Genomic DNA, 43,846 nt, shown 5'->3' with positions numbered 1-43,846 from the left:
TGAAGGCGGCGTGCACGCCGGGCATGTCCGGCGCGCCACCTGAGGCCGACGCCTTGGCCATCACCGTCACGAACAATGCGGTGCCCGCCGCGCCTGCGACCTGTTGCAGAGTGGTCATGATGGCGCTGCCGTGGGAGTACAGGCGGTCGGGCAGTGCGCTGAGCGCGTCCGTCATCAGCGGGGTGAACATCATCGACAGCCCCACCATCATGATGGTCTGCAGGACGACGAGTTCCCAGACAGGCGTGGCCGCGGACATCGTCGCGAATCCGCACAGCGACAGAAACAGCATGATCGAACCGGGGACTACGAGTCGTCGGGCGCCATGCCGGTCGTACACCCGCCCGACCAGCGGCCCTGCCAGGCCCATCAGCAGTCCGCCTGGCAGGCTCGTCAGGCCGGCGACCAACGCGCTCTTGCCCAACACGTCCTGCACGTAGAGCGGCACCATGATGATCGCGCCGAACAGCCCGGTGAACCCGATGACCACCAGACCCACCGACACCGAGAACCGGCGGTAGGTGAACGGCCGCAGGTCGAGGAACGCGCGATCGTCGCGCTGCAATCGCAGCTGCCGCACGCCGAACAGCGCCATCGCAACCGCACCGGCGCCCAGCGGCACCCACGCAGGCACCGCCGGACCGTCGGGACCGGAGGCCCCCAGTTCGGACAGCCCGAACACCAAGCCCGCGAACGCGATCGCCGACAGTGGCACCGAGACGGGATCGATCGGGGTGGGATGCTCCCGGTCGTCCGCGACGCGCAGCCACGTCCACCCGGCGAGAAGCCCGAGCAACGCGATGGGCAGCACGATCCAGAACATCCACCGCCAGTTCAGCGATCCGAGGATGAACCCGGACAGGGTGGGTCCCACGGCGGGTGCGACGGCGATGACGATGGAGATGGTGCCCATGGTCTGCCCGCGGCGGTCGGCAGGGATCAGCTTCATGACGGTCGTCATCAGCAGCGGCACCATGACGGCGGTGCCACATGCCTGCACGATGCGGCCGGCCAGCAGAACGGTGAAACCGGGGGCCAATGCCGCGACCAGCGTGCCGACGCAGAACAGCGACATCGACGCCATGAAGATGGTCCGGACCGGAAAGCGCTGCAACAGCGATCCCGACATGGGTATCACCACGGCCATGGTCAGCAAGAAGCCACTGGTCAGCCATTGTGCGGTGCGCGCGACGATGTCCAGGTCGACGATCAACACCGGCAGCGCGACGCTCATGATCGTCTCGTTGAGGATCATGACGAATGCGGAGAACACCAGCAGCGCGATGACGACGCCCGCACTGGGCAGCGCCTTCGGCCGAACTACGGATCGTTCTCCGGTACTCACTGCACACTCCCTTGGGTGACGGCACGTTGGTTAGTCCGGCTACTCAGGGTAGGCGTGGATCAGCGCTCGGGCCCAACGGCCTCGGCAATCCCTACCTCCGAGCGCGGCGGCGATCACACAGTTTCCGTCATGACCAGAAGGGCAGCACGAGCGAAGGCGACGACACGTCCATCGCGGCCGACCTTGCCGTGATCGGATTCGGCAAGGGCGTCAAGACGCTGGCCGCCGCCCTCGGGCGGAGGGCAAGCGGGTCGTGATGATCGAGCAGGCCGCGCAGATGTACGGCGGCACGTGCATCAACGTCGGCTGCGTCCCGACGAAATCGCTTGTCTACCAAGCTCAGGGCGGACAACTTCGCCATGCTCGACGGCATCGAGTCGGTCTCGGTGCTCACCGGCCGAGCCGAATTCGTCGACCCGCACACCGTCAAGGTCACCCTCGTCGACGGTGGCGGCATCGTCGTGGTGTCCGCCGAACACCTCGTCGTCGGCACGGGATCCGAACCCCGCATCCCGGACGTTCCTGGCCTGTCGGACAGCGGCGTGATGGTCACAGCACCGACCTGCTCGCGGCTCGGAGGTCACGGTGCTCGAACGCCACCCTGAAGTCCTCGGCCAGGAGGACGACGACGTCGCCGCGTGTGCCCGAGACCTGTTGCGCGAGAACGGTATCACCGTCACGGCGCGCTCGAATCGGTCGACGCCGGGGCGGTGGCCGTCGACGACCACCTGCGCACCAGCCAGCCTCACGTCTTCGCGATGGGTGACGTCAACGGCGGACCACAGTTCACCTATGTCTCCCTCGACGACTACCGCATCGTGCTCGATCAACTCGCCGGATCGGGCACGCGCAGCACGACCGACCGAACGGCCGTGCCCTACACGCTCTTCATGACGCCTCCGTTGGCGCGAGTGGGCCTCACCGAACGCGACGCCCGAGCGGACGGGCGGCGGGTGGTCGACGTGGTGTCCCTGGCGATGCGCCACGGCATCACCGCCACGCAGCTGCGCGACGAGATCTACACCCACCCGTCCATGACGGAGGCGTTCAACCAGCTCCTCGCCGCGCTCGCCTGAGCCGTCGCCTGCCGCCGTGCGTGTCCGACGGCCGAACGGCCCGCCAGGGGTGAAGAATTCGACGCATGTTGGCCGTCGACTTGTTGACAAGGGTGGGATTGGCGACGGTGCTCGGCGTCGCGATCGGATTCGAACGGCAATGGCGTTCGAGGACGGCCGGTCTGCAGACGATGGCGTTGGTCTGCATGGGGTCGGCGCTGTTCTTGATCCTCAGTGCCTACAGCTTCGACCAGACGGGCGACCGGCTTCGCGTCGCGGCTCAAATCGTCTCGGGGGTGGGCTTTCTCGGCGCCGGCGTGATCATGAAGCAGGGGCTGTCGGTGACGGGACTCAACACCGCGGCCACGCTGTGGGCGACCGCGGCCGTCGGGGCGTTGGCAGGAGCCTGGATGTGGCGAGAGGCCCTTGCGGGCACCGCCATCGTGGTGGCCGGGAACTGGTTTCTGCAACCGCTTGGCGCCAGGATGGACCGCGCCCACTCGAAGCGACGTGACGCCACCCCCGCCGACTACGTCCTGGAGGTCGTGTGTCAGCGCTCCGTCGAGGAGGAGCTCAGGGTCTTGATCTCCGAGGCGTTGCCGCCGCAGGCGTTCCAGCTACGCGGGATTCAGGTGAACCGGGCGCAGGGTCCGGAGACGGTGCAACTGCAGGCCGAGTTCGCGACCGCGGTCCGTGACGACGACAGTGCCGTCGACGCCGTTCGCGCACTGAGCGGGCAGCCGGGAGTCACGTCGGTGCGCTGGAGCATCGCCCACGAAGACGCGGCCGGCTGGTCAAGCTGACCTTGGTCGCCACCTCAGCCGGTGAGGGAGACCCGCGCGGCCTCGTCGAGTGACTCCGAACCGCGGGGTTGTTCGAAGATCGCCTCCGCGTTCCGACCGGACGTCCGCAGGGTGGCAAGGGTGTTGCCGAAGAGGGGACCGTTGACGTCGCGCCATGCGAACGGCAATGGGGGACAGCCGTTGTGCTGCGCCCAGCGTCTGGTGAGGCGGGCAAGTCGTTGTGACCAACCAAGTTTGAAGACGGGCTTGACGAACCACGGCACGTAGTTGTGCACCGGTGAGCACACCAGCTGATGGACGCGCGCGTGTGCGGCCGGAATGTCGGCGCGTGCCACGTAGCTGTGGTGGACGTCGCCGGAGAGCACCGACACCGTCGCTGGGGCACCCGAGTCGCGGGTGGCCACGTCGACGATGAGGTCGCTGAGCTGCAGAAAGGACTCGGCGAACGCCGCCCAGTGTTCGAAGTCCGCCGTCTGACGCACTGTTTCGCCGAGCTTGCCGCGCCAGCCCGGCCGGTTGGCCGCGCGCTCGTTGACCATCTGCATGTCACCGATCGCCGGCGGGAGCAGCCACGGCAGCGACGACCCGATGATCAGATGGTCGACCCCGTCGAGGCCGTCGTTCACGTGCTCCTTCAACCAGGCGAACTCCCTGTTTCCCAACATCTTTCGGTCACCGGAATCCAGGATCCGGGCGTTGCGCGAGTCCACCATGATCAGGCGGCTGCGGCCCAGGTCCCACCGGTAGCTGAAGCGCAGGCCCTTGTCGTCGTCGACCTCGGTGTCGGCCCGGTCCGCGAGGTCGACCAGGAGCGGCCAGACGTCGCCTTCCGCGGCGAGCACCTTCTGGAAGTCCTCGTCGTCTGCCAGTTCGCTCGGGCTGAGGTTGCCGAGGTGTTGGTAGACCCAGTACGACGCGAGCCCCGACCTAATCCGATCGCGCCACCACGGCTTCGCGTTCACCTCCTTGCGCCAGGCGCCCGAGGTGTTCCAGTCGTCCCTGATGTCGTGGTCGTCGAAGATCATCGCGGTCGGGATCGTCGACAAGATCCACCGGATCTCCGGGTCGCCCCAGGTGTGCCGATAGAGACCTTCGTATTCGTTGAAGGTCACCACTTCGTCCGGCGGGCGATGACCGCCCGAGCGACGCCCGGCCAGGTGTCGGCGAGCCTCTGGGGTGAGCTCGTCGGCGTAGACCTGGTCACCCAACAGCACCAGCGCATCGGGCCACTCGTCTAGCGGCACAGACGGCAACCTCGAGGCGTAGCAGTCAAGGGCGTCGAAGCCCAGCTTGTCGTCGAGCTTGGCGTCACCGGTCTTCGGATAGCGGCACGACCCGAAGATGATGCGCACGTGGTCGTTCGCGGTGTGCCCCCGCGTCCTGATGACGCTCGGCGGGAAGGTGGCGTCCGGCTCCGGCCAGACCTGCTCACCGTCGACCTGGACCTGGTACTCGGTGATCGAACCTGCCTCGAGGCCGTCGACCAGGACCATCGCGTAGTGACAGCCCTGCACCTCGAACGTCGAAGCCGAGCATCCGAGCACCTCCACCACTGCCGACGAGTGCGTTTGAACCCACACGGTCGCAGTCGTCTCGCCGACGTGGCGCAGGACTGGGCCCAGCAGCAGTGACATCCGACCAGCCTAGGCGCGCCCCGCATCACGGCCCTCGTGAGCGGGTAGGGGCGTCACCTGCCAATGTGGTGTGAAACGTTTCAATGCAGTTGACCGGCGAGTGAACGCAGTGCCAACATTGCCGGCGTGGAGTCGAATGAACGGGCCGTCATCTCGCAGCTGGTCGACCGTCTGATGGCCAGTTACCCGGACGTGTCACCCGAGACGGTGACCATGGTCGTCGAGCATCAGCACGCGGAGTTCGACGGCAGCAGAGTTCGCGACTTCATTCCCCTGTTCGTCGAGCGAAGGGCGCGGCGAGAACTCGCGACCGCGCGCGGCTGACCGTCAGCGCTGCTCTAGAACTGGGGTCGCCTGGTCGCTCTCGGCGGCACCGAACAACGCCACCGCGATCGCACCGCCGACTGCGCCGACGAACGCGATGACCACCAGCCAGCCCAATCCGGGCGCCGAGGTGTCACCCAGGAGCAGAACGCCGACGATGCCGGGCACCACCGTCTCGCCAGCGACCAGTGCGGCCGACGCGCCGGTGACAGAACCGATCTGCAGCGCGACGGTGAACAGGTAGAAGCCGCCGACGCCGGCGATCGCCGCTGCCCAGGCGGCAGGGTCGGCAAGGACGACGGTGGGTTGGAACGGGTCCACTCCGGCCACGACGCGTACCGCGACGGCCATAGCGCCGAACAGAACGCCTGCGACGAGTCCGGCGGCGACCGCGCCGCGGGCACCGAGCACGCGAATCAGACCAAGGCCGATGGCGACCATCGCGACCGAGAACGCGAGTACACCCCAGTGCACCGCTGCGCCAGGCACGTCCTCGCCAATGTGCCCGGAGGTGAACCCCAACACGCACAGCGAGAGGACCACCGTGGCAATTGCCACCCAATCACGCGGGCGGAGGCGGACTTTCAACACGATGACACCGAGTACGGCCGTCACGACGAGGTTGGCGCTCATGATCGTCTGTGAGAGGAACAGCGGGATCAACCTTGCGGAGACCACGCTTCCCACGAAGCCGAGGCCGTCGAGTGCCATCCCCGTGAGGAACGCAGGCGTCAGCGCCGCACGCACGGTCGCGGCGAGAGAGGGCGCACCGGACGCCGTCGTCGCACCGACCGTTCCGCGAGCGGCGTCCTTGGCGGCGGCACTGCGGGCGCCGTAGGCCTGCAGCACCGACGCCGTGCCGTAACCGAAGCACGCGACCAGCGCCGCCACCAGACCGATCAGCACCGGTCGCCTCCGTTGATAGCAGTCATCCGTGCAGTATCCAGGAGCGCGCCTCGCCGACGAGCCGATCGGAGCCTCGCGACGGCTACCATCGCGCGGTGACGCAACTCGTTCTGTCGATCGCGCTTGGAGTCGCGCTCACGGCCGTCGTCACCCTCGGAATCCTGCTCATCGTGACGTCGCGCCGACTCTCGGACGTTCGACGGCGGCTCGAGCGTGCGCAACGGACCGCACCGAGGGTTCGGCGCAGGCGTCGAGGCCTGGCGCCAGTCGCCATCCGTAAGACGTGGAAGACAGCGGAGATGTTGCGCGCCAAGGGTGTTGGTGCAGTCGTTCGCAACTCGATCGAAGACCTCGCGGGGTGGGCCAGCGTCGAGCGGCCCGACTTGGCGAGGCTGGCAGCCGACGGGCACGTCGTCGTGGTGTTCTCCGACATCGAAGGGTCGACGGAGCGAAACGAGGCCCTCGGGGACCGCGACTGGGTCGCGTTGCTCCAGCAACACGAACGGCTCGTTCGCAGGTCGGTCGACGAGCACCGCGGTCACGTCGTCAAGAATCAGGGCGACGGCTTCATGCTCGCGTTCGCCGACCCGACCAGTGCGCTGCGCTGTTGCGTCGACGTGCAGCGGGAGTTGGCCCGGCATCCCGATCGCTGGCAGGACATCAAGGTGCGCATGGGGATTCACATGGGGGAGTCGGTGCGGCGAGGCGACGACCTGTTCGGTCTCAACGTCGCGATGGCGGCCAGGATCGCCGGGCACGCCGACGGCGGCGAAATCCTGATCAGCGACGTCGTCCGCGACGCGGTCGCACACGCCGACGGCGTCAGAGTGACGTCTGCGGAGGTAGTGGAGTTCAAGGGTTTCAGCGGCACCTACGAGGTGTTCCCGGTCGTGATCGCCGACTAGCCCGAGTTGCCGGCCACTTCGCGACGCGCATGGGCCCGCACGACGTCCTTCGCGACCTTCCCGTTGGGCGTCAGTGGCAGTGACTCCACGAATAGGACGTGCCGCGGTCGTTTGAACGCCGCCAGATTCGCGCGAACGTGGGCGACGAGTTCGTCGGGGGTTGGCGCGCTTCCTCGGCGCACCACCACGACCGCGCAGACCGCTTCACCCCAGTACTCGTCGGCGACGCCCACCACCGCGACCTGGTCGACGTCCGGGTGCCCGGACAGCACGTCCTCCACTTCACGGGAGGACACGTTCTCGCCGCCGGTGATGACGACGTCCTTGCTGCGGTCGACGACCACCAATCGGCCGTCGGCGTCGACGCGGCCCACGTCGCCGGTGGGCAGCCAGCCGTCGACGGTCACGGGAGTGCGCCCCGGCCAGTAGCCGGCGGCGACTTGTCCACCGCGGACCAGGATCTCACCGACTTCACCGCCCGCGATGCGAACCTCGACCTCGCCGTGCGGCCGGCCCGCGGTCGCGAGGATCGTTGCGTCCGCGCTGGCGCCGGCGCGGTGGTCGGCAGGACCGAGAAAGGTTACGTTGCCTGCGGTTTCGGTCATGCCGTAGCCCTGGTGGAAGTCGACGTCGAGCCGGGCGAGCGCGCGTCGCAGGAGGTCGGCGGGGATCGCCGCGGATCCGTAGGACACGTCGCGCAACGTGGGCAACTGCGTTCCCGTCTCCTCGAGATGGGCGAGCAGGGAGTGCAGCATCGTGGGCGCCAACGAACACGACGTCACGCGATGGGCGAGAACCGCCGCGACGAACTCGTCGGCGCGGAAGGTTGGGACGGGCAGCACCGCGGAGTGTGCATGGTGGTGCACGAGCATGTTGTAACCCGCGATGTGGCACATCGGAAAGGGCAGCAGGTAGACGCCGCCGGGGCGCACCGACCGGCCAGCCACGGTGCCTCGCACTGCGGTGGTGACGGATCGGTGCGTGTGGAGCACGCCCTTCGGTGCTCCCGTCGACCCACTGGTGAACAGGAGCCACGCGGGATCGTCGGGTTCGACCCGGTCCGCGGCCGATGCCGAATCGTGAATGGCGCGTTGCCAACTCGGGTCGTCGAACGTCACCACTTCGCTGACCGACGGTACCTGCCGGGCGAGTGATGGCAGCGCGTCGAGGTATCGGGCGTCACCGACGAGGACTGTTGGCTCCGCCGATGCCAGTTGACCGATCTGCTCGCCCGCGCTCAACCGCTGGTTGACCAACGTCAGCACGCGCCCGGACCGCGGGACGCCGTAGTACAGCCGGGCATAGGACGCGCCGTTGTCCGCGATGACGGCCACTCGGTCGCCCCACTGGGTTCGTTCGGTCACCCAGGCAGCCACCGACCCGATCTGGCGGTCGAACTCCTGGAACGTGATCCCTACGCCGTCGGGGGTGACGATCGCTTGCCGGTCCGGTGTGTCGGCTGCGGCCGACGACACCAATTCGTGAATGAGGTCGATCCGCGCGCCGGTCATCGCGCCGAAGGATAGCCGCGTCGACGGCGCCTCTACCCGGTGCGGACCGGGAAACCGTGCCGAGTGGCCAGGGACCCCAGTTGCTTCAGGGCGAACCGGCGGCCGCGACCCTCACCAGGGATCAGCACTCCCGCCCACAGGCCCTCGGCGCCAGGGGTCCGGCATGCCTCCTGGGCACACAACCAGCGCCGCGGACAGGCCCGGCACAGCGCCTTCGCGCCGTCGTCGGGTGAGGTGGTCCACCGGTCGGGGTCGTCGGCGCAGGGGAATCCCGAATGCGGAGCGGTCGCCCCCCGTTCGCGCAGTCCCACTGCCGCGATGGGTCGTCCATGGGTCTGCATGGTTTGGGCCTCCCGTCTCATACCAAGTCCCGATTACCCTTTGATGACAATACGTATGTATTGCTCTCCACGATACAGGCGTATTGCTAACGTTGCCCAGTGACGTCCGTCTCGGAGACCTCGGAGATTGGTGGCGACGGCCCGTCGAGCACGGAGCGGATCCGAAAAGCCGCCCTGGCGAACTTCGCCGTGCATGGGACGGCGTCGACGTCGTTGCGGGCGGTGGCCGCCACGGCCGGGGTTTCGCTCGGGATGGTGCAGCACCACTTCGCGACGAAGTCAGCGCTGATCAAGGCAGTCGACGACTACGTCGTGTCGTTCGTGATCGGAGGAATGGCACAGCCCATCCCGGAACCACCCGCCGACTCGATCACCGACATCGGATCGAGGGTCCGCGGACTCATCGCCGAACATCCCGAGGTCGCCGCATACGTGGGCCGGGCGATGGTCGACGGAAGTCCACTCGGGGCGACGCTCTTCGACGCACTGATGGAGGTCGGCACGGCCCGGTGGGAGCTGCGTGCCGAACGCGGCGAGGTTCGTCCAGACGTCGACCTGACCTGGGCGACCATCAACGCGCTGGTCCTCGCGGTGGGCGCGATCAGCCTCCGCGCCCACGTCGACCGTCATCTTCCCGAGCCGTTCACGACGCCCACCCAGCTTCGGCGGTGGCAAGAGGCCACCGACGACCTGCTGCGGGACGGGCTGTTCCAGCACCCCGACGACTGACGTCTCAGCGCGGCGCCGCCAGCGTCGGCTCGGCCGACGGGCCCGACCGTCGGGTGGCCAACACCGAACCTCCGAGGATCAGGGCCAACCCCGCCAGATTCCACGGCGTGAGCGGCTCGCCGAGCACGATCACCCCCGCCGCCAACGCGACGGCGGGGTTGACGTAGGTGAACACCAACGCGCGAGTGGGCCCGACCTCCCTGATCAGTGCGAAGAAGACGATGAACGCGACTGCGGTGCAGACGACGGCGAGGGTCGCCAAGGCCAGCAGGACTCGTGTTGACGGCATCTCGGTCGGCCAGGTCGCGGCCGCGGGGCCCGCGTACACGACGGCCGCGACGCCGAGACACGCCGCAGTCATGGGCAGGGCCGGGACGTCGGCGAGGTGGCGAGCCGCGACGAGTGGGGCGATCGCGTAACACGTAGCCACCAGCAGGACTTCGACGACGGGCCACGCGCTACCGCCGGTGATCGCCGGCCCGGCCAACACCGCCACACCGGCGAATCCGACGGCGAGCCCGGCAATTCGCTTGCCGCCGAGTCGTCGTTCACCACCGGTCAGCCTGTCGAGTACCGCGGCGACGATGGGGGAGGCCGCGATGAGCAGACCGGTGAGCGAGCTGGAGATGTGCCGTTCGGCGTCGGAGAGCATCAGCCAGGCCGCAACGATTTCGAAGAAGGCGAAGACCAGCACCGGTTTCCAGGATCTGACGACCGGTGCCCACGCAGCGCGGGACAGCACCAGCGGAATCAGCACGGCGGCGCCAATTGCGGTGCGCGCGAAGACGAGTACGGGCGCCGAGACACCGTCGACCGCGATCTTGATCAGCAGATACGGGATGCCCCAGATCACGCTCATCGCGGCGAAGAGCAACCACCCCCGCGCGGTCACCGCCGAGTGAGCTGCGCGTAACGCGTGACGTGGTGGTCGGTGGTGCCGTACTCGTACTGCACGGCGGTGAGGCGCTTGAAGTAGTGCCCGATCGCCAACTCCTCCGTCATGCCCATTCCGCCGTGCAGCTGCACCGCGTTCTGACCGACGAACCTGGCTGCCCTGCCGATGGTGGCCTTGGCCGCCGACACGGCACGCGCGCGCGTCGCCGGGTCGGCGCCGAGGTTGAGCGTCGCGAGGTACACCGCCGCGGCGGACTGTTCGAGCTCCATGTGCATGTCGACCATGCGGTGCTGCAACGCCTGGAAACTGCCGATCGGCTGGCCGAACTGGTGGCGCTGCTTGGCGTAGTCGACGGTGTCGGCGACCACGCGCCGCATGGCGCCGACGGCCTCGGCGCACACGGCCGCGGCACCTTCGTCGCGGGCCTGCGCCAACGACGGCCAGGCCTGCCCCTCCTCACCGAGCAGCGCATCGCCCGGCAATCGCAGTTCGTCGAGCACGAGGTCCGCCGCGCGGCGGTCGTCGACGGTTCGGAAGTCGTGCATCTCGAGCCCACGCTCGACGGTCGCGACGTCGACGAGGAACAGTGACACGCCGCTGTCCGTGCGTGCCGTGATTAGAAGGTGTGTCGCGATGGGCGCGCCGAGCACCATCATCTTCGCGCCGGAGAGCGCCCAACCGGTTCCGTCGCGGTGGGCGGTCGTCGCCACGTCGAGCCAGCGATCACCCGACTGCTCCTCGGCTGCAGCGAGGCTGACGACCGCCTGGCCGGCTCCGATGCGTTCGACCACCTGGGTGGCCGGCTGGCCCCCCGCCCTGAGCAACAGTCCGGCGGCGACGACGGCGGTGTCCACGTAGGGCTCGACGACGAGGGCCTGGCCGAGTGACTCACCGATGACCATGACCTCGACGGGTCCGCCGCCGCTGCCGCCGACGCGCTCGGGCAGCGCCGCGCCGAGAATGCCCAGATCGTCGGCGAAGGCACGCCACACGTCGGGCTGCCAGCCAGCGCCCGTCTTGGCGGCGGCCCGGCTCCGGTCGAGTCCGTAGCGCGTCGCCAGGAACTTGTTCAGACCGGTGCGGAGCATCTCTTGTTCGTCGGAGAGTCTGAAGTCCATCACAGCCCCAACTCCGCCTTGGCGAGGATGTTGCGCTGAATCTCGTTGCTGCCGGCGTAAATCGAGCCGGCGCGGTCGTTGAGATAGCGCAGTGGAGCCACGGCCTGCCACGGTTCGCCGCCGACGTAGCCGTCGGGTGGTGGTTCGTACTGCGCGATTGGTCCGCCCGGTCGCGTCGCGTGAGGCTGGTACGCCCGGCCCCGCGGACCGGCTGCCTCCATCGCCAACTCGGTCAGTGTCTGACTGAGTTCGGTCGCCAGGATCTTGAGCATCGAAGACGCCGAGCCGGGATGTCCGCCGTTCGCCAGGGTGGCCAAGACGCGGTATTCGAGAACTTCCAGGACGTCGGTCCGGATGCGGGCCTCGGCGAGCTTCCGCGAAAACGCCGGATCGTCGATCAACAGGTCACCGTCCGGGCCGGGTTGCGCCGTCGCGGCGGCGGTCACCTCCTCGGCCATCACCTGCAGAGCGGGCGCGCTGGCACCGCCACCCCGCTCGAACTCGAGGAGGTACTTGGCGACGGTCCAGCCGTCGTCGATCTCTCCGATCACGTTGGTCTTGGGGATGCGGACCTCGTCGAAGAACACCTGGTTCTGAATCTCTTCGCCAGAGGTCATCACCAGTGGCCGGACGTCGACGCCCGGTGAGGTCATCTCGAGCAGCACGAACGTGATGCCCTGCTGCTTCTTGGCGCTACGCGAGGTGCGCACGAGGGCGAACATCCAATTCGCCTCCCTGGCATGCGTCGTCCAGATCTTGCTGCCGGTGCAGACCAGGTCCTCGCCGTCGTCGACCGCAGACATGGACAGGGCCGCGAGGTCGGATCCGGCTTCCGGTTCCGAGTAGCCCTGGCAGAAGAACACCTCGCCGGTGAGGATGCGGGGCAGGAAGTAATCCTTCTGGGCCTGAGTGCCAAACTTCACGATCGCATGCGCCACCATGCGAATTCCCATGGGCGACAACGACGGAGCGCCTGCGAGGGTGGACTCGCGACTGAAGACGTAGTGCTGGGTCAGGCTCCAGTCGCACCCCCCGTATTCGACGGGCCAGGCCGGCGCGGCCCAGCCGCGGTCGTGCAGGATTCGCTGCCACTCGAGGCTGGCCTCGTGGTCGCTGTAGACACTGGTCATCAGGCGCCCGAACTGTCGTAGCTCCGGGGTCAGCTTGTCGTCGAGGAAACGGCGCACCTCGTCGCGGAAGGCGATGTCGGCTGGCGACCAGAGAAGGTCCACTACTGTCCTCCGTCGTTGGATGAGGTACAGGAGACAGTAAACCTAGTTACCCAGGTGCGGTCGGCCCGGGGGTGACCTACGGCGTCGTCGGTGGGCGCACGGCCTGGCGAGCGAGGAACTCGCGGTAGTAGCCCAACGACTCGTCGGTCACGAGCGCCGGCAGCAGCAGTTCCCAGTTCTTGGCGAACCGGCTGCGCAGGTCGGCTCCGTTCGCGAGCGCGCTCGACAGCAGCTCGGCGCCCGCCATCCCGGCGACGATTCCGGCGGCCGTCGACCCGGGGTCCAGGCCGGCGCGCAGATCGCCCTCGGCGATGGCCTTGGCGATGTGCTCGGTGAGTTCGTCGACGAGGATCTGCAAGGTGCTCTTCGCCGCCGGGTTGAAGCTGCCGAACGTTCGAAGGAGGCGGGCCCCAGCCCTGGACACTCTGTCGACGGTCAGCACATCGGTCACGACGAAGGATCCATGGATGACGTTCTCCATGGTGGGGGACCCCGATCGGCCTGCGCCGCGGAACGAGCTGAGGACGGTCTCGGACCCCTCTTCGATGATCGCGGTCGCCAGGGCTTCCTTGGAATCGAAGTGGTAGTACAGCGCGCCCTTGGTCAGTTCGGCACGTTCGATGATGTCGCCCAAGCCGGCAGCCGGGTACCCGATCTCGTTGATGAGGTCGACGGCCGAGTCGATGATCTTCCTACGTGTCGCCTCGGATCGAGCCTGGCGCACCATGTTTCTTGAACTCCTTCGTCGATCCGTCCAGGCCATGGGCGTTGGACGGGATCAATAGTTCGTTCGCCTCCAACTGGGCGGCGTTCCCGTCTGGGATGCCGCCCGGCCGTCTGGAAAACGCCAGTCAATCGAGTGTGCGAGTCGGTCCGGGATCGAGAGGCCCGCGAGGGCCGAAGATCTCCGATGATCTGCTCGGCGCGTTAGAGATTACCCGTCTGGCGCCGTTCGACGGACATCTCGGCGCCGCGTGGTGGGTTCTAGCACGGTCCTCGGGCCGCCGGGTCGTGTCGTTCGGACTTGGTAGGCAAACCTCGTTGTCGTGCTGCATTTCGTTACAAAAGTATGTAAAGTACCGGCCGTGGCGACTTTCGGTCTGAAAACTGCGCTCCGTGCATCCGGTCGTGCCGGACAAGCGCAACCCTCCGGCGAGGAAGTGCCGACCCAGAACGTGTGTGCTGAAGCAGACCCTCTCCGGCGAGGCGTGGCACATCATCAGCCAACTGTCCAGCCAACACGGAGTACATGACGTCTATGTGGGATTTGGAAGTCGACATCGCGGTCATCGGGGCGGGCATCGGGGGTCTCGCCAACGCCATTGCGGCAGTGGACGCCGGGGGTGAGGTGTTGGTGGCCAACGCCCTACCAGGGGCGCCAGCTCCTTCCATGGCATCAGCCGTTCCAGAGACACCGGCAGCCCTGACAGGTCTTTCACCGATTGCGCTCCGTGAGCGCGTCGCAACCGCACGCGGCTGGCTGCGGCGCGACACGCTCGACCTCGAGACCAACGAGTACCTGGCCGCGGTCGGCGAAGACATCACCGATTCCGCGATCGACCGTGGCAACGGGACGGTTCCTCGTCGCAACGCCCGTAATCTGTCGACCGACGAGGCCTTCCGCCGACCCGTCGAGACCTTCGTCGGGGCGCGATTGACCGGGTGGGCCGAGCAGTGTGTCGCCTCCCCCTACGGCCTGCTCTACACGAGCATGCGCGATTGGCGCTCCACCAGCATGAAGTCCGCGAACGGCGAGTCCGTCGAGGCGTTGTCGATCGGCGCGATCGACTGGGCCGACGGTTTTGGCGACGGCGCACTCCGTCATTGGCTGACGGTGGAAGCGTTGAAACGTGACATCGAAGTCGAGGCCGAGACCCGGTTCGAGAGGATCGTGTTCGAGGAGGGCGTCATCGCCGGCGTGGTCCTTTCGACCGAGGACGGTCCTCTCGCGGTGCGGACCCGGGCGGGGATCACCTTCGCTCCCAGCGACTACCACCCCGGCGCGGGTGAGTACGTAGGAGTCCCCGAGGAGCGACTGCAGGTGTGCCTCGTCGGTCGGACCGCGAGTCGGTTCGGGCGCGTCGAGCTCTTGGACACCGAACCTGCGGCACCGCCACGCCCGACGTGCACCGGTTCACGGCGCCAGGTGCGGGACGGGTTACACGACGCGAGGCAACAGGCCCTAGAGGGATGGCGTTGTGGAAAAGTGCACGGGTACCCGCCCCTTGGCCAGTAGCGAGGCCATCTCCTCGCCGTTCAGCGGTCGGGAAAGAAGAAAGCCCTGCGCCCGGTGACAGCCGTGGTGTAGCAGCGTCTCCGCGGCGGCCACCGTTTCCACGCCCTCGGCGACCAACTCCAGCTCGAACGCCTCGGCAAGCGCGATGACCGCGCGGACGATCGCAAGGTCGTCCCGGTTCGATCCGAGGTCCGCGACGAAACTTCGATCGATCTTCAGCACGTCGACCGGCAGCGACTTCAAATGGGCCAGCACGCTGAATCCGGTGCCGAAATCGTCGATTGCCAACTGCACGCCGACATCTCGAAGGCCCGCCAGAGTGATGCTCGTCGCCTCCATGTCCTGGACCACCACGCTCTCGGTGATCTCGAGACATACCGAGCCGGGATCGAGACCGAACTCTCGCATCACGGCCGCGACGATCTCCACGAACCCGTCGGTGACCAGCTGGACCGGGGACACGTTGACCCTCAGGACGATCCCATCGGCGACACCGAGGGCGCGCCACCTGGCGAACTCCTCGCATGCCGTTCGAAGCACCCAGCGCCCCAGATCGCCGGCCAGGTTGATCGACTCGGCAACGGCGATGAAGGCCGCAGGGGACAACAACCCGCGGGTGGGGTGATTCCAACGAACCAACGCCTCGGTCGCAAGAACTTCCCCGGTACGCATGTCGACCTCGGGAAGGTATTGCAGGAACAGAGCGCCGTTCTCGATCACTTCTTGCAGGTGGAGTTCGATGTCGTTGCGGTAGTCGGTTCGCAGGGACATCTCGTCGGAGAACACCGCGACCTGGTTGCCACCCTCCGCCTTGGCCTCGAGCACCGCTTGATCGGCCCGGCGAAGCAGATCCGACGTGGAGTCCTGCCCCGGTGTGCCGAGCGCCACGCCGATGCTGGCGGTTCTCGTCAACATCTCGCCGTCCACCGGGACGCGTTCGCCGACGATCGCCAGCAACCGGTTCGCGAGCTGCTCGGCGTCTGTCGTCGACATCGGCGAGGAGGGTATGACGACGAACTCGTCGCCCCCGAGGCGCGCGACCACGCCGGCGTCGTCGACGCCACGCTGCAGCCGTTCGGCGATCACCCGGATGAACCAGTCGCCGACGGTGTGACCGAGGTAGTCGTTGACGGTCTTGAGCCGATCGAGATCCAGGTACAAGGCCGAGACCGGGCCTGGACGGCCGGCCTTGAGCCGTTCCTCGAGATGGTCGAGAAGCGCGCGGCGGTTGCGCAGGCCAGTGAGGTCGTCGTGGACGGCCAGATGCCGAAGGCGCTCCTCGGCTTGCACCCGGGCCTGCACCTGGGCGAAGAGGGATGCGATCGCCTCCAACGCGTTCAGCTCAACTGGCTCCCACTCCCGATCGCCGATCCTGACGAATCCGAGCACTCCGGTGGTGACGTCGCCTGACTTGAGGGGGGCAGCCGCCATTGAGGTCTGGGGGATGTTGCGTCCCTCCTCGATCCGCTTCTGGTAGGCGGCGTTCTCGGGTCGGAAGACCATCGGCGTCTTGACGTGCTCTGCCAATGCGAACACCGGATCGGCATCCTTGTAGTAGACGACCCGCAACGGGTCCGGATCGGGTACGTCGGGTCGAAGCGGCCACTCCGCGACCAGGATCGACGCGCGAATGGAGTGGTCGTTGTACCGCAAGAAGCTGAAGTCGACGTCGAAGTGCTTCACGAGGACGGCCAGCACTTCCTGCGACACCAGGGGTGAGGTCGCCGCGTTCGCCCCCATCAGCCGGACGGCGACAGTCGTCACCAGCCGTTCAAGGCTCAGGGGCGTACTCTCGGCGGACACTGGATCAGGGTAGCGGTGCACCGTGGAAGTCGAATGCGCACCGGGGGGCTCCGGCAAAGGCTGTCACGACGCAACGCCGCCCCGGACAGTCGAGGCGATCTCGGCCCTGCCCGGAAACCGCTGCGGTGGACTTCGTTTCGCGCTCGGCCCCCGACGGCCAAGCGCATGGGCGAACTTGCCCGTCGGAGGTGCTCAGTTTTCGGCTGCGTCCGTCATAGGGCGGCCGCGTGGTCCCTCGGCTGCGCCTCGGCCCGTGTCGACACGATGCTCATCTCCCGGAAGATCTTCGGAATCTGATCGGGGGCAGCATGATTGGCGAACGTTCGCCGGTCGTACCACATCATCTTCGTGCGGTACCTGTCGTCGGGGTACGGTGTCGCCGGTATGGGGGCCACCACGGCTCCCGACGTACGCCACCTCTCCAAGATGTGCGGGGCGGACGTCGCCATGCAGAACTGGATGTCCAACAATGTCATGGCGTGGAACGGCGTGCGCGCCAGCGCCGTCGAAATGCGTCGCGCCTTGTCGCGGTCGTCCGTGGTCCACGCCGTCTTCATCTCGAGGACGCCGAACGGAACGCGGTCGTCGATCATCTTGCGGACGGCGGCGAGGCCCGGCTGTCCGGCCCATTCGACGGTGGCGTGCGAGTCGTCAGCCGACAGGAGCGGCCCCTTGGCACGCAGCCCGCCGATGACCCGCCCCGTCGAGTCCAGCGTCGCCCAGAACATGGCCGTGTCGGAACCCTCCCTCACGGCGTCGACGTCGACGGCGCGCTCGACACCGTGGCGCCGGTAGCTCTCCACGGCGCCGCGAAGGTACTCGTCCCAGAGTTCGGGATCGGTATCCGGTCGCGACAGCACGGTCGTCACTTCGGCGTCGGAGTCCCACCAACTGATGTTGTCGGTGATTCCGCAGTCGGACGTGACGCCGAAATTAAGCGGTTGGGGGTGCATTTTGGCCTCATTCGTAAGGCGGCCGACACGGTGGATATCGTTGCTGGCCGCGGTACCTGCAGTGGGGAATTTCGGGAAACTCGAATTAAGTATCGGTCTCACCATGTCCCTAACCCAGCTAGGTTTCAGAAGTTTTCTGAGGCCCCCAGAAGGCGGCGCTTAGCTGGCAAAACGCCCGGCTAACCACGCCAGTATTACGGCAGAATTGAATATTGACGTCTGCGCTGGCCATCGATGGGCGTCGATGAACAGTCGAATTGCTGGTCAATTCTCGGCAACCAACTGCGTATCTTTGCCATTGCCGTCGGGTGGGGTAGAACGTAATGGGCAATGGCTGCCGGCTTTCGCCGGGTGAGCCCCGGCAAGAGGAGAGAACGTGAAAGTATTTCAAGATCTAAACGAGTTCGCGGCGGCTCAGGGGACTCAGTTCGGACCAACGGAGTGGTTACGGATCGGCCAAGATCGTGTGGACCTATTCGCTGACGCCACAGACGATCACCAGTGGATTCACGTGGACCCCGAGCGAGCCAAGGAGGGCCCGTTCGGAGCGACGATCGCCCACGGCCTGCTGACACTGTCGTTGTTGCCGCACTTTTCGCATCAGCTCTACCGGGTCGACAACATCAAGCTGGCCGTGAACTATGGCTACAACAAAGTGAGATTCGTCACTCCGGTCAAGGTGGGGTCCAACGTTCGGGCGCGCGGCGAGATCACGGCGATCGATCGACTCGAGGGGGCCATCCAAGCTACCACCACGATCACGGTGGAGATCGAGGATTCGAGCAAACCTGCTGCAGTTGCCGAGTCGATCGTTCGTTACGTGGCTTGAGTTGGGCGCCTAGACCTTTCGCTGGGCGGCTTTGACAAGGCCGCCGCCGATGATCAGGCGCTGAATCTCGCTGGTGCCCTCGTAGAGGCGTAGCAGTCGAACGTCGCGATAGATTCGCTCCACCGGGACGTCTCGCATGTAGCCGGCCCCTCCGTGCACCTGCACGGCGAGATCCGCCACCCTGCCTACCATTTCGGTGCAGAACAGCTTCGCGGTCGACGGCGCGATCCGGCGGTCTTCCTCGGTCAGCCACATCTTGGCGGCGTCGCGGACCAGGGCACGGCCCGCCATGACCCCGGTCTGCATGTCCGCGATCATCGCTTGGACGAGTTGGAACGCGCCGATCGGCGTACCGCCCTGAGTTGCCGTGGCGGCGTAGGAAACCGACTCGTCGAGGGCCCGTTGGGCAGCGCCGACCGACAGCGCCGCGATGTGGATGCGACCGCGCGCCAGGGAGGTCATCGCGGCGCGGTACCCCACGTCGACTGCGCCGCCGACGAGCGCGTCGTCTCCGACTCGCACCCCGTCTAGGGAGACGTCGGCCGTCCAGGCCCCCTCTTGCCCCATCTTGGCGTCCTTGGCGCCGACCTCGACGCCCGCCGCGTCGGCGGGCACCAGGAAGACGGCGATGCCCGGGCCGTCGTCGTCGGCGGGGCGAGTGCGAGCGAAGACGATGAACAGGTTGGCCGTCGGAGCGTTGGTGATGTACTGCTTGCTTCCGCTGATGACCCAGGTGTCGCCGTCGCGAATGGCCTTGGTGCGCAACCCCGCCGGGTTCGAGCCCGCGCCCGGCTCCGTCAGCGCGAAGGATGCCACGACGTCACCAGAGGCGATGTCGCCGAGCCAGCGTGCCTTCTGGTCCTCGGTGCCGAAGCCGACGAGGACTTGCCCCGCAATGCCGTTGTTGGTGCCGAACATCGACCGCAGCGCCAACGTGGTGTAGCCGAGCTCCATCGCCAACTCGACGTCCTGGGCGATGTTCAGTCCGAGTCCGCCCCACTGCTGGGGGATTGCGTAGCCGAAGAGCCCCATGGCCTTGGTCTGATCGCGGATGTCGTCCGGGATCCGGTTGGCGTTCATGATCTCGAGCTCACGAGGCATCACGGCGGATCGGACGAATTCGCGGGTGGCCTCGAGGATGTCCCTGAAGTCGTGATCGCCGACCTCGGGGGTGGTCGCCGGATCTACCATGCGTCGTCGTCTCCTGGCCGGGGTGGGTGCGTTGCTCCAACAAATATCATATTTTATGTTTGACACCTTGAAGGGCTTCACGACAGGACGGGGCATCGAATGCCATTGCTCGACGGACGAACCGCCGTGGTCACCGGTGGCGCACAGGGAATCGGCTTCGCCATCGCCGAGCGCTACGTCGCCGAGGGCGCCCGGGTGGTGCTCGGCGACCTCGACCTCGCGGCGACCGAGGCCGCCGTCGAGAGACTTGGTGGTCGCGACGTGGCCGCCGCGGTCCGATGTGACGTCACCGACGCCACGGAGGTCGAGGCGTTGATCAACGCCGCAGTCGACTCGTTCGGCGGTCTGGACGTGATGGTGAACAATGCGGGCATCACCCGCGACGCCACGATGCGCAAGATGACCGAGGAGCAATTCGACCAGGTGATCTCCGTGCACCTCAAGGGCACGTGGAACGGAACGCGCAAGGCCGCAGACGTGATGCGGGAGAACAAGAGTGGTGCCATCGTCAACATCTCGTCGATCTCCGGCAAGGTGGGACTGGTGGGCCAAACCAACTACTCGGCAGCCAAGGCGGGCATCGTCGGCCTGACCAAGGCCGCGGCCAAGGAGGTCGCACACCTCGGCGTCAGGATCAACGCCATCCAACCGGGCCTGATCCGCTCGGCGATGACGGAGGCCATGCCGCAACGCATTTGGGACGCCAAGCTCGCCGAGATACCCATGGCCCGGGCCGGTGAGCCGGTCGAGGTCGCCAACGTCGCCCTCTTCCTTGCCTCGGATCTGTCGTCGTACATGACCGGCACCGTGCTCGAAGTCACCGGAGGCAGGCACATCTGATGGCCGCCGTCGCCGGCCAGGCCGTGATCTGCGAACCCGTCCGCACCCCGATCGGACGCTACGGCGGCATGTTCTCGTCCCTCACCGCCGTCGACCTCGGTGTCGCAGCGCTTCGCGGGCTACTGGAGCGCACGGGCGTGACGCCTGGCGCCGTCGAGGACGTCATCCTCGGGCACTGCTATCCGAGCATGGAAGCACCGGCCATCGGTCGCGTCGTCGCACTCGACGCCGGTCTGCCGGTGACGGTGCCCGGCATGCAGCTCGACCGGCGTTGTGGATCCGGCCTGCAAGCGGTCATCCAGGCCTGCATGCAGGTGGCGACCGGACAGAACGACCTCGTCGTCGCCGGCGGCGCCGAATCGATGAGCAACGCGGTGTTCCACTCGACCGACATGCGGTGGGGCGGAGCGCGCGGCGGGGTGACGGTGCACGACGCCCTGGCTCGGGGCCGGACCACCGCTGGTGGTCGGGATCATCCGGTGCCCGGCGGCATGATCGAAACCGCCGAGAACCTGCGCAGGCAATACGGAATCGGCCGCGAGGAGCAGGACGAGTTGGCCGTGACCTCGCATCGACGGGCGGTCGCCGCGCAGCAGTCCGGTCTGCTGGCCGAGGAGATCATCCCGGTCACCGTGACCAGCCGGCGGGGCGAGCAGGTGGTCGACACCGACGAGCATCCGCGGGCGGGCACCTCGGTGGAGTCGTTGGGGACGCTGAAACCGATTCTGGCGACACATGATCCGGAAGCCACCGTGACGGCGGGCAACGCCAGCGGGCAGAACGACGCTGCGTCGATGTGCATCGTCGCGACCGCGGAGAAGGCCGCCGAGTTGGGGTTGAGGCCGTTGGTCCGACTGGTGTCCTGGGGCGTCGCGGGAGTACCGCCACACCTGATGGGACTTGGCCCGGTGCCTGCGACGACAGTGGCATTGGGCAAGGCCGGCCTCACCCTTGCCGACCTCGATCTCGTCGAATTGAACGAGGCGTTCGCCGCGCAGGCGCTCGCGGTCATGCGCGAGTGGAACTTCACCGCCAAGGATCTGGACCGAACGAACGTCAGGGGCTCCGGAATCTCACTCGGTCACCCGGTGGGGGCGACCGGAGGGCGCATGCTCGCGACCCTCGCCCGCGAGCTGTACCGGCGCGACGGACGATACGGGCTGGAGACCATGTGCATCGGCGGCGGACAGGGCCTCGCCGCCGTCTTCGAGAGGGTCCCGGCATGACACAGCGAGAAGCGAAGCGGGATCGCGCATGACACGGCTTGCGCAGACCACAGGACTGACCGACGTCCAGGCCCAGATCGTCTCGACCGTGCGCGAATTCGTGGACCGGGCGGTGATCCCCAACGCCCAGGCGCTCGAGCATGCAGACGCCTACCCCCAGGCCATCGTCGACGAGATGGCCGAGATGGGCCTGTTCGGGTTGATGATCCCGGAAGAGTACGGCGGCCTCGGCGAGTCATTGCTGACCTACGCGCTGTGCGTCGAAGAGTTGGCGCGCGGCTGGATGAGTGTGTCCGGCGTCGTCAACACGCACTTCATCGTCGCCTACATGATCCGCCAGCACGGCACCGACGAGCAGAAGCTGCGCTTCTTGCCGCGGATGGCGACGGGGGAGGTGCGCGGAGCGTTCTCGATGTCCGAGCCGGAGCTGGGCTCCGACGTCGCCGCGATCCGCACCAAGGGGGTTCGCGGCGCCGACGGTGGCTACACCGTCACCGGCCAGAAGATGTGGCTGACCAACGGCGGCAGCTCCACTCTCGTTGCGGCACTGGTGAAGACCGACGAGGGAGCCGACAAGCCGCACCGCAACCTCACCGCGTTCCTGATCGAGAAGCCGGCAGGCTTCGGCGAGGTGCTGCCGGGTCTCGTCATCCCCGGCAAGCTCGACAAGATGGGCTACAAGGGCATCGACACCACCGAGTTGATCTTCGACGGCTACCACGCCGACGCCGCCGACGTGCTGGGTGAGCTGCCCGGTCAAGGCTTCTTCCAGATGATGGACGGCGTCGAGGTGGGCCGCGTCAACGTGGCCGCACGCGCCTGCGGGGTGGGCATCCGAGCGTTCGAACTTGCCATTCGGTATGCCCAGGAGCGCCGCACCTTCGGCAAGCCCATCGCCGAGCACCAAGCCATCGCCTTTCAGTTGGCCGAGATGGCGACCAAGGTCGAGGCCGCACATCTGATGATGGTCAACGCCGCACGCCTGAAGGATTCCGGCGAGCGCAACGACGTCGCGGCAGGAATGGCGAAATACCTTGCCAGTGAATACTGTTCGGAGGTGACCGAGCAGAGTTTCCGGATCCACGGAGGCTACGGGTACTCCAAGGAATACGAAGTCGAGCGGTTGATGCGCGACGCGCCCTTCCTCTTGATCGGTGAGGGCACCAGCGAAATCCAGAAGACCATCATCAGCAAGAGCTTGTTGCGTGAGTACGAACTCTGAGCCGCACTTCGCGCCGCGTCCGCAGTTGTCCGACGACGTCGCGCGTTACGTCCGGCGACGAATCTTCGACGGCACGTGCCGTGCGGGGGAGTACCTGAGACTGGATCAGCTGGCAGCCGACCTCGGCATCAGCGTGACGCCGGTGCGCGAGGCTCTGCTGAACCTCTGCTCCGAGGGACTGTTGGTGCAGCAACCGCGACGGGGTTTCATGGTGCTCGAGTTGACGGCCCGCGACGTGGCCGACGTGGCCAACGTGCAGGCCTTCATCGGTGGTGAACTCGCGGCCCGCGCGGCTGGAAACATCTCCGGCGAACAGCTTGCCAAGTTGCGGTCCATCCAGGACGAACTCGAAAACGCATACTTGGGAGGTGATTTGGAGCGCACGGTCCGGCTCAACCACGAGTTCCACCGGTTGGTCAACGTGGTCGGCGATTCGCCAAAGCTCACCCAGTTCATGTCCGGCATCACGCGGTACGCACCGGAGTCGGTGTTCCCGACCCTGTCCGGGTGGCCCAAGCGGTCGACGAAGGATCATCGTCGCGTCATCGCCGCGTTGGAACGGGGCGACGGCGACGCCGCACGGTCGGCCATGGCCGAACACTTCACCGGCGGCGTCACCCCGCTGACCGAGCACCTCGTCGAACGCGGGGTCATCGTGGCCACCGACCCCGGCGCGAAGAACGCCACCTGACCGTCGATTGCTCGTGTTTATAGTGACCGTGTAGATCGCTTTCCAACGGGCAAGAGGGGCAACGTGGCCGACGAAGTTCTGACCGAGCGCCGAGGGCGCACACTCGTCATAACGATCAACCGGCCCGAGGCGCGCAACGCCTTCAACCTGGCGGTCGCCCAAGGCCTCGCGAACGCGATGGACGAACTGGACGACACCGCCGAACTGTCGGTCGCCATCGTGACGGGAGCCGGCGGAAACTTCTGCGCGGGAATGGATCTCAAGGCCTTCATGGCCGGCGAGGTGCCGTCGATCCCCGGCCGCGGCATCGGGTTCACCGAGCGGCCGCCCCGCAAACCGGTGATTGCGGCCGTCGAGGGTTATGCGCTTGCCGGCGGTACCGAGATCGTGTTGGCGACCGACCTGGTCGTCGCCTCGAAGGTCGCGAAGTTCGGCATCCCGGAAGTGAAGCGTGGCTTGGTGGCCGCGGGTGGCGGTCTGCTGCGACTGCCGCACCGCATTCCGTATCAGAAGGCCCTGGAGCTGGCGCTCACCGGCGAGAGCTTCACCGCCGAGCAGGCAGCTCAGTGGGGTTTCGTCAACGTGCTCACCGAACCCGGTGAGGCACTGGCGGGCGCGCTGGCGCTCGCCGAACGCATTTCCGCCAACGGGCCGTTAGCCGTGGCTGCGACCAAGGAGATCATCGTCAAGTCCGCCGGGTGGACCGAAGAGGAGATGTGGTCCAAGCAGTGGGAGCTGATCAAGCCGGTGTTCGCGTCCAAGGACGCCATGGAGGGCGCTACGGCGTTCGCCGAGAAGCGGGCGCCGAACTGGACCGGCGCCTGAGGTGACCGATCGGGTACTGGACGAACTGGGTTACTACCTGTTGGCCGGTGCCGGCGGGGTGGGCCCCGCGGCACTGATGGACGAGGCCCGCCGCGGCGAGGAACTGGGCTTCGGAACGGCGTTCATCTCCGAGCGGTGGAACGTCAAGGAAGCCTCGTCCCTGGTTGGTGCGGCATGCGCGGTGACCAGCCGCATGCGGATCGCCACGGCGGCAACCAATCACAACACCCGCCACCCGCTGATCACCGGATCCTGGGCGACCACCATGCACCGATTGTCCGGCGGGCGCTTCACCCTCGGCATCGGTCGCGGGATCGCGGCGATGTACGACGCCTTCGGGGTGCCCGCGGTGACGACGGCCCAGATGGAGGACTTCGCGCAGGTGATGCGCAGGCTGTGGCACGGCGAGGTGATACTCGACCACGACGGTCCGATCGGCAAGTATCGCGTCCTCTTCCTCGACCCCGACTTCGACGAGGACATCAGGTTGGGTCTGGTGGCCTTTGGTCCGCAGACGCTGGCCCTCGGGGGGCGCGCGTTCGACGACGTCATTCTGCACACCTACTTCACGCCAGAAACCCTGCAGCGCAGCGTGCGGACGGTCAAGGACGCCGCCGAGAAGGCCGGCCGCGACCCGGACACCGTCAAGGTGTGGTCGTGCTTCGCCACCGTCGGTGATCACCTCCCCGAGGAGCTGCGGCTGAAGAAGACCGTGGCGCGACTGGCCACCTACCTTCAGGGCTACGGCGACCTGCTGGTGTCCACCAACGGGTGGGATCCTGCTGTGCTGAAACGTTTTCGAGAAGATCCCGTCGTGACGTCGGTACCCGGTGGAATCGACCACAAGGCGACTGCCGAACAGATCGAGCACATCGCCACGCTCCTGCCCGATGAGTGGCTCGAACCGTCGGCGACCGGGACTGCGCAACAGTGCGCCGACCGGATTCGCAAGGAGTTCGACTACGGTGCCGACGCGCTGATCATGCACGGCGCGACGCCCGACGAGCTGGAGCCGATCGTCACGGCATACCGGGCGGGCAACTAGCGGTATGCCCAACCAGCCGCCGCAGCGCGTCGTGTAGGCGAAGCTTCACCACGTCGGACGACAGGCCGAAGTCGCCGGCAATCCGCTCGACCGACCACCTCAGGGACGACGCGCAGAACAGGATCTCCCGCTCGTCGGCCGGTAGGCCTGTCATCGCCTTGGCGAGTCGTCGTGGGTCCATGCCCTTCAGCGTGCCCGCCCACACGGGCCGCGTCATGGGGGCTAGCCGCCATTGTCGAACGTCACACCGTCGACCGCCGTCATGCGTAGCCGAGTGCCTTGTTCTCGATTCGGATCCTCGTGTTCAGCACCAAGGCGTTCGCCGCGGTGAACACGATCGCGGTGATCCAGGCCGAGTGCATCAGGGGAAGCGCCGCCACTTCGGCCACCACCGCCGTGTAGTTGGGATGGTGCATCCACTTGTACGGTCCCCGTCGCACCAGGGGAGCGCCGGGGATCACGATGACACGGGGATTCCAGTGCTTGCCGAGGACCGTGGCGCACCACCAGCGGGTGATGGTGCTCGCGACGACGACGAGCAACATCGGCCAGCCGAGCCACGGGATGAACGGGCGGTGCAGTGCCCACACCTCCGCCACGCAGCAGACCAGGAGCAGCGCGTGCATCGTCGTCATCACGGGGTAGTGGCCGCGGCCGAACTCACGGCCGCCCTTGGCGAGTGACCATTCGGCGTTGCGACGGGACACGATCAGCTCGACCACTCGCTCGAGGGCGATCGCCAGAATGAACAGGTAGTAGTACATGGCCGCCTACCAGCTCAGCAGGAGCAGTTCGAAGCTGAACCCCGGCCCCATCGCCAGCATCACGCCCAACGAACCCCTCGACGGTGGTGTGGCGAGGGTGCGCCCGAGCACGTCCAAGACCGACGCCGACGAGATGTTGCCGTGTTCCCGCATCGAATCCCAGCTGTGGGCAACCGCTTCCGACGGCATGCCGATCGCGTTCTCGATCGCCTCGATCACCCGTGGACCACCGGGATGGCAGATCCACGTGGAGATGTCGGCGGTCGACAGTCCGTGGTCGGCGAGGAAGCGTTCGACCTCGTCACGCAGATAGAGGTCGGCCATCTTGGGCACGTCCTTGGACAACACCAGCCCGAACCCGTTGGAGCTGACGTTCCAGCCCATGACGTCGACCGTGTCGGGGATGAGCCTGCTCCTGGTGGCCAGCACCGCGGGCCCCGATCCGACCGTCGGCACGTGGCGCGCGTGGTTGGCGCCAGTCGCGATCACCGACGCGGCGCCGTCGCCGAACAGACAGACTCCGATCAGGGCAGGTATCGAGGTGTCGTCGTGTTGCAATGTCAGCGAACACAACTCGACCGACACCAGGGCGGCGACGTGGCCGGGAAAGCCGCGAAGGTAGTCGTGGACGCGGGCCATTCCCGCTGCCCCGGCAACACAACCGAGGCCGAACAACGGGATGCGCTTCACGTCGGGCCGCAGACCGACCTTCGTCGCGACTCGGGCGTCGATCGTCGGCACCGCCACCCCCGTGCTCGACACCATCACGATGGCGTCGACCTCGTCGGGCCGGAGGTCCGCGGCCTCGAGCGCCGACGACAGTGCCTGTGCGCCCAACTCCGTGGCGACCTCGACGTAGGCGTCGTTAGCCTCGGTGAAGCCACTCATCCTCGGATAGCGGTGCAGGGGGATTGCGAGGTTTCGGTGGCTCACCCCGCTCGTCTGCGCAAAGCGCATGAACTCGGGGCCGTTGACCTTGGTGAGCTCGCGCGCCACGTCCTCTTGGTCGTAGCGGTACGGCCCGAAGGCGACTCCGGTTCCCGCGATCGTCGGTGCGCCAATCCTGCTGACGCCGAGAAGGTCTGATTCGAACTGCGTTTCATTGGTCATACACGTCTCGACGTAGTGGCACTCTCGTCGGTTCGACGGCAGTGCGTTTTGTGAAGCTAAACACCATCGCCGTGGACGGGAATATCTCGAGGTGTGGTGACTGCGAATTAGATTGCCACAGAACAACTTTCGAGTGCGCAGCATAACGGCTCCGGCAGTGCGCGCACTGACATTGGGCTGCCGGTTTCATCGGAGTGCGCTGTGTGTCGCTGTGTGTCGCGGTCGGTCAGCAGCAGCGCGGTTGGACTTCGCTGGTGCGGTACCGCATGCGCCAGTAGTCGCGTTCCGACATCACCGGTTCCCCAGGATGGGTACGGGTCCGATGCACGACGTAGCGCCGATAGTGGTTGTCGCCCATCAGTGTGCTGCAGTACCAACCGATCTGACGGCCGGTCCGTGTGACCCGGGAGGTAAGGCGTCCCATTGCTTCTGCACCTCCTTCTCGGCCGCGGTCGGGATCATGCCCGACGGTGCGAAGATCCGCGACGGCATCGGCTCGTCTGCGCTGAGGGGAGCGCCACCGCCGCGGATGGCCTTGAGCGCCACGACGACTCCGGCGGCCACCACGATCACCACCAGCACGGCGAAGACGATGGACAGCGTGCCCTGGATGAACGTGTTGCGGATGACGGCGTCGAGTTGGTCGGAGTTCTTCGCCGCGCCCAGTGCCGTCTTGCCCGCGTCCTTGGCATCGCGGTACTGGAAGTGCTGCGTCCAGTAGCCCAGCTTCGGATCGCTCGAGAAGATCTTCTGCCACGACGCGGTCATCGTCACGATCAGGTCCCACGCCAGTGGGACGCCGGGAATCCACGCCCACTTCAACAATCCGCGTTTGATCACCACGACCGTGACCAACGTCAGTGCGATGGCGGCGAGCAGCTGGTTCGCGATGCCGAACAGCGGGAACAGCGTGTTGATGCCGCCGAGGGGGTCGGTGACACCCATCAGCAGGATGCTGCCCCAGGCGGCCACCACGATGACGCTGCAGCTCCATGCGCCGACGCGCCAACTTGGATTGCGCAACTTCTTCAGTGGCCCACCGAGATTGGCGAGCCCGTCGGACAACATGAACCGGGCGACCCGAGTGCCCGCGTCCACGGTGGTGAGGATGAACAGCGCTTCGAACATGATCGCGAAGTGGTACCAGAAGGCCTTGAGCCCCGCACCGCCAAAGACCTGGTGCAGCACCTCCGACATCCCGAAGGCCAGCGTCGGAGCACCGCCCGTGCGCGAGACGATTGACTCCTCGCCAACGCCGGTGGCCGCCGCGGTGATCTCCTCACCCGTGATCGGGGCACCGGACAGTCCGAGACCGTTGACGTAGTCGGCGGCCGTCTGCGCCGTGGTGCCGGTCTGCGCGGTGGGTGCGTTGACCGCGAAGTAGAGGTGCTGATTGAGGATGGCCGCGGTGATCAGCGCCATGATCGCGACGAACGACTCGGTGAGCATGCCGCCGTAGCCGATCAGCCGCATCTGGCTTTCCTTCTCGAGGAGCTTCGGGGTGGTGCCCGAGGAGATCAGCGAATGGAAGCCCGACAGCGCGCCGCAGGCGATCGTGATGAACAGGAACGGGAACAGCGACCCGGCGAACACCGGCCCGGTGCCGCTGGAGGCGAACGTCGAGATCGCCGGGGCCTCCATGACGGGGCGGGCGATGAGAATGCCGATCGCCAGCAGGACGATCGTGCCGACCTTCATGAACGTCGACAGGTAGTCGCGCGGGGCCAGCAGGAGCCACACCGGCAGTACCGACGCGGCGAGGCCGTAGGCGATGATGCACCACGACAACGTCACCTTGGACAGGGTGAACCAGTCCGTGCCCCAGGCCGTTTCGGCGACCCAGCCGCCGGCAACGACGGCCAGTAGCAGCAGAGCCACGCCGATGATCGAGACCTCGGACACCCGGCCCGGTCGGAGGAAGCGCAGATAGAGGCCCATGAAGAGCGCAATGGGAATGGTCATCGAGATGGAGAACACGCCCCACGGGCTCTCCGCCAGCGCCCCGACCACGACGAGGGCGAGGACGGCCAGCAGGATCACCATGATCACCAAGACGCCGACGATCGCCGCGACGCCACCCACGACGCCGAGCTCGTCGCGAGCCATCTGCCCGAGCGAGCGGCCACGGCGGCGCACCGAGATCGAGAGCACCAGGTAGTCCTGCACGCAGCCGGCGAACACCGCGCCGACGATGATCCAGATGGTGCCGGGGAGATAGCCCATCTGCATCGCGAGCACCGGACCGACCAGGGGGCCCGCACCCGCAATCGCGGCGAAGTGATGGCCGAACAGAACCCGCCGGTCGGTGGGCATGTAGTCGGTGCCGTTCTCGAACACCTCGGCCGGGGTGGCGGCGTCGTCGCGGGGCGTGACGATCTTCATCTCGATCAGCCGGGCGTAGAACCGGTACCCGATGACGTAGGTGCACACCGCGGCGATGACGAACCAGACCGCGTTGACCGTCTCACCGCGGAAGAAGGCGATGATCGCCCACGCGACCGCCCCGACGAGCGCGACGATCGCGAAGACGATCTTGTGTTTGGTCGTTATCGGCGACCGGTCGACGATCGCCACGGGCGGCAAGTCGGCTTCGGTGCGGATGTAGGTGATGTCGCCGTCGGTGTCTTCCAGACGAGCGCCGGCGGCGGGTACTGGGGGTGAGGCCATGTCCCGATCCTGTCACCGCGGATACGCGGGTTTGGCGGAATGCCGCCATTGGGTCGGCTCGCAGTGTCTACGCCTGCGCGCTCAAATGCGTTCGTGGAGCCTTCGCACGGCGTCCACCGTGTCGGCTTCGGCGGCGGTCTTGTCGTCGCGGTACCTCAGCACGCGGGCGAAGCGAAGTGCCATCCCGCCGGGGTAACGGCTGGAGGTCTGCACGCCGTCCAGTGCGATCTCGACGACCTGTTCGGGCCTGAGTCGCACCGTGTATCCGTCTGTCGGGCCGTCGGCCAACTCCAGGAATCTGGCGGTCTGCCAGGCCAGCATCTCGTCGGTCATGCCCTTGAAGGTCTTGCCAAGCATCACCAAGCCGCCGGTCGCCGGGTCGCGGGCACCGAGGTGGATGTTGGACAGCTTGCCCGCGCGCCGGCCCGAGCCCCACTCCACCGCCAACACCACGAGGTCGAGGGTGTGCACCGGTTTGACCTTGAGCCAGCCCGCCCCCCGACGTCCCGCCTCGTACGGTGCCGTCGGCGACTTCGCCATCACCCCCTCGTGACTCGCGGCCAACGTCGTCGCCAGGAAGGCTGCCGCGGCGGCACCGTCGGACGTCACCAGCCGGTCGACGCGCTGCGCGGCGGGAACGATCGCGTCGAGGGCGGCGTGGCGCTCGACCGTCGGCAGATCGAGCAGGTCGACGCCGTCGAGGTGCAACAAGTCGAAGAAGAACACCGACAGAGATTGGGCGGCCCGCTCCGCGTCGAGCCCACCCTTGCCTCCGCCGCGCCCGAACCGCGACGCCGTCACCTGGAAGCGGTGGGGCCTGCCGTCGGGCCGTAGTGCGATTGCCTCGGCGTCGGCGATGAACGAGGTGACCGGCAGCGCGAGCGCCGCCGCCACGACCTCTGGCAGGCGGGCGGTGACGTCGTCGAGGCTTCGGGTGTAGACCGACACACCGTCGCCTGCGCGGTGGATCTGAACCCTGGCGCCGTCGAGCTTGGCTTCGAAGATTGCCGTCCCTCCGAGCCTGTCGAGGGCGTCGTCCACGCCGGTCGCCGGCTGGGCGAGCATCGGACCGACCGGGCGGCCGACCTGCAGCACGAACCCTTCGAGCGCGGACCGTCCCTCGGTCAGGACGGCCGACGCGACGATCGGAAGGTCACCGCTCAGCATGGCGGCGCGCCGCACGTCGGCGGCGGGAACTCCGGCTGCCTTGGCCACGGCGTCTGCCATCACGCCGACCAGGGCGCCCTGGCGCAACTCCCCACTGAGCAGGCGCTTCAGGAACGTCTGCTCGGTCTCGGTGGCGGCGGAGAAGAGTGCGCTCAGCAATTCGGACCGACGGCCCTGTGAGCCCTTGCCCGAGACGAGTCCGATCTCGGTGAACGCGGCGTGCACACCGGACACCGTCAGTGACGGCTCCGCGGCGGGCGGCGGCAAGGACCGCAGCGCGGCCCAGCCGACCCCGATTTGGCGCTGCGGCAAGTCACCGGAGAGCCAGGCGACCACGACGGAGACGAGCGGGGGATCGCCGTCGGCCGCAGCGGCGGCCAGCACGTCCGCGATGCGGGCGATCTTGGCCGTCCTGGCCGAGACGGCCCCGACCTCGGCGGACGTGACGGCGACCTCGACGAGCAACACGTGACCAGCCTGACACGCGGGTCCGACACCGCCACACCCTCGTCGAAGCAACGTCTCAGCCGACGGTCAGGAAGCCACGCCACACTCGCTGCTACTCGACCTACTCCCGACCGAAGGACGACCGTGCTGACCTTGCCCGTGATTGGCGTGATCACGTGGACGGGATTCGAGCACCCCTGGCTGTTCCTGTTCGGCCTGGTACCGCTGGCCCTTCTGGTGCTCTACGCCGTGGCGCAGGCGCGGAGGCGACGGCGGGTGGCTCGCTTCGTCGGCGCCGCGCCGAGGGGACCGGCGTCGGCCACGGCGTCGGTGCGTTGGCGTCACGTCCCGCTCGGTCTGACACTGGTCGGTCTGGTGGCGCTGACGGTCGCACTGGCCGGACCGACCCGCGACGTCCGGATACCGCGCAACAGGGCCGTCATCATGCTCGTCGTCGACGTGTCGCAATCCATGCGGGCCACCGACGTCGACCCCACCCGGCTCGTCGCCGCCGAACAGGCGGCCAAGCAGTTCGCCGGCGGGCTGACACCGGGAATCAACCTGGGGCTCATCGCCTTTGCGGGCAACGCCAACCTGTTGGTGGCGCCCAGCCCCGACCATCAGGCCACGATCACTGCGCTCGACAAGCTGCAAACGGCCGACAAGACGGCCACGGGCGAGGCCATCTTCACCGCCTTGCAGTCCATCGCCACGGTCGGGGCCGTCCTCAGCACCGACGGCGACACCTCGCCGCCGCCGGCCCGCATCGTGCTGCTGTCCGACGGCGACGAGAACGTCCCCGGCGACCCGAGCAACCCGCGCGGCGCCTACACGGCGGCGCGCTACGCAAAGGACCAGGGCGTGCCGATCTCCACCATCGCGTTCGGCACCGCAGGCGGCTACGTCGACCTGAAGGACGAACGACTTCCGGTCCCGGTTGGCAAGGAGACGATGACCCAGATCGCGCAGCTCTCGGGCGGGCAGACCTACACCGCCACCAACGTCGAGCAACTGAACCAAAGCTACGAATCGGTCCAGCGACAGATCGGCTTTCAGGTCTTGCCGGGTCCGGCCGGCGACGGATGGGTGCGCCTGGCGGTGCTCTTCGCGACCGTCGCCGCCGTGCTCGCCCTGGTTGTGAACCGGCGGCTTCCGACATGACGCTGCCGTTCCTCGGCCCGCTGGCCCTCTCGGGTTTCGCCCACGCCTGGTACTTCCTGTACCTGCTGGTCGTACTCGGGCTGGTCGCGGCCTACGTCGTCGTCCAGTTCGGCCGCCATCGCCGCGTGCTGCGGTTCGCCAACATGGAACTCTTGCAGCGCGTTGCGCCCGCGGCACCTCGCCACCGATGGCGCCACGTCCCGGCGATTCTGTTGGTCATCTCGTTGGCCACATTGGCAATTGCGCTCGCGGCGCCGACCCACGACGTGCGCATCCCGCGCAACCGGGCGGTCGTGATGTTGGTGATCGACGTGTCGGAGTCGATGGTCGCCACCGACGTACCGCCCAGTCGATTGGCCGCAGCCAAGGAGGCGGGCAAGCAGTTCGCCGAGGAACTGACACCCGGAATCAGCTTGGGGTTGGTCGCCTTTGGCGGGAGCGCGACACTGCTGGTCTCGCCGACGACGAACCGCGCCGCCATGAAGTCGGCGATAGACGGTCTGAAACCCGAGGAACGCACCGCAACCGGAGAGGGCATCTTCACCGCGCTTCAGGCCATCGCCAGCGTCGACGCCGTGATGGGCGGCGGCGACACGCCCGCACCCGCCCACATCGTCCTGGAATCCGATGGAGCGGAGACGATTCCGCGAAACCCCGACGAACCGCGGGGTGCCTACACCGCGGCCCGCTCGGCCAAGGATCAAGGGGTGGCCATCTCGACGATTTCCTTCGGCACGCCCGACGGCGTGGTGGGCATCGACGGGGAACAGGTCCCGGTCCCGGTCGACGACGCGACGCTGCAACACATCACCGACATCTCCGGTGGTCAGACCTTCCACGCGGGCAACCTCGACGAGTTGAAGAAGGCCTATGCGGCCCTACAGCAGCAGATCGGCTACGAGACGATTCGCGGTGACGCCAGCCAAGCGTGGATTCGCCTCGGGGCGTTGTTGATGGCGGCCGCCGTCCTTGCCTCGGTGCTCACCAATCAGCGGGTGCCGGTCTGACCGGTCGGTCTCACTGAACGTCGAAGGACACCGTGTGCCAGCCCGTCGCCCCGTCGGGTACGACGTCGGCTTCGTCCTGGGTCTGGACCGTGCCGGTGGAATCGGTGGCCCGCACGGCGATCTCGTGCGGTCCAGGGGTCTCGGCTTGCCACGGAAAGCTCCACAGCCGCCACGTGTCGTTCGAGTAGCTCGCCCCGAGTTGGGCCTGCTGCCATGGTCCGTCGTCGACCCGCACCTCGACGGCCGTGATGCCGCGGTGCTGGGCCCACGCCACGCCGCCAAACGTGGTAGCCCCCCTTGGCACCTCGGCACCTTGGCGGGGCACGTCGATCCTCGACTCGGTCTTGATCGGGCCGCGGGCCGACCACCCGAGTTTGGTCCAGTACGCCTCGGCGCGGTCGAAGCGCGTGAGTTCCAGCTCGGCCAGCCACTTGGTCGCCGAGACGTAGCCGTACAGGCCGGGCACCACCAGGCGGGCGGGGTAGCCGTGTTCGGTGGGCAGCGGTGCGTCGTTCATGCCGATGGCGAGCAGGGAGTCACGCTGGTCGGTCAGCGCCTCGACCGGAGTCCCCGCGGTGAAGCCGTCGACGGAAGTGGACAGGACCATGTCGGCGTCGGCGTGAATGCCGACCTCCGCCAGCAGGTCTCGAACCCGGTAGCCAGTCCACTTGGCGTTGGAGATGAGGTCGCCGCCCACCGGATTGGACACGCACGTCAACGTCACGATCTGCTCGACGAGCTCGAAGCGTTGCAAGTCGTCGAAGCTCAGCGTGACCTCGCGGTCGACCATTCCGTGGATCCGCAGCCGCCAGTCGCCGCGGCTGACCTGGGGCACGCTCAGCGCGGTGTCGATCCGGTAGAAGTCGGCGTTCGGCGTGATGAACGGGGTTTGGGTGAAGCCGGCCGGCTGCACGCCGGGCGGAACGACCGGCGCGGGCGTGCCCTTCGGAGTAGGAAGCGTGAAGGCGGTGCGATCGTCGGCCACCGACGAGTTCAGCCGGTTGAGCAGAGCACCCGCGACGCCCGTCACGGCGCCGGCACCGATCAGACCGAACGTCACCATGGACAGGCGTCGACCCCGATCGGGTCCGGCCGACGACGACCCCTCGGCGGCCTCCGGCGCGGCGAAGCGGCCGGCGACCAGCCAGCGCAACACCAGCACGCCGCAGACGGTGCCGATCAGCGTCGGTACCACGTCGACCGGCGTGGCTCCGGCACGGCTGACCACGGCGGCACATCCGAGCACACCGGCCACCGCGATCGCGATGCTGCCGACCGGTCGTCGGCGCGTCTCGTACTGCGCCGTGATGGCCGCGATCACCGCGACGACCACCAGCACGACGATCGACAGCGCCAGTTTGTCGGACGTGCCGAACGACTGGATCGCCCATTCCTTCACGGGGCCGGGCGTGAGGTCGACGACCGCGGAACCAACTGCCGTCCGCGAATCGGCATGCGGGCCGAACGCCACCGCGGTGAGCTGAGCCACGCCCAGAGCGACCGCCGCGGCGGCGACACCGATCCATGGGCTTGGACGTGTTGCCGTTTCGATCATGCCGCCAAGCTACCGACTGCGCCGCCCACGGGTCTTACCGCGCCGTGACGTCACCCCGGCTAGGGTGATTTCGGCGCGGAAACCGTGGCTGCGCGAACGTTTCCGCGCCCGACATCGCAGGGAGAAGGGGCCCGATGGCAACGATCGCGACTCAGATCATCACCGCGTTGGCACGCAGCGGTGTGCGACGCGTGTACGGGCTACCCGGGGACAGCCTCAACGGGTTCACCGACGCCATCCGACGGTCAGACGACGTCAGCTGGGAGCACGTACGCCACGAGGAGACGGCCGCGTTCGCCGCGGCGGCGGACGCCGCACTGACCGGTCAGCTGGCGGTCTGCGCGGGCAGTTGTGGACCCGGCAACCTACACCTCGTCAACGGGCTCTTCGACGCGCAGCGCTCACGGGTGCCCGTGCTGGCAATCGCCGCCCACATTCCACGCAGCGAGATCGGCTCGGAGTACTTCCAGGAGACGCACCCGCAGGACCTCTTCTCGGAGTGCAGCGTCTACTGCGAACTGGTCAGCACACCGGAGATGGCGCCCCGGATCATCGAGATGGCGATGCGTGCCGCGATCGAGGAGAACGGCGTCGCCGTCGTCGTCGTTCCGGGTGAGATCTTCCTTGCCCACGCCCAAGAATCCGGGTGGCTCACCAAGCCGATCGTGGCCACCCGCTCGGTGGTGCGACCCGACGACGAAAGCCTGCGTCGGGCTGCCGACATCCTCAACGCGGGGGAGCGCGTCACCATCCTGGCCGGCGCGGGCGCCGCTGGCGCGCACGACGAGCTCGTCCAGTTGGCGAGCACGCTGAACGCTCCGGTCGTCCACGCGTTGCGTGGCAAGGAATTCGTCGAATACGACAACCCGTACGACGTCGGCATGACCGGCCTGCTCGGATTCACCTCCGGGTACAAGGCGATCAAGGAAGCCGACACCCTGCTGATGCTGGGCACCGACTTTCCGTACCAACAGTTCTATCCGGACCACGCCCGCATCGTGCAGGTCGACGTCCGTGGCAGAAACCTGGGCCGCCGCACACCTGTCGACCTCGGCCTGGTCGGAACCGTCGCCGACACCGCGACAGCGCTGCAGCCGCTGCTGACCAAGAAGACCTCACGAGAGCACCTCGACCGATCGCTCCGGCACTACGCGAAGACGCGCAAGACGATGGACGGGTTGGCGGTCAACGACCGCAACAAGACTCCCATCCGGCCGGAATACGTTGCCGCTCTTGCTGATCGGCTGGCGACCGACGACGCGGTGTTCACCGTCGACGTCGGCTCCCCGGTGGTGTGGGCGGCCAGATACCTCCGGATGAACGGCAAGCGCAGGCTCGTCGGTTCGTTCAACCACGGCACCATGGCGTGCGCATTGCCGCACGCCATCGGCGCACAGACCGCGTTTCCAGATCGGCAGGTGGTGGCATTCGCCGGCGACGGCGGCCTGACCATGCTGTTCGGTGAGCTCATCACGCTGTTGCAAAATCAACTGCCGGTCAAGGTCGTCGTCTTCAACAACTCCTCCCTCAACTTCGTCGAGCTCGAGATGAAGGCGGCGGGCTTCGTCAACTTCGGCACCGAGCTCGTCAACCCGGACTTCGCCGCTGTCGGCCGTGCGATGGGGGCCTTCGGGCGCAGGGTCGAGCATCCCGGCGAACTGGAGCAGGCGTTGACGGATGCCTTCGCCCATGACGGGCCGGCGATCGTCGACGTCGTGACGGCTCGCCAAGAGCTGTCCATTCCTCCCGCCATCAGCGCCGAACAAGCCAAGGGCTTCTCGCTGTATGCGATTCGGACGATCATGGCGGGTCGTGCCGATGAGTTGCTCGACCTGGTCACCACGAACGTGTCTCGACGTCTCCTGGACTGATCAGAGCGCGTGTCTTCCACAATTGGCGCACTGCCGCTAACGTTTGCGCATGTTCAAGATCGTGATGTCTGCGGCGGCTACGGTGATGCTGGTCGCGGGGTGCGGCGGGGGCGTGAAGCCCGAAGTTCCCAGCTCCACCGCGGGCGCGGTGAAGCCGAATGCCAGCAGCGTCACGATCGAGGGCGACTCGTCGGCTCAGGTGAACAAGCTCGCCATGGCGGCCATCGCCGACCTTCAGACGTATTGGTCGGAGGAATTTCCGAAGCTCTACGGTCAGGACTACAAGCCCGTCGAGGGTGGGTTGTACGCCCTGACACCGGATTCGGAGTCGGGACCCGCCTGCGCCGACAACTACGGTGACGTCGAGGGCAACGCGTTCTACTGCAAGCTCGACGACTCGGTGGCGTGGGACGCCGCCGGCCTGTTGCCGGAACTGCAGAAGAAGTACGGCGACTTCGTCATCCCGGTGGTGCTAGCCCACGAGTGGGGCCATGCGATGCAGCAGCGATCGGGCTTCTTCGACCAGAACGAACTGACGGTCAGCTCGGAGCTGCAGGCCGATTGCTTCGCCGGGGGTTGGGCCAAACATGCCCAGTCCGACAAGGTCTTCGAGGTGACCGGCGCGGACTTGGACAAGTCGCTGGCGGGCATCTTGGACCTGCGCGACACCCCCGGCACCGACGCCCAAGACCCGTCGGCGCACGGCAGCGGCTTCGACAGGGTCAGCGCGTTCCAGGACGGCTACGACAACGGCGCCGAGAAGTGCAAGGGGTACGAGGACGGCGAACCCATGGTGCTCGAGCTGCCGTTCAACGACGCCGAGGACGAGGCGAACGAGGGCAACGCCCCGTACGACACCATCGCGAACGGGGTGCCCTACGACCTCGAGGACTACTGGAGCCAGGTCTACCCCGAGCTGACCCAGGGCAAGGCGTGGACGCCCCTGGCGCCGCAACAGCCCTTCGACCCGTCGAGCCCACCGACGTGCGGCGGGCAGTCGGCGGAGGGCTATGCGCTGTTCTATTGCGTGCCAGAGGATTACGTCGGTTGGGACAACGTGGACGCGATGCCCGCGATCTACGACGAGGGCGGCGACTATGCGTTCGCGACGTTGCTCGCCACCCAATGGGGGCTGGCAGCGCTCAACAGACTCGGCGACGAGTCCGACGAGTTGACGTCGACCGCACGTGGTGACTGCCTCGCCGGCGCGTACACCGCGAGCGTCATCCTCTACAACCGCGAGGCCACCAGCAGCTATCACATTTCACCGGGTGACCTCGACGAGGGAATCAAGGCGCTGCTGCTCTTCCGGGGTGAAGGCGACGTCGACCGGCAGGGCGCGGGATTCGACAGGACACGGGCGTTCCGGGCCGGAGTCGTCGACGGCGCGGAGGGCTGTCTTTCCTACCAGGCGTAGGGGATTGGCCTAGGCCGGGCGGGGGACGGCGGCCTTCGCGCCCTGACCGATCCACCCGGGTATCGCGCAACGGACGTCAGCGGGCCCCGAGACCGCGACGCTGCCGTCACGCATCGCGGCCGCCCAGCCGACGTCACCCCGCCAAATCCGGGTGAGGGTCGACAAACTGGTCTGCACCGTGCCGGTGACCTCGTGACCGGGGTCGACGTCGCAGACGTCGGCGTGACCGTCGGCCACCACCAGCCACCACCGCGACGCCGTGGCCGCCACTCCGTCGAGGCGGAACGCCACGGTGGTGCGGGCGACGGGCCATTCGTGGATCGGGACGGTTCGACGGATGTCCCACATCAGAAGGTGCGGATCGAGGTCCGCGTCGACCACCTCTCCGAGCCAACGGATGCCCCATCGGCCCAGCGCGTCGACCACCTCGCCGAGTTCCTGGCCGCAGGGGGTCAGCGAGTACGTCGAGCGACCGTCGACCTCCGTCCGAGCCACCACTCCCGCCCGCGACAGCGACTTGAGTCGCTTGGACAGCAGCGCGGGAGACATCTTCGGAAGTCCCCGTCTGAGATCGTTGAAATGACAACTGCCCAAGAGCAATTCGCGAACGACGAGGAGCGTCCACCGCTCGTCGAGGACCTCCATCGCCTTCGACATCGGACAGAACTGGCCGTATCCGGTCACGTCACCACCTCCTGCATCTCCATGGAACCAGCGGCGGTACAGATTTGTAACTAGATCACCCGTTTTCGGCGCGCGACGATGGGCGGAGGAGACGGAGGTGCAGGTATGGACGACGACGTTGCGGACCACGAATTGGAAGCCAAGCATCGGGCGCTGTGGGCGCTCGGCAACTATCGGGCGATCGCCGATCAGCTGGTCGCCCCGCTGGGTCAGGTGCTGGTGACGGAAACCGGTGTCAAGCCCGGTGATCGCGTCCTCGACGTGGCCGCTGGGACGGGCAACGCCGCGATCGCGGCGGCCCTGGCCGGGGCGACGGTCGTGGCAAGCGATCTGTGCCCGCGACTTCTCGCCGAGGGTCGGTCCATCGCCGCGGGGCGTGGGGTCGAGCTCGACTGGCGCGAGGCCAACGCCGAGATGCTTCCGTTCGCCGACGGTGAATTCGACACGGTGCTCTCGTGCATCGGGGTGATGTTCGCGCCGCACCACCAGCGGGCCGCCGACGAACTGATCAGGGTGTGTCGGCCGGGCGGGTCGATCGGAGTGTTGAGCTGGACCCCGGACGGCTTCGTCGGCAGGCTGTTCGCCACCATGAAGCCGTACGTGGCCGCGCCGCCCGCCGGTGCGTCGGCACCACCGCTGTGGGGGAGCGAAGACCACGTCCGCGGTCTGTTGGGTGACCGGGTGACCGACGTCCGGGCCGAGCGACGAGGGCTTCCCGTCGACGCCTTCGACCGCGGCGAGGAGTTCCGCGAGTACTTCAAGGCGAACTACGGACCGACGATCGCGGCGTATCGCGGGCTGGGCGACGATCGGGATCGAATCGCGGCGCTGGACGCCGACATCGACCGCCTCGCCGACGACGCTCTGCAACGGCGTCCGATGGAGTGGGAGTACCTCGTGGTCGTCGCGAAGAGGGTGTGAGTTCTCGCTCACACTTGCCGCCGCGATTACCGCTATGGAATTCGTTGCGCGATTATGAAGTTCTCCTAAATAATCGCATCACCGAAGACCATCAAAAGGGGAAATCCATGTCCGTTCAGTCGAAGACGTACGTGCTGCTGGCGGGCATGGCCACGGGCGGGCTCGTCGGCGCAGGCCTGATTGGCCTCGGTGTTCCGACCGCGTCAGCCGCACCGCGCTGCTCCGACGTCGAGGTGGTGTTCGCCCGCGGCACTGACGAACCCGCCGGTGTCGGTCGCGAGGGTCAGGCTTTCGTCGACTCGCTCAAGGGCAACCTCAGGGGCAAGACGGTCGGCGTCTACGCCGTGAACTACCCGGCCTCCCACGACTTCATGCAGGCCACCGCCGGCGCTGCCGATGCCGCCGCACACGTCCAGTTGACGACGTCGACCTGTCCGAACACCAAGATCGTGCTGGGGGGTTACTCGCAGGGCGCCGCCGTGATCGACGGCATCACCGGTGACCCGGCCAGGCTGTTCGGTTTGGGACAGCCGATGCCGCCCGAGGTGGCGAATCACGTGGCCGCCGTCGCCGTGTTCGGCAACCCCCTCAACCGTTTTGGCGGTCCGCTCACCGCGCTGAGTCCGCTGTACGGCGCCAAGACGATCGACCTGTGCAACGGCGCCGACCCCGTGTGCTCACCCGGCGAGGACCGCCCCGCGCACAGTCAGTACGTCGACGCCGGATTGACCGGCCAGGCAGCCGCATTCGCCGCCGATCGGGTCAGGACGTTCGTTCCCCCCGGCATGTAGGCTCCTGACGCGTTGCGGTGCAACGACTTCGGCCGAATCGCGAGTGCAACGGGGCCGGGGCGGCGACGATGTCGGGCATGGCCGATGACGTCCCCACCCTGACCGACGCCGACCAGCTGGCGCTACGGGAATGGGTTCGGGCGACGGGGCTCGGGTCGCAGGTGACCGACGTGGAGCCGCTGACCGGGGGCAGTCAGAACATCGTGGTGCGCCTGCGCGTCGACGGTCGCCCGATGGTGCTGCGGCGCCCACCCCTGCACCCGCGTCCGACGAGCGACAAGACCATGTTGCGCGAGATCGCCGTCTTGCGGACTCTCAGGGGCACGGGAGTCCCGCATCCGGCGTTCATCGCCGGCTGTGAGGACCTCGACGTTCTCGGCGTCGTGTTCTATCTCATGGAAGCGGTCGACGGCTTCAACCCCGGCACCGAGGTGGCGCAGCCCTACGTCGACGACCCGGCCCTTCGGCACGACGTCGGACCGGCCTACGCGGCCAGCCTGGCCCGGCTCGGCAACGTCGACTGGGAGGGTAGCCCACTTGCCGCGCTGCGCAGGCCCGGTTCCTTTCTGGCGCGCCAGGTTCCGCAGTTCCTCGGGCTGCTGCAGAGCTACCGCCACGACGCCTACGACCCGGGGTCGCTGTCCGACGTGCCTCGGCTGGCGGCGTGGCTGGAGGACAACCGGCCCGACGACGGCGAACCGGGCGTCATGCACGGCGACGCTCACCTGAACAACGTGCTGTTGCGCAGGGACCGGCCCGAGCTCGCGGCGTTCGTCGACTGGGAGATGTGCACGATCGGTGAGCCGTTGCTCGACCTCGGGTGGATGCTCGTCTGTTGGCCAGCCGAGCCCAACACCATCGACGCGGGTTCGGAACTGGCCGCCCTCGGGGGGCTCGCGAGCCGAGCCGAGCTGGTCGAGGCCTACACCGAGGCGGGTGGGCGGCGCACCCCGCGGCTGGACTGGTTCAAGGCTCTGGCCTGCTTCAAGCTCGGCGTCGTCATCGAGGGCACCTGGTCGCGATATCTGGCCGGGCAGGCCAGCTTGGAGGCCGGGCAGCGGCTGCACGCGTCGGCGGAGTCGCTCATCGAGCTCGGCACCCGGGTGAGCAAGGGCGACGACCCCTTCGTGTGACGGGGTGCCTAGCGGTAGGCGTCGACGCCGAGTTTGACGGCCAACGCCATACCCGCGACGGCGATGGCGAGGCGCAGCGGCCGTGAAGGTGCCCGTCGCACGATGGGTGGGCCCAACCGCGAGCCGAGGAGGCAACCAAGGCCGAGCGGAACCACGGCCAGCCAGTGGACCGGGGCGAACACGATGAAGATCAACGCTGCAACGCCATTGGCGACTCCGAGGACGACGTTCTTGGTGGCATTGGCCCTTGCCAGCGACTCACTGCCCGTGCGCAGGAACAGGGCGAGCATCAGCACCCCGGCCGCGGCGCCGAAGAACCCGCCGTACAGGCAGATGGCCAACAGGGCGACGCTCTCCACCACGACCCGGGTGACGCCACGACGACCTTCGGCGACGCGGCCGCGCAGGGGCATGGCGATCACCACCGCCGACGCCGCCAGCAAGACCGGCACGACGTCCTCGAAACCCTCGGCAGGCACCGACAGCAGCAGCGCAGCACCACCCGCGCCGCCGAGCACCGCCAGCGGGACGAGCCGCACCAGGGCCGAACGTTGGCCGCGCAGTTCGGGTATCGATCCCGCGATGGACCCGACGCCGTTGAACACCAGGGCCACGGTGTTGGTGACGTTGGCCGTCACCGGGGGCAGCCCGATCAGCAGGAGCGCGGGATAGGTGGTGAGGGACGCCAACCCGGCGATGCTGCCGCACAGCCCGCCGACGACTCCGGCCGCAAAGAGCACGACGGCATGCCACCAACTCATATGGTCATCGGCGATGAACCTTAGTGGACGCCGAAAGGGCTTGCGTCCCACGGTGGGGGAGGCCTAACATCGCCTCCGTGCCGAAGCGACTCGTAGTAACAACCCGCAGCGGGGTCTGATCCAGGCCGACCCCTCGCTGTGGGTCGTTGTTACACCGTCGGTCGATTCCTCGCATCAGAGAGACCGGCACATGTCCATTCCGTCATTCACCGCTTCCGCGCCGTCGTTCGCAGCGCAATTCCAGACGCCTTTGCCTCGGGCGTTGCGCGACCACGCGGCGTCGATGTCCCACGACGCCTTCCTGGCGCAATATGCGCCTTCCGCCGGCCCCCTGCGACTCGGCCACTGGCAGTGCACCGACGTCGACCGGCCCGCCAGTCGGCTGGGACCGCAGGCGCGGAACTACCAGGCCACGATGGCCGTCGGCGACCGCATCGGCACGTCCACCGCGGCAGCCAGCGGCCCCGTCTCCGCGCTGACCGCGATGCTCCACGAGCGTGGCGTCTCACTCGAGATCGACGCCTTCCATCAGCTCCCCGCCGTGGGCGGCACGGCGACGTTCATCCGCGGCACCGACGGCGTCGGAGCCCAATGGGCCGTGGGCTGGTCGGACGACGTCACGCAGTCGGCCCTGCGGGCCTTGATTGCCTGCGCCAACCGGTTGTCCGCCTGACACGAGTTCGTGTTTGACGCGCCTATCTACTAGTAGGTAGATTGGCCGTCATGACGGC

Annotated in this window: 43 protein-coding genes; 22 read left to right on the top strand and 21 right to left on the bottom strand. The window is 67.3% G+C overall.

Annotated features, from left to right (window positions below; genetic code table 11):
• On the bottom strand, window positions 1–1,345 hold a 1,345-nt coding region (locus B1790_RS14765; RefSeq protein ID WP_079923983.1), incomplete at its 3' end, for a DHA2 family efflux MFS transporter permease subunit.
• Window positions 1,346–1,671: 326 nt separating this feature from the next.
• Here B1790_RS14765 and B1790_RS35310 point away from each other — a divergent pair.
• The 3 genes from B1790_RS35310 (at window position 1,672) to B1790_RS14755 (ending at window position 3,203) form a co-directional block, all read left to right on the top strand.
• Window positions 1,672–1,950 (top strand): hypothetical protein, encoded by a 279-nt coding sequence (locus B1790_RS35310; RefSeq protein WP_233165128.1) that lies wholly within the window; start codon window positions 1,672–1,674, stop codon window positions 1,948–1,950.
• A 33-nt stretch (window positions 1,951–1,983) separates the two neighbouring features.
• Entirely contained in the window at window positions 1,984–2,421 is a 438-nt protein-coding gene (locus B1790_RS35300; RefSeq protein WP_233165129.1) for an FAD-dependent oxidoreductase, read from the top strand.
• A 65-nt stretch (window positions 2,422–2,486) separates the two neighbouring features.
• Window positions 2,487–3,203: an MgtC/SapB family protein gene (locus tag B1790_RS14755; RefSeq protein ID WP_079923982.1), complete on the top strand. Its 717-nt coding sequence runs from the start codon at window positions 2,487–2,489 to the stop codon at window positions 3,201–3,203.
• Between the two features lie 14 nt (window positions 3,204–3,217).
• Here B1790_RS14755 and B1790_RS14750 read toward each other — a convergent pair whose 3' ends face one another.
• Window positions 3,218–4,837, bottom strand: coding sequence for an alkaline phosphatase D family protein (locus tag B1790_RS14750; protein ID WP_079923981.1), 1,620 nt, complete (start codon window positions 4,835–4,837; stop codon window positions 3,218–3,220).
• 126 nt (window positions 4,838–4,963) lie between these two features.
• On the opposite strand from B1790_RS14750, the gene B1790_RS14745 reads away from it, so the two are divergent.
• Window positions 4,964–5,161 (top strand): three-helix bundle dimerization domain-containing protein, encoded by a 198-nt coding sequence (locus B1790_RS14745; RefSeq protein WP_233165127.1) that lies wholly within the window; start codon window positions 4,964–4,966, stop codon window positions 5,159–5,161.
• Between the two features lie 3 nt (window positions 5,162–5,164).
• Here B1790_RS14745 and B1790_RS14740 read toward each other — a convergent pair whose 3' ends face one another.
• Window positions 5,165–6,067, bottom strand: coding sequence for a hypothetical protein (locus B1790_RS14740; RefSeq protein WP_079923979.1), 903 nt, complete (start codon window positions 6,065–6,067; stop codon window positions 5,165–5,167).
• A 95-nt stretch (window positions 6,068–6,162) separates the two neighbouring features.
• Here B1790_RS14740 and B1790_RS14735 point away from each other — a divergent pair, with 95 nt between their 5' ends.
• Complete coding sequence (locus B1790_RS14735; protein WP_142271319.1) at window positions 6,163–6,972, top strand: adenylate/guanylate cyclase domain-containing protein; 810 nt, start codon at window positions 6,163–6,165, stop codon at window positions 6,970–6,972.
• Here the strand turns inward: B1790_RS14735 and B1790_RS14730 are convergent.
• Complete coding sequence (locus B1790_RS14730) at window positions 6,969–8,483, bottom strand: AMP-binding protein (RefSeq protein ID WP_079923978.1); 1,515 nt, start codon at window positions 8,481–8,483, stop codon at window positions 6,969–6,971. The genes B1790_RS14735 and B1790_RS14730 overlap by 4 nt on opposite strands.
• 32 nt (window positions 8,484–8,515) lie before the next feature.
• Window positions 8,516–8,824, bottom strand: a complete 309-nt coding sequence (locus B1790_RS14725) for a WhiB family transcriptional regulator (RefSeq protein ID WP_142271318.1) — start codon at window positions 8,822–8,824, stop codon at window positions 8,516–8,518.
• A 99-nt stretch (window positions 8,825–8,923) separates the two neighbouring features.
• On the opposite strand from B1790_RS14725, the gene B1790_RS14720 reads away from it, so the two are divergent.
• On the top strand, window positions 8,924–9,553 hold the full coding sequence (locus tag B1790_RS14720) for a TetR/AcrR family transcriptional regulator (RefSeq protein ID WP_079923977.1): 630 nt from the start codon (window positions 8,924–8,926) through the stop codon (window positions 9,551–9,553).
• Window positions 9,554–9,557: 4 nt separating this feature from the next.
• On the opposite strand, the gene B1790_RS14715 is transcribed toward B1790_RS14720, so the two are convergent.
• From B1790_RS14715 to B1790_RS14700, 4 genes are all read right to left on the bottom strand, one after another.
• Window positions 9,558–10,445, bottom strand: a complete 888-nt coding sequence (locus B1790_RS14715) for a DMT family transporter (protein ID WP_079923976.1) — start codon at window positions 10,443–10,445, stop codon at window positions 9,558–9,560.
• Complete coding sequence (locus B1790_RS14710; protein ID WP_079923975.1) at window positions 10,442–11,566, bottom strand: acyl-CoA dehydrogenase family protein; 1,125 nt, start codon at window positions 11,564–11,566, stop codon at window positions 10,442–10,444. The genes B1790_RS14715 and B1790_RS14710 overlap by 4 nt, the downstream gene beginning before the upstream one ends.
• On the bottom strand, window positions 11,566–12,798 hold the full coding sequence (locus B1790_RS14705) for an acyl-CoA dehydrogenase family protein (protein WP_079923974.1): 1,233 nt from the start codon (window positions 12,796–12,798) through the stop codon (window positions 11,566–11,568). Before B1790_RS14705 ends, B1790_RS14710 begins: the two co-directional genes overlap by 1 nt.
• 76 nt (window positions 12,799–12,874) lie before the next feature.
• Complete coding sequence (locus B1790_RS14700) at window positions 12,875–13,525, bottom strand: ScbR family autoregulator-binding transcription factor (RefSeq protein ID WP_079923973.1); 651 nt, start codon at window positions 13,523–13,525, stop codon at window positions 12,875–12,877.
• 522 nt (window positions 13,526–14,047) lie between these two features.
• Here B1790_RS14700 and B1790_RS14695 point away from each other — a divergent pair.
• Complete coding sequence (locus B1790_RS14695; RefSeq protein ID WP_142271317.1) at window positions 14,048–15,034, top strand: hypothetical protein; 987 nt, start codon at window positions 14,048–14,050, stop codon at window positions 15,032–15,034.
• Here the strand turns inward: B1790_RS14695 and B1790_RS14690 are convergent.
• Both B1790_RS14690 and B1790_RS14685 read right to left on the bottom strand, forming a co-directional pair.
• Complete coding sequence (locus tag B1790_RS14690; protein WP_079923987.1) at window positions 14,981–16,774, bottom strand: EAL domain-containing protein; 1,794 nt, start codon at window positions 16,772–16,774, stop codon at window positions 14,981–14,983. The two genes, B1790_RS14695 and B1790_RS14690, sit on opposite strands and share 54 nt — an antisense overlap.
• 275 nt (window positions 16,775–17,049) lie before the next feature.
• Window positions 17,050–17,790: a hypothetical protein gene (locus tag B1790_RS14685; RefSeq protein ID WP_079923971.1), complete on the bottom strand. Its 741-nt coding sequence runs from the start codon at window positions 17,788–17,790 to the stop codon at window positions 17,050–17,052.
• Between the two features lie 376 nt (window positions 17,791–18,166).
• On the opposite strand from B1790_RS14685, the gene B1790_RS14680 reads away from it, so the two are divergent.
• A complete protein-coding gene (locus tag B1790_RS14680; RefSeq protein WP_079923970.1) occupies window positions 18,167–18,619 on the top strand; it encodes a MaoC family dehydratase in 453 nt (150 codons plus the stop codon).
• 9 nt (window positions 18,620–18,628) lie between these two features.
• On the opposite strand, the gene B1790_RS14675 is transcribed toward B1790_RS14680, so the two are convergent.
• Window positions 18,629–19,810: an acyl-CoA dehydrogenase family protein gene (locus tag B1790_RS14675; protein WP_079923969.1), complete on the bottom strand. Its 1,182-nt coding sequence runs from the start codon at window positions 19,808–19,810 to the stop codon at window positions 18,629–18,631.
• A gap of 99 nt (window positions 19,811–19,909) precedes the next feature.
• On the opposite strand from B1790_RS14675, the gene fabG reads away from it, so the two are divergent.
• The 6 genes from fabG (at window position 19,910) to B1790_RS14645 (ending at window position 25,659) form a co-directional block, all read left to right on the top strand.
• A complete protein-coding gene (gene fabG / locus B1790_RS14670; protein WP_079923968.1) occupies window positions 19,910–20,650 on the top strand; it encodes a 3-oxoacyl-ACP reductase FabG in 741 nt (246 codons plus the stop codon).
• Window positions 20,650–21,876, top strand: coding sequence for an acetyl-CoA C-acetyltransferase (locus tag B1790_RS14665; RefSeq protein ID WP_079923967.1), 1,227 nt, complete (start codon window positions 20,650–20,652; stop codon window positions 21,874–21,876). The genes fabG and B1790_RS14665 overlap by 1 nt, the downstream gene beginning before the upstream one ends.
• A 28-nt stretch (window positions 21,877–21,904) precedes the next feature.
• Window positions 21,905–23,098, top strand: a complete 1,194-nt coding sequence (locus tag B1790_RS14660; RefSeq protein WP_079923966.1) for an acyl-CoA dehydrogenase family protein — start codon at window positions 21,905–21,907, stop codon at window positions 23,096–23,098.
• Window positions 23,082–23,789 carry a GntR family transcriptional regulator gene (locus B1790_RS14655; RefSeq protein WP_079923965.1) on the top strand — a complete coding sequence of 236 codons (708 nt, stop codon included), beginning with the start codon at window positions 23,082–23,084 and terminating at the stop codon, window positions 23,787–23,789. The genes B1790_RS14660 and B1790_RS14655 overlap by 17 nt, the downstream gene beginning before the upstream one ends.
• A 63-nt stretch (window positions 23,790–23,852) precedes the next feature.
• Window positions 23,853–24,614, top strand: coding sequence for a crotonase/enoyl-CoA hydratase family protein (locus B1790_RS14650; RefSeq protein ID WP_079923964.1), 762 nt, complete (start codon window positions 23,853–23,855; stop codon window positions 24,612–24,614).
• Window position 24,615: 1 nt separating this feature from the next.
• Entirely contained in the window at window positions 24,616–25,659 is a 1,044-nt protein-coding gene (locus B1790_RS14645; RefSeq protein ID WP_079923963.1) for a TIGR03857 family LLM class F420-dependent oxidoreductase, read from the top strand.
• On the opposite strand, the gene B1790_RS14640 is transcribed toward B1790_RS14645, so the two are convergent.
• From B1790_RS14640 to B1790_RS14615, 6 genes are all read right to left on the bottom strand, one after another.
• Window positions 25,634–25,876: a sigma factor-like helix-turn-helix DNA-binding protein gene (locus tag B1790_RS14640; protein ID WP_079923962.1), complete on the bottom strand. Its 243-nt coding sequence runs from the start codon at window positions 25,874–25,876 to the stop codon at window positions 25,634–25,636. The two genes, B1790_RS14645 and B1790_RS14640, sit on opposite strands and share 26 nt — an antisense overlap.
• A 43-nt stretch (window positions 25,877–25,919) precedes the next feature.
• Window positions 25,920–26,423: an isoprenylcysteine carboxyl methyltransferase family protein gene (locus B1790_RS14635; RefSeq protein WP_079923961.1), complete on the bottom strand. Its 504-nt coding sequence runs from the start codon at window positions 26,421–26,423 to the stop codon at window positions 25,920–25,922.
• Window positions 26,424–26,429: 6 nt separating this feature from the next.
• Window positions 26,430–27,533, bottom strand: coding sequence for a 3-oxoacyl-[acyl-carrier-protein] synthase III C-terminal domain-containing protein (locus tag B1790_RS14630; RefSeq protein WP_079923960.1), 1,104 nt, complete (start codon window positions 27,531–27,533; stop codon window positions 26,430–26,432).
• A gap of 226 nt (window positions 27,534–27,759) precedes the next feature.
• The gene (locus B1790_RS14625) at window positions 27,760–27,891 is read right to left on the bottom strand and encodes a CstA-like transporter-associated (seleno)protein (RefSeq protein WP_369832352.1); all 132 of its coding nucleotides are present in this window, start codon (window positions 27,889–27,891) and stop codon (window positions 27,760–27,762) included.
• Complete coding sequence (locus B1790_RS14620; protein ID WP_079923958.1) at window positions 27,891–30,200, bottom strand: carbon starvation CstA family protein; 2,310 nt, start codon at window positions 30,198–30,200, stop codon at window positions 27,891–27,893. Before B1790_RS14620 ends, B1790_RS14625 begins: the two co-directional genes overlap by 1 nt.
• Window positions 30,201–30,281: 81 nt before the next feature.
• Window positions 30,282–31,835, bottom strand: coding sequence for an ATP-dependent DNA ligase (locus tag B1790_RS14615; protein ID WP_079923957.1), 1,554 nt, complete (start codon window positions 31,833–31,835; stop codon window positions 30,282–30,284).
• Between the two features lie 126 nt (window positions 31,836–31,961).
• Here B1790_RS14615 and B1790_RS14610 point away from each other — a divergent pair, with 126 nt between their 5' ends.
• A complete protein-coding gene (locus B1790_RS14610; RefSeq protein ID WP_079923986.1) occupies window positions 31,962–32,975 on the top strand; it encodes a VWA domain-containing protein in 1,014 nt (337 codons plus the stop codon).
• A complete protein-coding gene (locus tag B1790_RS14605; RefSeq protein WP_079923956.1) occupies window positions 32,972–33,982 on the top strand; it encodes a VWA domain-containing protein in 1,011 nt (336 codons plus the stop codon). The genes B1790_RS14610 and B1790_RS14605 overlap by 4 nt, the downstream gene beginning before the upstream one ends.
• Before the next feature lie 10 nt (window positions 33,983–33,992).
• Here B1790_RS14605 and B1790_RS14600 read toward each other — a convergent pair whose 3' ends face one another.
• The gene (locus B1790_RS14600; RefSeq protein ID WP_079923955.1) at window positions 33,993–35,537 is read right to left on the bottom strand and encodes a molybdopterin-dependent oxidoreductase; all 1,545 of its coding nucleotides are present in this window, start codon (window positions 35,535–35,537) and stop codon (window positions 33,993–33,995) included.
• Window positions 35,538–35,671: 134 nt separating this feature from the next.
• On the opposite strand from B1790_RS14600, the gene poxB reads away from it, so the two are divergent.
• The gene (poxB, locus tag B1790_RS14595; protein WP_079923954.1) at window positions 35,672–37,408 is read left to right on the top strand and encodes a ubiquinone-dependent pyruvate dehydrogenase; all 1,737 of its coding nucleotides are present in this window, start codon (window positions 35,672–35,674) and stop codon (window positions 37,406–37,408) included.
• 49 nt (window positions 37,409–37,457) lie between these two features.
• On the top strand, window positions 37,458–38,825 hold the full coding sequence (locus tag B1790_RS14590) for a neutral zinc metallopeptidase (protein WP_079923953.1): 1,368 nt from the start codon (window positions 37,458–37,460) through the stop codon (window positions 38,823–38,825).
• Between the two features lie 9 nt (window positions 38,826–38,834).
• On the opposite strand, the gene B1790_RS14585 is transcribed toward B1790_RS14590, so the two are convergent.
• Complete coding sequence (locus B1790_RS14585; RefSeq protein WP_079923952.1) at window positions 38,835–39,509, bottom strand: helix-turn-helix domain-containing protein; 675 nt, start codon at window positions 39,507–39,509, stop codon at window positions 38,835–38,837.
• A 105-nt stretch (window positions 39,510–39,614) separates the two neighbouring features.
• On the opposite strand from B1790_RS14585, the gene B1790_RS14580 reads away from it, so the two are divergent.
• The 3 genes from B1790_RS14580 to B1790_RS14570 all read left to right on the top strand — a co-directional run bounded on the left by B1790_RS14580 (window position 39,615) and on the right by B1790_RS14570 (window position 42,354).
• Window positions 39,615–40,430 carry a class I SAM-dependent methyltransferase gene (locus tag B1790_RS14580; protein WP_079923951.1) on the top strand — a complete coding sequence of 272 codons (816 nt, stop codon included), beginning with the start codon at window positions 39,615–39,617 and terminating at the stop codon, window positions 40,428–40,430.
• 107 nt (window positions 40,431–40,537) lie between these two features.
• Window positions 40,538–41,221, top strand: a complete 684-nt coding sequence (locus B1790_RS14575) for a cutinase family protein (RefSeq protein WP_079923950.1) — start codon at window positions 40,538–40,540, stop codon at window positions 41,219–41,221.
• 77 nt (window positions 41,222–41,298) lie between these two features.
• The gene (locus tag B1790_RS14570) at window positions 41,299–42,354 is read left to right on the top strand and encodes a phosphotransferase family protein (RefSeq protein ID WP_142271316.1); all 1,056 of its coding nucleotides are present in this window, start codon (window positions 41,299–41,301) and stop codon (window positions 42,352–42,354) included.
• A gap of 8 nt (window positions 42,355–42,362) precedes the next feature.
• On the opposite strand, the gene B1790_RS14565 is transcribed toward B1790_RS14570, so the two are convergent.
• Complete coding sequence (locus B1790_RS14565) at window positions 42,363–43,115, bottom strand: sulfite exporter TauE/SafE family protein (RefSeq protein ID WP_198952008.1); 753 nt, start codon at window positions 43,113–43,115, stop codon at window positions 42,363–42,365.
• Between the two features lie 190 nt (window positions 43,116–43,305).
• Here B1790_RS14565 and B1790_RS14560 point away from each other — a divergent pair, with 190 nt between their 5' ends.
• On the top strand, window positions 43,306–43,788 hold the full coding sequence (locus B1790_RS14560; RefSeq protein WP_079923949.1) for a homocitrate synthase: 483 nt from the start codon (window positions 43,306–43,308) through the stop codon (window positions 43,786–43,788).
• The last annotated feature ends 58 nt before the right edge of the window (window positions 43,789–43,846 follow it).

The sequence above is a fragment of the Mycobacterium sp. AT1 genome, assembly GCF_002043095.1.
Lineage (GTDB): Bacteria > Actinomycetota > Actinomycetes > Mycobacteriales > Mycobacteriaceae > Mycobacterium.
This window is presented reverse-complemented; position numbering and strand designations above follow the sequence as displayed.

Coding starts and splice junctions, on each gene's coding strand:
- B1790_RS14755 (WP_079923982.1), top strand. CDS start 2,487: ATGTTGGCCGTCGACTTGTTGACAAGGGTGGGATTGGCGACGGTGCTC.
- B1790_RS14750 (WP_079923981.1), bottom strand. CDS start 4,837: ATGTCACTGCTGCTGGGCCCAGTCCTGCGCCACGTCGGCGAGACGACT.
- B1790_RS14730 (WP_079923978.1), bottom strand. CDS start 8,483: ATGACCGGCGCGCGGATCGACCTCATTCACGAATTGGTGTCGTCGGCC.
- B1790_RS14725 (WP_142271318.1), bottom strand. CDS start 8,824: ATGCAGACCCATGGACGACCCATCGCGGCAGTGGGACTGCGCGAACGG.
- B1790_RS14710 (WP_079923975.1), bottom strand. CDS start 11,566: ATGGACTTCAGACTCTCCGACGAACAAGAGATGCTCCGCACCGGTCTG.
- B1790_RS14700 (WP_079923973.1), bottom strand. CDS start 13,525: ATGGTGCGCCAGGCTCGATCCGAGGCGACACGTAGGAAGATCATCGAC.
- B1790_RS14695 (WP_142271317.1), top strand. CDS start 14,048: ATGACGTCTATGTGGGATTTGGAAGTCGACATCGCGGTCATCGGGGCG.
- B1790_RS14690 (WP_079923987.1), bottom strand. CDS start 16,774: ATGGGGGCGAACGCGGCGACCTCACCCCTGGTGTCGCAGGAAGTGCTG.
- B1790_RS14685 (WP_079923971.1), bottom strand. CDS start 17,790: ATGCACCCCCAACCGCTTAATTTCGGCGTCACGTCCGACTGCGGAATC.
- B1790_RS14675 (WP_079923969.1), bottom strand. CDS start 19,810: ATGGTAGATCCGGCGACCACCCCCGAGGTCGGCGATCACGACTTCAGG.
- fabG (WP_079923968.1), top strand. CDS start 19,910: ATGCCATTGCTCGACGGACGAACCGCCGTGGTCACCGGTGGCGCACAG.
- B1790_RS14665 (WP_079923967.1), top strand. CDS start 20,650: ATGGCCGCCGTCGCCGGCCAGGCCGTGATCTGCGAACCCGTCCGCACC.
- B1790_RS14660 (WP_079923966.1), top strand. CDS start 21,905: ATGACACGGCTTGCGCAGACCACAGGACTGACCGACGTCCAGGCCCAG.
- B1790_RS14640 (WP_079923962.1), bottom strand. CDS start 25,876: ATGACGCGGCCCGTGTGGGCGGGCACGCTGAAGGGCATGGACCCACGA.
- B1790_RS14635 (WP_079923961.1), bottom strand. CDS start 26,423: ATGTACTACTACCTGTTCATTCTGGCGATCGCCCTCGAGCGAGTGGTC.
- B1790_RS14630 (WP_079923960.1), bottom strand. CDS start 27,533: ATGACCAATGAAACGCAGTTCGAATCAGACCTTCTCGGCGTCAGCAGG.
- B1790_RS14625 (WP_369832352.1), bottom strand. CDS start 27,891: ATGGGCGACAACCACTATCGGCGCTACGTCGTGCATCGGACCCGTACC.
- B1790_RS14620 (WP_079923958.1), bottom strand. CDS start 30,200: ATGGCCTCACCCCCAGTACCCGCCGCCGGCGCTCGTCTGGAAGACACC.
- B1790_RS14605 (WP_079923956.1), top strand. CDS start 32,972: ATGACGCTGCCGTTCCTCGGCCCGCTGGCCCTCTCGGGTTTCGCCCAC.
- B1790_RS14600 (WP_079923955.1), bottom strand. CDS start 35,537: ATGATCGAAACGGCAACACGTCCAAGCCCATGGATCGGTGTCGCCGCC.
- poxB (WP_079923954.1), top strand. CDS start 35,672: ATGGCAACGATCGCGACTCAGATCATCACCGCGTTGGCACGCAGCGGT.
- B1790_RS14590 (WP_079923953.1), top strand. CDS start 37,458: ATGTTCAAGATCGTGATGTCTGCGGCGGCTACGGTGATGCTGGTCGCG.
- B1790_RS14580 (WP_079923951.1), top strand. CDS start 39,615: ATGGACGACGACGTTGCGGACCACGAATTGGAAGCCAAGCATCGGGCG.
- B1790_RS14575 (WP_079923950.1), top strand. CDS start 40,538: ATGTCCGTTCAGTCGAAGACGTACGTGCTGCTGGCGGGCATGGCCACG.
- B1790_RS14570 (WP_142271316.1), top strand. CDS start 41,299: ATGGCCGATGACGTCCCCACCCTGACCGACGCCGACCAGCTGGCGCTA.
- B1790_RS14565 (WP_198952008.1), bottom strand. CDS start 43,115: ATGAGTTGGTGGCATGCCGTCGTGCTCTTTGCGGCCGGAGTCGTCGGC.
- B1790_RS14560 (WP_079923949.1), top strand. CDS start 43,306: ATGTCCATTCCGTCATTCACCGCTTCCGCGCCGTCGTTCGCAGCGCAA.